The organism is Paenibacillus sp. YPG26 (genome assembly GCF_023704175.1).
In the GTDB taxonomy this organism is placed as follows: domain Bacteria; phylum Bacillota; class Bacilli; order Paenibacillales; family Paenibacillaceae; genus Fontibacillus.
The window spans coordinates 1315344-1373014 of sequence record NZ_CP084530.1; the positions used below are offsets into that span (position 1 = coordinate 1315344).

The 57671-nt window shown below is 45.2% G+C and carries 46 protein-coding genes and 2 pseudogenes (2 of these 48 cut by a window edge); 40 read left to right on the forward strand and 8 right to left on the reverse strand.

Features of this window, described 5'->3' with window-relative positions; genetic code table 11:
- Positions 1-640: the 5' portion of a peptidoglycan recognition protein family protein gene (locus LDO05_RS06090; RefSeq protein WP_251377974.1), read on the reverse strand. 275 nt of this gene lie to the left of the window's left edge; the window shows 640 of its 915 coding nt (coding positions 1-640); its start codon is at positions 638-640; its stop codon lies off the left edge, out of view.
- 484 nt (positions 641-1124) lie between these two features.
- Between LDO05_RS06090 and LDO05_RS06095 the strand changes: the two genes are divergently transcribed.
- Positions 1125-1649 (forward strand): hypothetical protein, encoded by a 525-nt coding sequence (locus tag LDO05_RS06095; protein ID WP_251377975.1) that lies wholly within the window; start codon positions 1125-1127, stop codon positions 1647-1649.
- A gap of 13 nt (positions 1650-1662) precedes the next feature.
- Positions 1663-2145, forward strand: coding sequence for a hypothetical protein (locus LDO05_RS06100; protein WP_251377976.1), 483 nt, complete (start codon positions 1663-1665; stop codon positions 2143-2145).
- Positions 2146-2274: 129 nt separating this feature from the next.
- Here the strand turns inward: LDO05_RS06100 and LDO05_RS06105 are convergent, their stop codons facing one another.
- Positions 2275-2721 carry a phage holin family protein gene (locus tag LDO05_RS06105; RefSeq protein ID WP_251377977.1) on the reverse strand — a complete coding sequence of 149 codons (447 nt, stop codon included), beginning with the start codon at positions 2719-2721 and terminating at the stop codon, positions 2275-2277.
- Positions 2722-2764: 43 nt separating this feature from the next.
- A complete protein-coding gene (locus LDO05_RS06110) occupies positions 2765-4222 on the reverse strand; it encodes an IS1182 family transposase (RefSeq protein ID WP_251378629.1) in 1458 nt (485 codons plus the stop codon).
- 225 nt (positions 4223-4447) lie between these two features.
- Between LDO05_RS06110 and LDO05_RS06115 the strand changes: the two genes are divergently transcribed.
- The 3 genes from LDO05_RS06115 to LDO05_RS06125 are packed head-to-tail and all read left to right on the forward strand — an operon-like array spanning position 4448 to position 8498.
- Positions 4448-6424: a serine hydrolase domain-containing protein gene (locus tag LDO05_RS06115; RefSeq protein ID WP_251377978.1), complete on the forward strand. Its 1977-nt coding sequence runs from the start codon at positions 4448-4450 to the stop codon at positions 6422-6424.
- A 32-nt stretch (positions 6425-6456) separates the two neighbouring features.
- Positions 6457-7131 carry a response regulator transcription factor gene (locus LDO05_RS06120; protein WP_251377979.1) on the forward strand — a complete coding sequence of 225 codons (675 nt, stop codon included), beginning with the start codon at positions 6457-6459 and terminating at the stop codon, positions 7129-7131.
- Positions 7128-8498, forward strand: a complete 1371-nt coding sequence (locus tag LDO05_RS06125) for a sensor histidine kinase (protein WP_251377980.1) — start codon at positions 7128-7130, stop codon at positions 8496-8498. The genes LDO05_RS06120 and LDO05_RS06125 overlap by 4 nt, the downstream gene beginning before the upstream one ends.
- Before the next feature lie 95 nt (positions 8499-8593).
- Here LDO05_RS06125 and LDO05_RS06130 read toward each other — a convergent pair whose 3' ends face one another.
- Both LDO05_RS06130 and LDO05_RS06135 read right to left on the reverse strand, forming a co-directional pair.
- Positions 8594-8776: a hypothetical protein gene (locus LDO05_RS06130; protein WP_251377981.1), complete on the reverse strand. Its 183-nt coding sequence runs from the start codon at positions 8774-8776 to the stop codon at positions 8594-8596.
- Between the two features lie 164 nt (positions 8777-8940).
- Positions 8941-9177: a hypothetical protein gene (locus tag LDO05_RS06135; protein WP_251378630.1), complete on the reverse strand. Its 237-nt coding sequence runs from the start codon at positions 9175-9177 to the stop codon at positions 8941-8943.
- Between the two features lie 177 nt (positions 9178-9354).
- Between LDO05_RS06135 and LDO05_RS06140 the strand changes: the two genes are divergently transcribed.
- The 11 genes and pseudogenes from LDO05_RS06140 (at position 9355) to LDO05_RS06185 (ending at position 21020) form a co-directional block, all read left to right on the forward strand.
- A complete protein-coding gene (locus LDO05_RS06140; protein ID WP_251377982.1) occupies positions 9355-9702 on the forward strand; it encodes a YojF family protein in 348 nt (115 codons plus the stop codon).
- Positions 9703-9722: 20 nt separating this feature from the next.
- A complete protein-coding gene (bshB2, locus tag LDO05_RS06145; protein ID WP_251378631.1) occupies positions 9723-10379 on the forward strand; it encodes a bacillithiol biosynthesis deacetylase BshB2 in 657 nt (218 codons plus the stop codon).
- Positions 10380-10555: 176 nt separating this feature from the next.
- Positions 10556-12610, forward strand: a complete 2055-nt coding sequence (locus LDO05_RS06150) for a putative bifunctional diguanylate cyclase/phosphodiesterase (protein WP_251377983.1) — start codon at positions 10556-10558, stop codon at positions 12608-12610.
- Positions 12611-12755: 145 nt separating this feature from the next.
- Entirely contained in the window at positions 12756-13694 is a 939-nt protein-coding gene (locus LDO05_RS06155) for an alpha/beta hydrolase (protein ID WP_251377984.1), read from the forward strand.
- 131 nt (positions 13695-13825) lie between these two features.
- Positions 13826-14527, forward strand: a complete 702-nt coding sequence (gene sigK / locus LDO05_RS06160) for an RNA polymerase sporulation sigma factor SigK (protein ID WP_251377985.1) — start codon at positions 13826-13828, stop codon at positions 14525-14527.
- A gap of 314 nt (positions 14528-14841) precedes the next feature.
- Positions 14842-15684 carry an AraC family ligand binding domain-containing protein gene (locus LDO05_RS06165; protein ID WP_251378632.1) on the forward strand — a complete coding sequence of 281 codons (843 nt, stop codon included), beginning with the start codon at positions 14842-14844 and terminating at the stop codon, positions 15682-15684.
- Positions 15681-16601: a DMT family transporter gene (locus tag LDO05_RS06170; protein ID WP_251377986.1), complete on the forward strand. Its 921-nt coding sequence runs from the start codon at positions 15681-15683 to the stop codon at positions 16599-16601. The genes LDO05_RS06165 and LDO05_RS06170 overlap by 4 nt, the downstream gene beginning before the upstream one ends.
- Before the next feature lie 135 nt (positions 16602-16736).
- Positions 16737-16825: pseudogene (locus tag LDO05_RS18900) on the forward strand (RNA polymerase subunit sigma); the annotation flags it as partial.
- A 305-nt stretch (positions 16826-17130) separates the two neighbouring features.
- On the forward strand, positions 17131-17385 hold the full coding sequence (locus LDO05_RS06175) for an ATP-binding cassette domain-containing protein (protein WP_251377987.1): 255 nt from the start codon (positions 17131-17133) through the stop codon (positions 17383-17385).
- A 27-nt stretch (positions 17386-17412) separates the two neighbouring features.
- Positions 17413-17695, forward strand: a pseudogene (locus LDO05_RS06180) (sigma factor); the annotation flags it as partial.
- A gap of 313 nt (positions 17696-18008) precedes the next feature.
- Positions 18009-21020, forward strand: a complete 3012-nt coding sequence (locus LDO05_RS06185) for a hypothetical protein (protein ID WP_251377988.1) — start codon at positions 18009-18011, stop codon at positions 21018-21020.
- Between the two features lie 10 nt (positions 21021-21030).
- Here LDO05_RS06185 and LDO05_RS06190 read toward each other — a convergent pair.
- Positions 21031-22193 (reverse strand): IS3 family transposase gene (locus tag LDO05_RS06190; protein WP_481857023.1). Its coding sequence is split into 2 segments (ribosomal slippage): positions 21031-21929 and positions 21929-22193, totalling 1164 coding nucleotides; the frame shifts between segments, so codons are not numbered across the junction.
- 44 nt (positions 22194-22237) lie between these two features.
- On the opposite strand from LDO05_RS06190, the gene LDO05_RS06195 reads away from it, so the two are divergent.
- Genes LDO05_RS06195 through LDO05_RS06205 form a run of 3 tightly spaced genes read left to right on the forward strand, consistent with a single transcriptional unit; the run spans position 22238 to position 27939 of the window.
- On the forward strand, positions 22238-22531 hold the full coding sequence (locus tag LDO05_RS06195; protein ID WP_251377989.1) for an RHS repeat domain-containing protein: 294 nt from the start codon (positions 22238-22240) through the stop codon (positions 22529-22531).
- 15 nt (positions 22532-22546) lie between these two features.
- The gene (locus LDO05_RS06200; RefSeq protein WP_251377990.1) at positions 22547-27430 is read left to right on the forward strand and encodes an RHS repeat-associated core domain-containing protein; all 4884 of its coding nucleotides are present in this window, start codon (positions 22547-22549) and stop codon (positions 27428-27430) included.
- 11 nt (positions 27431-27441) lie between these two features.
- Positions 27442-27939: a hypothetical protein gene (locus LDO05_RS06205; RefSeq protein ID WP_251377991.1), complete on the forward strand. Its 498-nt coding sequence runs from the start codon at positions 27442-27444 to the stop codon at positions 27937-27939.
- A gap of 394 nt (positions 27940-28333) precedes the next feature.
- Here LDO05_RS06205 and LDO05_RS06210 read toward each other — a convergent pair whose 3' ends face one another.
- On the reverse strand, positions 28334-29188 hold the full coding sequence (locus tag LDO05_RS06210; protein ID WP_251377992.1) for a manganese catalase family protein: 855 nt from the start codon (positions 29186-29188) through the stop codon (positions 28334-28336).
- Between the two features lie 264 nt (positions 29189-29452).
- Between LDO05_RS06210 and LDO05_RS06215 the strand changes: the two genes are divergently transcribed.
- Positions 29453-31546 carry an immunoglobulin-like domain-containing protein gene (locus LDO05_RS06215; protein WP_251377993.1) on the forward strand — a complete coding sequence of 698 codons (2094 nt, stop codon included), beginning with the start codon at positions 29453-29455 and terminating at the stop codon, positions 31544-31546.
- 140 nt (positions 31547-31686) lie between these two features.
- Here LDO05_RS06215 and LDO05_RS06220 read toward each other — a convergent pair whose 3' ends face one another.
- Entirely contained in the window at positions 31687-32370 is a 684-nt protein-coding gene (locus LDO05_RS06220) for a 4'-phosphopantetheinyl transferase family protein (protein WP_251377994.1), read from the reverse strand.
- A gap of 780 nt (positions 32371-33150) precedes the next feature.
- Between LDO05_RS06220 and LDO05_RS06225 the strand changes: the two genes are divergently transcribed.
- The 20 genes from LDO05_RS06225 to LDO05_RS06320 form a co-directional block, all read left to right on the forward strand.
- The gene (locus tag LDO05_RS06225) at positions 33151-34425 is read left to right on the forward strand and encodes a collagen-like triple helix repeat-containing protein (RefSeq protein WP_251377995.1); all 1275 of its coding nucleotides are present in this window, start codon (positions 33151-33153) and stop codon (positions 34423-34425) included.
- A gap of 504 nt (positions 34426-34929) precedes the next feature.
- Positions 34930-35436, forward strand: coding sequence for a hypothetical protein (locus LDO05_RS06230; protein ID WP_251377996.1), 507 nt, complete (start codon positions 34930-34932; stop codon positions 35434-35436).
- A gap of 30 nt (positions 35437-35466) precedes the next feature.
- Positions 35467-36582, forward strand: a complete 1116-nt coding sequence (locus tag LDO05_RS06235) for a GGDEF domain-containing protein (protein WP_251377997.1) — start codon at positions 35467-35469, stop codon at positions 36580-36582.
- Positions 36575-37846 (forward strand): ABC transporter substrate-binding protein, encoded by a 1272-nt coding sequence (locus LDO05_RS06240; RefSeq protein ID WP_251377998.1) that lies wholly within the window; start codon positions 36575-36577, stop codon positions 37844-37846. The genes LDO05_RS06235 and LDO05_RS06240 overlap by 8 nt, the downstream gene beginning before the upstream one ends.
- Positions 37847-38119: 273 nt before the next feature.
- Positions 38120-39151 (forward strand): ABC transporter substrate-binding protein, encoded by a 1032-nt coding sequence (locus tag LDO05_RS06245; RefSeq protein ID WP_251377999.1) that lies wholly within the window; start codon positions 38120-38122, stop codon positions 39149-39151.
- Between the two features lie 137 nt (positions 39152-39288).
- The gene (locus tag LDO05_RS06250) at positions 39289-40818 is read left to right on the forward strand and encodes a sugar ABC transporter ATP-binding protein (RefSeq protein ID WP_251378000.1); all 1530 of its coding nucleotides are present in this window, start codon (positions 39289-39291) and stop codon (positions 40816-40818) included.
- Positions 40808-41824: an ABC transporter permease gene (locus LDO05_RS06255; RefSeq protein WP_251378001.1), complete on the forward strand. Its 1017-nt coding sequence runs from the start codon at positions 40808-40810 to the stop codon at positions 41822-41824. Before LDO05_RS06250 ends, LDO05_RS06255 begins: the two co-directional genes overlap by 11 nt.
- Entirely contained in the window at positions 41821-42807 is a 987-nt protein-coding gene (gene yjfF, locus LDO05_RS06260) for a galactofuranose ABC transporter, permease protein YjfF (protein WP_251378002.1), read from the forward strand. The genes LDO05_RS06255 and yjfF overlap by 4 nt, the downstream gene beginning before the upstream one ends.
- A 61-nt stretch (positions 42808-42868) precedes the next feature.
- Positions 42869-43108 carry an HPr family phosphocarrier protein gene (locus LDO05_RS06265; protein ID WP_251378003.1) on the forward strand — a complete coding sequence of 80 codons (240 nt, stop codon included), beginning with the start codon at positions 42869-42871 and terminating at the stop codon, positions 43106-43108.
- 270 nt (positions 43109-43378) lie between these two features.
- Positions 43379-45199 (forward strand): sensor histidine kinase, encoded by a 1821-nt coding sequence (locus LDO05_RS06270; protein WP_251378004.1) that lies wholly within the window; start codon positions 43379-43381, stop codon positions 45197-45199.
- A complete protein-coding gene (locus LDO05_RS06275) occupies positions 45171-46742 on the forward strand; it encodes a response regulator (protein WP_251378005.1) in 1572 nt (523 codons plus the stop codon). The genes LDO05_RS06270 and LDO05_RS06275 overlap by 29 nt, the downstream gene beginning before the upstream one ends.
- Positions 46743-46759: 17 nt before the next feature.
- Positions 46760-47752 carry a substrate-binding domain-containing protein gene (locus LDO05_RS06280; RefSeq protein ID WP_251378006.1) on the forward strand — a complete coding sequence of 331 codons (993 nt, stop codon included), beginning with the start codon at positions 46760-46762 and terminating at the stop codon, positions 47750-47752.
- 33 nt (positions 47753-47785) lie between these two features.
- Positions 47786-48820, forward strand: a complete 1035-nt coding sequence (locus LDO05_RS06285; protein WP_251378007.1) for an ABC transporter substrate-binding protein — start codon at positions 47786-47788, stop codon at positions 48818-48820.
- 412 nt (positions 48821-49232) lie between these two features.
- Entirely contained in the window at positions 49233-51353 is a 2121-nt protein-coding gene (locus LDO05_RS06290; protein WP_251378008.1) for a cellulase family glycosylhydrolase, read from the forward strand.
- 236 nt (positions 51354-51589) lie between these two features.
- Positions 51590-53278, forward strand: a complete 1689-nt coding sequence (locus LDO05_RS06295; protein ID WP_251378009.1) for a methyl-accepting chemotaxis protein — start codon at positions 51590-51592, stop codon at positions 53276-53278.
- Positions 53279-53303: 25 nt separating this feature from the next.
- A complete protein-coding gene (locus LDO05_RS06300; protein WP_251378010.1) occupies positions 53304-54548 on the forward strand; it encodes an extracellular solute-binding protein in 1245 nt (414 codons plus the stop codon).
- A 124-nt stretch (positions 54549-54672) separates the two neighbouring features.
- Positions 54673-55512, forward strand: a complete 840-nt coding sequence (locus LDO05_RS06305; protein ID WP_251378011.1) for a sugar phosphate isomerase/epimerase family protein — start codon at positions 54673-54675, stop codon at positions 55510-55512.
- A 62-nt stretch (positions 55513-55574) separates the two neighbouring features.
- Positions 55575-55757 carry a hypothetical protein gene (locus LDO05_RS06310; RefSeq protein WP_251378012.1) on the forward strand — a complete coding sequence of 61 codons (183 nt, stop codon included), beginning with the start codon at positions 55575-55577 and terminating at the stop codon, positions 55755-55757.
- A gap of 190 nt (positions 55758-55947) precedes the next feature.
- On the forward strand, positions 55948-57027 hold the full coding sequence (locus tag LDO05_RS06315; RefSeq protein WP_251378013.1) for a tetratricopeptide repeat-containing glycosyltransferase family 2 protein: 1080 nt from the start codon (positions 55948-55950) through the stop codon (positions 57025-57027).
- A gap of 5 nt (positions 57028-57032) precedes the next feature.
- Positions 57033-57671, forward strand: the 5' end (the start) of a protein-coding gene (locus LDO05_RS06320) for a glycosyltransferase (RefSeq protein WP_251378014.1). Its footprint extends 930 nt past the window's final position; only the first 639 of its 1569 coding nucleotides appear in the window; the start codon lies at positions 57033-57035; its stop codon lies beyond the right edge, outside the window.

The following is a 57671-nucleotide window of genomic DNA, read 5'->3' on the forward strand; positions in this document are numbered from 1 at the left end:
GGATAGGAGCACATTTCAATCTCGCCAATTCCGTTTTGATTTGTGGAATGAAGTTTTTGTTAGCTGCATTAATTGTATTGCCATCTCCCCAAAAGTTTGTCCCTGGACAGGTCTTGCTAGATTTACCTGGTGAGTAATCATTAAGCCTCTCGCCAGTACGAGCGAACCAAGCGTGGTATACAATATGGTTTGTATCAACTGGGACATTAAACTTTTCAGCTAAACAAGCATACAAATGAACAATAGTAATACGTTGCTCATCTGTGATACAGTCGCCACCTTTGTCGAAGTTGCCAATGTTCTCAATACATATAGCCCCCGTGTTGCTCCCTCTAATTCCTGCTGGTGTTTGATTTAAGTCTCGATCTAGTGAGATGGCAATTCTTCCATCTTCAAATGTAGTAATGTTTTGGCCTGTGGCAGACCAGCCTTCTGTATTAACATGGAAGTTTCTCATACCTTCCAAACAAGCAAAATAGTCTTGTTGGGCTACACCATTAATGATTCTTCTAGTTGAGTAATTTGGAGAAGCTGTATGGTGTACTTGTAGTTGATTAATCTTGCGAGTAATAATCTGCTTTTTAAGCCAGTCTCTAAACTCGGAACGTTCCAATAAAAGAAAGTGTCCTTGTTGTTTCATGTTTTTCTCCTTTCAATGGACATCTAGACACAATAAAAAAAGCCAAACGTGATTTGCGAGTGACTTTAAAAATATTTATTAAACAGCTGTTGGAAATTTATCTTTAAAAGCTTGTTCCTCTAGCTCAACCAACAGATACTCTTTTAGATCTAGTTCATCCGTCATTTTATTTATTAACGAAATTATACTTTTGTACCTATATATTCTACATAGATAGGCATTTTGTCAGAAGCTCACGACAGCATACTTAGAAAAATACTCCTTTCTTTAAATCGGCCTATCGAATTTTATATGCAGAGGAATATCAAAGAAGCACGATAGGTACGAATTAGTAGCATTATTTCAAATTATACACATTGTAGATTGTATTACTTTTCGACTATTTTTCTATCTATTACATCTTTCACCTTACTTCGACAAAAATGGTTTGTTATAGTCATATTGTAAGTTGATATTAAAAAAACCAATTTTTGGAGATAATCAAATGCTAAAAATGAACAAGTTAGGGAAGAAACTATTTGCAGGTACATTGTCTTGTGTCATACTTCTTACAGGAGCCACTAGCGCATTCGCGGACAATACTACTACTTCTTCAACGCCTGTACAAAAAACTATTGTTGCACCATCTGTTGTACCGTCAAGTGATGTAATAACAAGTATCCAAGCCCCTCCTAGTAACGGTAACGGACAATTTCAAACAAACGGAATCAAATCATGGATTACAAAAAAAGCTCTTCAAGGCGTTTCATCAGCACTAAGAGCAGGCGCGAGAAATGAATGGGTACAAAAAATTATTACAGACTACCTTGATGCTGGTTCCGCAAAAGTTTTCAAGAATAATTTAAGTGGCATCGCCGATATTCTCGACGAAATAGTTGCAGCTGGAAACTTTGCGGAAAGCTACGTAAAAAGAATACTTTGGGAAGGGTTGGAGGAAATTACGGGCGAAAAGTCTGTTTCCTTTCAAATTGCCGATGCAGTAACGTCAATTATCTTCTTTTTACTCTAATATAGGGGGATATATGTTGGAAAACGAATTACTAGCGCAACAGAAACGCATTGATGAGTTGGAAACACAAGTTGGAAACTTAAATAATAACTTGCAACGACTAGCGATGATTTCAAAAGTCGATGAAAAGTACCCGTATTGGCATACACTTGTTCAATATCAATTTTCTGAATTGCAAAGATTGGATTTAGAATTTGTACTTTCTATTATGTCGGACAGGCTTAGTGGCATAAAAATTGTCGTGAACTCTTCCGATGAACAGGACGATATTCCTTTGGGTGTGGATTCAGAAGATAGGATTATTTCTTTTCAGAAGGCGTTGAAATATCCCAAGGTTCTCTTTAACAATGAACTTCCAACATTAGAAGAAGTTCAAGGCATCTACAAGCAATTAGGTATATGCAATGAACATCGTACAACGGTCATACTTAAAGCAATGTACGATCAAGGACTGTACAAAAAAATAATTAAACAATTATTATCTATAGCTGATTAATTGAATTGTTAAGGGACGGGGAGCATACCCGTTCCTTTTACGTTCGTATTTAAAGTTATTAATGCCTTTCTAATGATTCACAGACATAATTATAAAAAACCATATAATGAACAGCTTTAATAACTTTTCCTATTTCATATTTTCCTCTTTAAATTCACTTTTTGTTTTCAGAACGCCAATCGCTCTTTTGAATTGCTCTGGCATTGGAAGATCGAGTCTACCGTAGTTCTCCACCAACGAAATCAACTCATTACTTATATAAAAGTAAGTTGCTCCGACAGCTAGGCTTAGTGTGCCACTTAATCCAAGTAGGCTATCAATCCTATATAGAATAGCGATGACAGTGAACATAAGAAATTTTTTGAATATTCCTAAGAAACCCTTATTTGAATTTAACCCTTTAGTTTTATCTGATGGATTTTTATACCCTTCACGTAGAGAAGCACATACTCCTGTAAACCAATCAAAAACAACTAATATAGCGAGCAGGGCAAGCGCTTCATTCCAACCACCAAAGGCGTACGTAGTGATCACACCAAATGAAGCAATAATCATATTTAAAATTTTGTCATACACAAATTTTCCTCCACAATACATAATAAAAAGGACTCCTTAAAAATTAAGGAGTCCTTACAGATTGCAGACAAACTCCTTGTTCCCGTTTGGAACACAGGAGTTTGTCTTTGTTTTTTCTGTAAGAGATCATAAATAAAGCGAAATATCGCTTTGAGCCACCGGACTTCCAGAGCCAGGTGGCTAACTTTTTGAGGTTCATGCAAGCAAAAACGAGCATCGCCTGCATGGAAACTTTACGAAGTCCTCGTAAAGTCGTCCATCGCATGCCATGCTTTTCCTTTAGATCTGCAAATACGCGCTCAATCGTTTCCTTGCGCTGTGAGTAAATTTGTTTGTTTTCATCGGTATGCCGAAGGTGGTCTGCTTCCTCCAGATAGTCAGCCCAAATATGGCGGCTAATTCGCTTGGTGAAGTCCTTGCTTTCGGTACACTGACTCAAGAAGGGGCAGTCTTTGCATATTGTGGGATCGGAACGATACATCTTGTACCCTTCCCGGTTCGTCAATTCATAGGTTAGAAACTCATGGTTCGGACAGATATAGGCATCGTAGTGCTCATCGTATACGTAATCATACTTCTTGAAAAAGCCATCCTTCGTACGAGGTCTTGTGTATGGCATAACAGGCCGTATCCCGTCATCGATCAGCAATTTACTAATGTAGGGAGTCTTGTATCCAGCGTCAACTGCTACAGCTGTGGGCTTGCCCAGAGACTTCTTTACGAGCTCAAGCACATCCTCAAACACCTGGCTGTCATGTACATTTCCTGGAGTTACTTTCGCACCCAGAACAAAGCCGTTGCGGTCGCAGGCCGTATGAAAACTGTAGGCAAATACACGTTCTTTTTCGCCCTTTACAAATAGTCCGCTCTCAGGGTCGGAGATGCTTGTTTTTGTTTCTTTCAGAGCGGACTTAGGCTTTTTTCCGAAAGGCTTCTTCCCATGCTGGATCCGGTCTTCATTAATCTCTTTATCAAGCTGCTCTTGGTACTTTTTGCTTTGCTCCTGTACCATCGTTTTTTCATATTTATTTTTGTTGGCGTTTGCCTTCACATGCGTTGCATCCATGAAAAGCACGTCAGGCTCTACAAAGCCATGCCCTAAAGCTTCTTCCAGAATACGTGCAAAAATGGATTCAAAAATATCCGTGTCCTTAAACCTGCGAACATAGTTTTTACCAAAAGTGGTGAAGTGGGGAATGGGCTGGGTAAAGTCATAGCCGATGAACCAGCGGTAAGCTACGTTAGTTTCAATTTCCCGAATGGTTTGGCGCATGGAGCGAATGCCAAATAGATACTGGATAAGCACGATTTTAATCAGAACTACGGGATCGACACTCGGACGCCCTGTAACCGCACTGTATTTATCTTGAACCAGCTCGTATATAAAACTAAAATCGATCGCATTTTCTAACTTGCGAACCAAATGATCCTTAGGCACAAGGTCGTCTAGCGCATTCACAGAAATCTGAAAGCGACCTTCATAATTATTTTTACTAATCATCATTTACACCTCGAATCAACCTTTTCCTTGACTTATTCTACAAAAAAAGTCTGTAGACCTGCTCCTTTCGGAACTTTGTCTACAGACTGGAATCCTTTTAATAAGGATTCTTTTTTTTCTATTTTTTCGGCCTTTTAACAAGAAAGCCAGCTTGCAAAAAGTTCATACTTAGTTCATTTTCCACCCTTATACTGCAACCATATTAATTTTTATGGGGGCCTATGAATGATGAAGATATGCAAGCTGTATCGATTAACCGGAAGAACACGTTATATGGACAGTATGATCCTGCGCATCGCTGCTGTACTGCTGGCTGCTGCTCTGGTCACCACGGGGTCTACTTGCTCCGCGTTCGGGGCGGAGGGCTCAAGATCAGGACATACCCCCTCAGGTATCCCGTACAGCCAATTGGAACATGAGATCGACAGCTATGTAAATTCGTATATCGGGAAGTCAACTCCAGGAGCGGCTGTCGTGGTAACACGAGGGGACCGGATCATCTTCTCCAAAGGTTACGGATATGCCAATATTGAGCAGAAGGTTCCTGTAGACCCTTCCAGGACGGTATTCAGTTATGGGTCCATCAATAAGATGTTTGTCTGGACCTCAGTGATGCAGTTGGTGGAACAAGGAAAGATGAGGCTGGATCAGGACATTAAGACTTACCTTCCGAAAGATCTGGGAGATAAGCTTCGGTATAAGTCGCCTATCACCATGCTGGACATCATGAGCCATACGGCCGGTTTTGAACAGCATCCACTGTCTTTGTTCATAAGGTCTGCGGATGATCTGAAGCCGCTTGAGGAGACGTTATTATCCGTCCAGCCTGAGCAAATCTACGAGCCCGGCTCAGTAATAGCTTATTCTAACTATTCTACCGCCTTGGCGGCATTAACGGTGGAGAAGGTCAGCGGGCAAGACTTCCCGGACTACGAGATGAATCACATCCTTCGCCCGCTGGGCATGCTCCGAACGTCCGGGCATCCGAGCCTTAAGGATCATCCTGAACTGAAGAAGGATAAAGCGGAAGGGTACGCCGCGGTAGAACAAGAGGGATTCACCCCTCGGGGCCAATATTATATCCCGCTCTATCCCGCGGGTGCCATGGAAGGAACGGCGGAAGATTTGGCCCGCTTCGCCATAGCCCTGACCACGAAGCATAATCCGCTCTTCTCCAGAACAGAGACGCTTCACGCGATGCTCTCCCGCAGCTATACTCCAGACAAGGATCTGCTTTCGAATGCGCATGGCTTTTGGGAATATAGTGGATCGCCCCGTGCAGTGGGCCATAGTGGGAATACGATGGGTTTCTCCAGCAATTTTGCCATTGTTCCTGAAGAGAAGCTGGGAATCGTGGTCCTGACTAACGCAGAGATAGAGCAAAGTCTTACAGCCGGACTGGTTAATCATCTGATACAGAACAAACACGCAATTTCTGCTGAATCCGGAGGGCCTTTACAGAGATCCAGTGATGTAGCCGGGCATTATGTCATTGCCCAAAATTCTTATACCACAGTCCAGGAAGTGCTCAGCTATTTAGGGCTGATTAAGGCTGAGGCGAAGGGAGAATTTGACCTAACCGTTCGTGTTATGGGGATGTTCGGAGAATACAAGCAAATTCATCCGCAGCTATACCAGCTTACTCATACCGAATATCCAAGACTTAAGAAGCTGGCTCCGCTGCTGTACGCTGAAATGTTACATGGCAAGGTCATACGTCTTAGCAAAGGAATAGCCACGGATATTGTTCCACTCCCGCCTGGCCGCTCTCTGCCTGCATTAATAAGCTATTTGGCCCTGGCCGTCCTATGTATTTTGTTTTTTGTCATAACACCTGCTGTGTTGTTAGTAAGGCGGCTATTAAGCTGTATGAAGGGAAAAGGTCTATCCAGTTCGAACCCTTCGGGCCGCTGGACGGCAGCAGCTTCGACAGGCGGAGCAGCCGTAGTGCTTAATAGCGCAGTCCTGCTTATGAATGCCGCAGGCAATCAGGATGCCACCGTGGGGCAGTTAAATACTGGAATTATGATAAACTGGATACTGGCCATACTTGCAGAAATTTTACTTGTAACTGCGATTTATAAAGGTAGACGGCAGTCTCAGACCCGCGGACAGAAGTGGTTGCAGATGACAACGGCCTTACTGTTGAACAGCTTCTTGATTCTTTTAAGTAATTGGCATTTCTTTCATTTCATAGATTAGAGACCAAGAGGATTCAGAATGGAGAAGCAGATATGATTCATGTCATGGTAGTTGAAGATGATACTAATCTCAGGAGACTGATTACCGCCTCACTGGAGCAGCAGCATTATCGTGTTCTCCAGGCAGCGGATAGCCGTGAGGCGTTGTCTCTTCTTGAGGAGCATCAAATAGACCTGATGATCAGCGATATTATGATGCCGGGAATGGACGGAATTGAACTGACCCGTCTGGTGCGGGAGGCTAATTTTTATTTTCCAATTCTGATGGTGACGGCCAAGGAGGAATTCGAAGACAAGAGACAGGGCTTTCTGGCCGGGACGGATGATTATATGGTGAAGCCGCTGGATATGAATGAGATGCTGCTCCGGGTTGCAGCCCTGCTGAGGAGAGCCCGGATCGCGAATGAACACCGGATTGTTATCGGAGATAGTGTGCTCGACTGCCGTACAATGACTGTAACCGTGAAGGACGTCTGCATTCCTTTGCCCAAAAAAGAGTTCTACTTACTGTTCAAGCTGCTTAGCTATCCCGGTCAGATCTTCACCAGACAGCAGCTCATGGACGAAATCTGGGGCCTGGATGCCACAGCAGATGAGAGGACCGTGGATGTACATGTGAAGCGTCTAAGAGAAAAGCTGGACGTATGGACGCCGTTCGCAATAGTTACCGTGCGGGGGCTTGGGTATAAAGCGGAGAAGAGGGTATGAGAAGGTTTGGCTTTACCTCGATACGTCTAAAACTCGTTCTAATTTTTATGGGCATTCTGCTTGGTTCCTGCCAGTTGGCATTTACGTTTGCTATTAATTTTTACTTTGATAAGGTACTTACGGATATGGAGAGCCATCTAATGGCAGAGTCGCGGCTGATCAGGCAGCTGGCAGGAAGGACGGATCTCAGCGCAGAGGAGATCGCCCGCCTGAGCAGGACATCCTTTTACCAAATGGATTACTACTCGCAGAGCAGGGATCTTCCCGTGTCCCTGGATCAGAGCTCGAAAGCTCAGCTGGAAGCGGGTACAAGTATCTATGTGCCGGTGGAGCGGGAGAATCGGAGTGTCCGGGCAACGCTGTTCAAGCTGCGTGAGCGATATGTGCTGCTGACTCCTTATGTGGCGGCCTACTTCGACCCCGTTGCGCAGCTTATGGTGAACACAATCATCAACTGCGCGATTATCGGTTCTGTGCTAATCCTGATTGCGGTCAGGCAGATGATGAAGCCTCTTCGGCGGCTTACCGAGGCCACGCGGGAGGTTGCCAAGGGCAAATTCTCGGTGCAGGTGCCCTATTCAGGCAGGGATGAAGTGGCCAGGCTGGCACAGGATTTCAATACAATGGTTGGGGAACTGAAGCAGATTGAATATTTGCGCAAGGACTTTATCAACAACGTGTCTCATGAATTCAGAACTCCCATTTCTTCCATCCAGGGCTTTGCCCGGCTTCTTCAGACCAGCCCAATGCCCAGGGAGCAGCTGCTGGAATATACAGATGTGATTATCGAGGAGACTAGTCGTCTGAATAAGCTATCGTCTAATATTCTTAAGCTATCCCGTGTGGAGAATCAGACCATGCCCACCCAATGCATGTCTTTTTCGCTGGATGAGCAGATCCGTAGGACAATTCTGCTGTTGGAGACCGAGTGGCACAAAAAAGGGTTGACACTTGATCTAGACCTGCCTGGAACGAATATTTATGGGGATGAGGAGCTGATCCAGCAAATCTGGATCAATTTGCTCGGTAATGCGATTAAGTTCTCTGACGAGGGTGGTACTGTCGGCGTATCGATAGCCCGCGGGAACGAAGTAATCTGCGTCCGCATCAGGGACGAAGGCTGCGGTATTCCTGAACCGGCATTGTCACGCATATTTGAGCACTTTTATCAGGCGGATAGCTCCCGCAGCAGACAGGGAAGCGGACTGGGACTTGCCATCGTTAAAAGGGTTACCGAGCTGTGCGGGGGTACTGTATCTGTCCAGAGCGAGGAGGGGCTTGGATCGGTATTCACGGTTGAGCTTCCGCTAGGTAATCGGAATTACTCAAAACCTGACTTGCCTGAAGGGCAGCTGTTGAGGAAATAGAGACAAGCCGTGGTTCCGTCATAAGACGGTTGACCACGGCTTTGCTTGGATAAAGACCGTTCAAGGCCTGCAGAAATAAGGCCACTTGTGCTTATCTAATTGCTGTCCGAAGAGTTCCCGCTTGACGGGCGCGTTCCGTCGGGTCTTTCATTGGCCAGTGCATCAGGAAGTTCCACACTGTCCGGATAAGAATCCTTCACGAACATACCGGAATCCTTATCAATATCCCGCTGGGTTACCAAATCAACTTGCTCATGAGTTTCCTTTTGTTCACTCATCCTTAAGCCCTCCCTTACTGTGATGCATTCCCTATATATATCCCCGTTTGAGGGCCTACCCAATCACGGGATATGCCTGGGAGTCCGGCAGGTTAACCAAGGAGGGCCAAGGTCTGTCTATAGCGTCGGTTCACAGAGTTTGACTATAGCGTCAGCTCAAATTGTTAAATAAGAGCGATCGCCAGAAGCGTGAACAGGCTGAGTGTCAAAATCTCATTTCCATAACCATAGCCATACGGTGTAAAAGCGGATGTGCGGACAGAACCGCCGCCCCTCTCCTGCTGCAGATAGACATTCTCTCTATCCACATCGACAATAGTGCCCTGGTAGTGCTTGCCGTCCACAGTAAGCAGGCGTACTTTCTTGTTCTTGCATTGCAGGCAGTTATAATAGGCTTCCATGATGATCTCTCCCTTCTCGTATAGTTGTATAATATGAGCAGAGAAGGGTCGTGGAACGGCATTGGTACCTGTATCCATATGGAATGAACTACAGAATTAGAGGAATCATTTTTTCAAATTATGAGGAGGTATGGTATATTTGTTAGAATAAAATATAAAAAAAGGGAGCAGAAACCGATGCAGGTTATCGATATAGAACAAGTTCAGAGCAGAATCGATTCATTTAAGGATCAGGATATCTACGTCCATCTGGAGTTAACTACGGGGGCCTACGCGTCCCATCATGATAGCTCGAAGCATCCTGCAGCCAATTTTATAACCAACGCAGTTATTCGTTATTCAAATGGGTCTATCGTGGGCAGTAACGGCATATACCGGGCAGGTCTCAAGATGGAGCATGGGTGGTTGTACGCTGAGGGTCTTACAACTTGGGATGAGAGTGACCCGGACAGGCTCATCCTTGCCGGACATGATGGTCAGGGCAAGCTGGTTGTCGCGCTGCAATTAAGCAGGGAGCCATTCTAATGGGAGAGGAGCTAAATATGATGCATCAGCGGATCCTTGTTGTGCTTCCTCATCCTGATGATGAAGCGTTCGGATTGTCAGGCACACTGGCCAAGTATATTAAGGAAGGAGCTCAGGTGACATACGCCTGCCTAACGCTCGGGGAGAGAGGCCGGAATATGGGTATTCCTCCTTTTGCCAACCGGGTTACACTTCCCGATGTACGCAGAAATGAGCTTCAGGAATCCTGTAAAGCGATCGGCATTCAGGATCTGAGAATGCTGGGCTTTCATGATAAGACTATAGAATTCGAGGATAAAGAGCTGCTGGACCGCCGCATTATGGAGCTTGTCCAGGAGATTCGTCCGACACTTGTGTTCACCTTCTACCCGGGTTACAGTGTGCATCCAGATCATGATGCTACAGGAGCTGCAGTGGTGCGGGTCATGGAGAGCTTGCCTGCCGAAGAACGGCCAATCTTGCTTTGTTTGGCATTCTCCAAGAATTGCTACAGCATTCTGGGTCAACCGAATGTAAGTGTGGAGGTTACGGACTTCCTTGAGCATAAAATGAATTCTATTCAGGCTCACCGCTCTCAATTCCAGGCTGCTGAGCTGCTTGGAAGCAGAACACTTGAAGATAAGGAAATCCTTGATCGATTCGGAACAGAGCGGTTCTGGACTTATCCCCTGAACTAAATAAGACGAAGTGATATATCTCTGATTGCAAGAAGATCTCCAAGCCTTTGGCTTGGAGATTTTTTTCACTTACCGCATTAGCTTAAGATGAAGACCTGATGAAGGCCTAAATTGCCCGGCTTATTGACCGATAAATAGAATAACATATATTATTTTAGAATTTTGGAGATGATCGGATGCATCACAACGTACTGCAGGGACACTACAATTACTGGATGGTGCTTCTATCTTTTATTATTGCGATGTTCTCTTCTTATTCCGCGCTCACCCTGGCGGCCAAAATTAGTCATGCCCGCGGACGCACTCAGCTGGGCTGGCTGATTGCGGGTTCCAGCGTTATGGGCTGCGGCGTATGGGCTATGCATTTTATCGGCATGCTGGCTTATGATCTGAATCTCCAGGTCACTTATGATGCGGGCATTACGATCCTTTCACTCATTTTCATGATTCTGGCCTCCTACATCGCCTTCCGGATTACTTTGCCAACGAAGGTTAGGACCCGAAATCTTGCTATTGGGGGGTTCTGTATAGGCGGAGGAATCGTTGCGATGCATTATACCGGTATGGCAGCCATGCGGATGGGAGGGGAAATGGCCTATGATCCTCTATACTGGACACTGTCTGCCATTATTGCCCTTACCGCTTCTTACGCTTCGCTGTATCTGTTCCTGAAGTTTAGAAACAGGTCTTCGGCAAGCCTGGCGAAATGGACCTCAGCGTTTATTATGGCCTTGGCTATTTGCGGGATGCACTACACTGGCATGAAGGCAACAATCTTCACCTCGAATCATATCGGAGACGGGGCAGTCCCTAATTCAGACACCGACATGCAGATCAAGCTGCTTCTGCTAATCGGTGTATCGGCTGCAGTTGTGGTCGTTCTCTCGATCTCCTCCCTGGCCATATATTTCGATCGGCGTACCATGAGAGGAATGGCCTATACGGACGAACTAACAGGGCTGCCTAACCGGTACCGTATGAATCAATTCTTCGATGAGTACGACTTCCAGGCCCCGGATAGCCAGATGGCATTGCTGTTCGTTGACCTTGACCGGTTCAAGAATGTGAATGATACTCTCGGCCATGACTACGGAGATATGCTGGTCAGGGCAGTAGGTGACCGGCTGCGGAAGACGCTGAATCAGAGCGAGATCTACCGGCTGGGTGGCGATGAATTTCTATGTGCGCTAAGCGGTGTAGGACAAGCGGAGGCGGAACAATGGGCGAAAGTGCTTCTCGAGGAAATTCAGAAGCCCTTCATTATTGACGGATATGAACTTTATATTACAAGCAGTATCGGGGTAAGTCTCGCCCCACTGCATGGACAGGATAGGCATGCACTACTGAAGGCAGCGGATACTGCGATGTACAAGGCCAAGGAAGAAGGTAAGAACCGCTACCGTGTGTTTGATGAATCGCTGGACAGGGGGAGAATCCGCCGTCTGGGGCTGGAGAATGATCTGCGCAGAGCCGTACATAATGAGGAGTTCTTCGTGCTGTACCAGCCGAAATGGAATGCGGCCTCCGGCAAGGCAGCCGGAATGGAAGCCTTGATCAGGTGGCGTCACCCCAAGCTTGGAGTAATCTCCCCCGCCGAGTTCATTCCGATTGCCGAGGAGACAGGTCTTATCATTCCGATGACCCGCTGGATTATGAAGGAGGCCTGCAGACAGAATCAAGAGTGGCAGCAGGAAGGATTCGAACCCCAATGTGTCTCAGTCAATCTATCCGTACGAGTATTTGAAAGTCAGGATCTCCTGGATATGATTCAATCGGCACTTGCCAAGACTGGGCTTGCGTCCCAGTATCTTGAAGTCGAGATCACAGAGTCGATCCTGGCTTCAGATTTCCAAGGGATCATCAATCAGCTGATGAAGATCAGGGAGCTGGGCATCAAGATTGCCATGGATGACTTCGGTTCAGGCTATTCCTCACTTGGCTCACTGGACAAGCTGCCGATCGACACGCTCAAGATTGATCAGCTCTTCGTTCGGGAGTATGAATCCGGCTCAAAGAAAGCGATTATACAAGCAATCATCACGCTCGGTCAGCAGCTTAACCTTGAGCTTGTGGCAGAGGGAGTAGAGACGATTGAGCAATCCGAATTCCTGAACTGTCTCGGATGCAGCATTATGCAGGGCTATTACTACGGCAAGCCGATGAATGAGGATCAGATAAGGGAATGGCTTAGCCATACCAGGGTGTCAGGCTCAATTGGAACCCAAGTCTAAGCTAGTCCTATAGTTCCCGGGCGCTTCCGAAGCAAGCGAGGAATCTTAAGCCTATCTTAACTTTGTTCATAGTTAATCATCTATTGATAATACTCTGGTATACTTGGAAGGAAATTAAATCCAGGCTGCCAAGGAGCGATTCCCTTTGACTCGGACCCGATCTATTCTTCGTAAGTTGAAATGGTTTTTCCTATGCTTAGTTGTTCTAGTTATCGCAGGCATTACGTATGAACAAATTTCAGAGCATGTAACCCGGAACAAATACCAGCCCCCGGGCAGGCAGATTGATGTTGGCGGGTACAAGCTGCATATGGTTGAGGAAGGTAAGTCTGCCGGTCTGCCGACCGTGGTTCTGGAGTCAGGACTCGGAGTCCCGAATCCTAGTGAGGATTGGAGCAAGGTTCGGTCCAGGCTTGCCCAGGTAACCAAGGTAATCAGTTATGACCGGGCAGGATATGGATGGAGTGACCAGGCAGATTCAGAGCGGACGGCTTCAGCTTCGGCACAGGATCTGCACAAGCTATTGCAGGCGTCAGGCAACCCCGGCCCGTATGTGCTGGTCGCACATTCTTATGGCGGATTTATCGCTCAAATGTTCGCTTCACTGTATCCCGAGGATACCGCCGGTCTCGTCATGATTGACAGCTCCCAGGTTGGTCAGCAGCTCAGCTTCTCAGAAGGTCAGCTGCTTCTTATGCAAGCTTCCAGGATAACGGGTGTGAGTCGTCTTGCCGGAACCTTGGGACTTGTTCCTATGCCCGATCAGGATAAGGTGTCCAAGGATCTTTTCTACCAAATGGCCTTCAACCGCAACCATACCAGCGAGCTCCGGAACATGATGACAAAGTCAAAGGATCAAGTTCAGACAGTGGAGTCACAGGGCTTTGGCAGCTTGCCTCTAGCTGTGCTTGCCGTTCCGAACGAATATGCGGACTGGCTGGATATGCAGAAGAAGATGTCGGGTCTTTCCACGAACAGTACCTATCACGTGGTCCAGAATTCCACCCATTTTGTTCAGAAAGACCAGTTAGATCTTGTTGTTGATACTGCCCTCAACATGCTGAAGGAGATCGGTACGAACTAATGATATAGACGATAGTTCAAGGTACAGATCATCAATTTTTTGAATGCCGTACAGGCACGCCTGGGCGGCCGCCCACATAGAATGAAGTGACCGCAGACCGGTTGCACGCATTTATGCAGGAGGTGGCACCATTGCCCGGATTGTTCACGACAATTGCCTTGTTCATCAAACAGTTGACCCTTCTCGTGTCTTATGTCAAAAATAATGCTTTTCCCCAGCCGTTAACCGAGGAAGAGGAAGCGAAGCATCTCCAGCGCATGGCGGAAGGCGACCCCGTCAGCCGCAATATTCTGATTGAGCATAATCTTAGGCTTGTGGCCCACATCGTCAAAAAATTTGACAATACCGGCGAAGATCTGGAGGACTTGATCTCCATCGGTACGATTGGCCTGATCAAAGCGATTGAGAGCTTCCGGCTGGGCAAAGGCACCAAGCTGGCGACTTTCGCGGCCCGCTGCATAGAGAACGAGATTCTGATGCACCTGCGGTCACTCAAGAAGACGAAGAAGGATGTCTCCCTGCATGACCCGATTGGGACGGATAAGGAAGGGAATGAGATTACCTTAATCGATATCCTCGGCTCCGAGAACGATGATGTCGTCGAGCGGGTGCAGCTGAAGATGGAGAAGAGCAAGATCTATCAGAACCTGGATATTCTGGATGAGCGTGAGCAGGAGGTAATCCGGGGTAGGTTCGGGCTGGATCAGGGCGGTGAAGAGCGGACGCAGCGGGAAATCGCGAAGGAGCTTGGAATTTCGCGGAGTTATGTGTCCAGAATTGAGAAAAGAGCACTCATGAAGCTGTATCATGAGTTTTATAAGGCGAAGCGGTGAGAGAGGCCCGGGATGGAGATCCCGGGTTTTTGTTGTTATTAATTCTGGAAAGAGCTAGCCCGGTGCACTCCGATGGCGCAATGGTTTCGAACAAGATGAGACCTAGTACGATTACTGGGCGCGGCAATGATCCCAAGTAGATGGGGGAGAATCTTGACGGACTATGCCAACGATTTTTATTTTAGATTCAGATTAGGAACTGAGTTGTCAGGAATAATTGATAAAAAGTTCTACCGCAACATTATCCAAGATACCTGCGCCTGATTCATAATATAATGAACACTATTATATCTCGGACAAAGAAGGTGCAGATATTGACTCGTGAAGTAAGAACCGTGGTCTTCGACACGGACCTAGACTTTGAAGCCTATCAGTTTGAGGGGATTATGCAGAAGTTCCCCAACCATTTTCACGACTATTACGTAATTGGGTTTATTGAGCAAGGCAAGCGGCATTTGGTCTGCAACCAGGAAGAATATATACTAAATAGCGGGGATGTAATTATCTTCAATCCTCACGACCCTCACGCCTGTGCGCAGATTGACGGAAGCGCCTTGGACTACCGCTGCATCAATATTCAGCCGGAGGTCATGCGTAAATATGTGCTGGAAATAACAGGCCAAGAGTATACGCCGCGGTTCACACAGAACGTACTTTACCAGAGCGAGCTGGCTCTTCCCCTTCATGACCTGCATCAGATCATTCTGGAGGACAAGGAGGATTTCCACAAAGAGGAGTTGTTTCTGTTCCTGCTGGAGCAGTTGCTGAATGAATACACGGATGCGGACTTTCCTCCTCCCGCACAGGAACTGACCTATGAGATTATAACCATTTGCGAATACATGGAGTCCCATTATACGGAGAGCATTACCCTCAATCAATTAAGCGACTTAGTCGGATTAAGCAAATATCACTTGCTGCGGCTGTTCACCAGACAAAAAGGCATCTCCCCCTATTGCTATCTGGAGACCCTGCGGATTAATTACGCCAAGCGACTGCTGGGGCAAGGTATGCCCCCCTTGGAGGTTGCAGGTCAGACCGGATTCAGTGACCAGAGCCATTTTACGAATTTTTTCAAAAAGCTGATCGGTCTCACTCCCAAGCAATATATGCTCATATTCACTCAGCAAGCACGTACAGAGGATACCCCCTTATGACGGAGGAACGCAAGACAACCATGGGGCACTCGCTCGCTTTGCTGACCATTCTGATCTGGGGAACGACTTTTATCTCCACCAAGATCCTGCTTATTGACTTTATGCCTATAGAAATTCTCTTCTTCCGCTTTCTGCTTGGTTATGTGGTGCTGATGTTGATCTACTCACGTCCCGTGCGAACAGAATCCTTTCGGGAAGAGCTGCTGTTCATGGCGGCTGGATTATGCGGGGTAACCTTATATTTTCTTGTTGAAAATATCGCGTTGGTATATACCCTTGCCTCCAATGTAGGCGTGATTGTGTCAATTGCTCCCTTTTTGACAGCCGTATTGGCACATTTCTTCCTGGAGGGAGAAAAGCTACATCGACAATTCCTCTTGGGATTCGGGATAGCCCTCACCGGGATTGTACTAATTGGACTGAATGGGAGTTACGTCCTGAAGCTTAATCCGATTGGAGATCTGCTGGCCTTCCTGGCTCCTGCGGTCTGGGCAATCTATTCCGTACTAATGCGTAGAATCAGCCAGCGGAACTACCACATCATTGGGAGTACACGCAGAGTGTTCTTCTATGGATTACTGTTCATGATTCCTGCCCTTTTCCTGTCCAAATTCCACCTTGGCCTGACCCGCTTTGGAGATATAGGAAATATCATCAACATGCTCTTTCTTGGCCTGGGAGCTTCAGCTCTGTGTTTTGTGACCTGGAACCGGGCCGTTGGCCTTTTGGGTGCGGTTAAAACTAGCGTGTATATCTATCTGGTGCCTGTCATTACCGTAGCCGCATCTGCATTGATTCTGGAGGAGCAAATAACCTGGGTAACGGGGCTGGGAACGGGACTTACACTGCTTGGGTCGTTAATTTCAGAAGGGAAAAGCAGTAAGGTTATATCTTCACGCAGGGAACGCTCGGTGTAAAAAGGGACAAGTATTAAGAGGAAAGCTTGGTGCTTAAGTTACACTGTTAAGTTAACCAAATGAATTCACAAAGTGTACCATCATGGCAGCAAGATATTAATCGATATCCTCGGCTCAGAGAACGATGATGTCGTCGAGCTTGGAATTTCGCGGAGTTATGTGTCCAGATTTAGAAAAGAGTGCTCATGAAGCTGTATCATGAGTTTTATAAGGCGAAGCGGTGAGAGAGGCCCGGGATGGAGATCCCGGGTTTTTGTTTTGAAGAGATGTTCAAATATAAAAACTAAATCAAACAAAGTATCAAGAAAGTGAAAATTATCAAGTATTCTATAGAGTCTCTGTTGAGTGAGATCTTTAATCCAGTAGTGAAGGACCTTGCTAAATTAATTCGATTAACGGGTGATCGGGCTAAGTTGGACGCGAAAGCAAACGGGACAAATATAGTATATATAACAGCTGAAGGGCAAATAGTGAAAGAATATAGCTCGGGGAAGATCGAGAAAATGAATGAACAGGAATTTAAGCATGAATGAGACAAGTGCAACCATGTTTGTTGTTCGCTGGTAATAATGGAAGTGGTAAGAGCACCATTCGTAGTATGAATAACCTTTTGTCTCACTTAGACCATATAGATCAACTAGTCGTTATTGATAACAGTACAACAGATGGTGAAATTATTCTTGGAGCAGACAATAGTGGAGTGAAATATTATTTAGATGAATTGCCTGAATGGACGCAAAAAATCGATCGACAATTACAGAACAGAAACAGAACAAAAAAGTAAACCAATTCGAATCGGGAACGATCGTAAGTGGTTTGCTTTCTTGCATATTATTGTGTCCATAGCCTTAAAGAATTTGATAACACCAGGAAAGTATGGAGACTTAATCTCCGTTGGTACGATTTGCCTGATCAAAGCCATTGAGAGCTTTCAGCTGGGCGAAGGCACCAAGCTTGCGACTTTCGCCGCCCGTTGCATAGAGAACGAGATTTTGATGCACCTACGTTCACTCAAGAAGACCAAGTAGGATGTCTCCCTTCATGACCCGATTGGGACGGTTAAGGAAGCTAATGAAACTACCTTAATCGAGGTGTCATGAGCTTAATAAGGCGAAGCGGTGCGTGGATGGAAACCCGATTTTATTTTTTAATAGATCTGAAAGTATAACTAAAGCCTGACATAGTAGGTAGTTAAAATGTCAACGTGTCTTTAGACCGTTTTTTATTGTTGTGGAAAGAAAGACAATTGATAGTCTTTTCAGGGGAATCAACGCAGAAATTAATGATAACAAAATATTAAGTCGAAATTTGAAGTAAATGGAACTATATACATATTTATATTACTTTGTTTTCCATTTATTGTGTATATTGGTGAACTTAACTTTGACATACATTGGAGGGAAAAAGATGGATTTCAAAAAGTGTTTTTGTGTTTTTTTGCTCATTTTATGTTTGGTCTTATCGTCTTTCCCGAAAGTCACGGTACAAGCTGAATTGATAGATGCTTCCTCGAATGTGGGAGGTGATCAAATTCCTGCAGTTACCAAGAAGAATAACATTCTAGATCTCGACTTGCCGAGTGGTACTAATATTGATTTAACAACTTTAGAAGGGGGAGACAACATACAGAGCCGGTTTGAAACTCAGGCTGTTGATAAGAATGTGATTGTCATTTCTCCAGGTGAAAGTCTTGAATTTGTGAATCCTACTCCAGCGGTTAAATCAGTTTATACAAATGCAAGTCTTAAGAACGGAATTTTGTTCGATTATGCAGGGTATTCAGCTAATGGAAAAGCCACATACATTGATATGGATTCCGCTTCCCTTACACCTGTGATACCAGCAAATGGTGGCAGTTTAATAATTACTGCGCTTAATTCTCAAGTTAATCTTAAAGTTCCTGTTGATGTAATTTATGGTCACTCAGCAGAGCCAGCTTTGTTAAGAAAACCATTAGGCCGTGGTGAGAACTACCAGATTACTAACGTGGGAGAAGGTAACCTTCGTATTATGACAGACGCAACTTCAAGTAACGGAAAGCGACTTAGCTATGCAATCTACAAAGTGGATGGCAATGTTAAATCATCGAATCTTGAGACGAATTCGGATCTATCAAGCTCTCTTAGTTCAGGAGAGAATATTGTAGTTACCGGAGAATCGGACCAACCTATCGTTATAGGAACTTATTATAAAAATGCTGTTGGGCAAGAAATATCCGAACCTGCTTATGATAGCATTCAACTTCTTAAAGGAGAAAGCTATCAATTTACAAATATAGGTAAGTTCCCTGATTCAATTGAAAACAATGGGACGGTAATGGATAAGTTTGATTACGTAATTTATAAACCAGACGGGAGTGAACTTTCACGGGGGACAAATACCAGTTCTAAGCCATCATTTGCCCCTGGTCATCGTATTGTTATCACTTTAGTTACAGATAATCCAGTTACTTTTGGAGGACCCTATCGTTCGTTTGTCGGAAATTCTGTTAACGGCAATGCGATAAGCAGAGTAACACTATCGCTTGGACAATCTTATTTATTCCGTAACAACGGGTCGCTAACAAATCCAGTTAATAATAATGCAAGATTGGTAGGAAGTTTGTACGACTATGTGGTGTATCAGGGGGATGGTAATTACTACTCAAAAGGCTTCGGTAGTAAAACAACTCCAAATCTGCCTGCTGGCGGTTATGCCATAATAAATGTCGTATCAGGTCCCCCTGTTACTTTTGATTATACGGATGACTTCTCGGCTAAACCGAGCGATGAACCAGCCTTCTTCAAGATAACTCTTTCCAAAGGTGAAAGTTACGAATTTATTAATATAAGTGAATATACACGGACATTAGATAGTACCGCAACGAAGGATAGCAGATTCGATTGGGTAGAGTATTATCCCGATGGCACCCAACAGGGGACACAGACTAATACTTATAACAATCCGCTTGTTTCCAAGGGGAACAGAATAGTTGTTACGACCGTAACCGATGCCCCAGTTACCTTTGGAGTTGCATATAGATTATTCTCTTGGCGTGATAAGCCTGGTGAAGCAATTTCCCATCAAATAGTCCGATCTGGAGAATCGTATGTGTTCAGAAATAAGGGTAGCAAAACCGTATCCATTGTTAACGATGCCCAAGCTACAGAGAGAGCATATGATTATGTTTCGTATACGCCCGAAGGACTGGTAGAAAATAGAGGTTTTAACGAGAAAGTAAAAACAATCTCAATTCCTGCACAGGGTTCCTTGATTGTGACAGGACAATCGGATAACCCTGTTACTTTTGATTATACAGAAACAATTACTGTGGAACAGGCCAACCACCCAGCGATGACCAGAGTGACTTTGAATCAAGGGCAATCCTATTTCTATAAGAATATTAGAGACAAGGTTGATTATTTGTACTCTGATGCGATTCAGAATCTAAATGACTTTTCATATATAATCACAAAGCCAGATGGTAATGTCCACTCTCAGGGCCCAGTTAAGTTCAATATCGTTATGATTCCTGCTGGATATACGATTAAGGTAACAGCCAACTATTTGCATCCAACCATATTTGGAGCAGTCTTCACTTCATTTCTAGCTTCAGCGGCCCAGGAAAGTTCCTTATCAGAGAAAACAATAAAAACAAACGAGAGTTATATTTTTACAAATCCAGATGCCAAAAATCAAGTGTTAACCAAGAAAAGTGGCAGCAATTCTTCCTTATTTGATTACGTAATATACTCGTCAAAAGGAGAAGTTACAAAAATGGGGCTTAATATGGATAGTAACATCTCTATCCCCGCTGGAAGTTCGGCCGTAGTCACATCGGTTTCGCCGGAACCAGTTACTCTACAATATGTCAAACCCGTTGAAGCTGAATCCGTAGCAGAACCGGCATTCTTAAAAAAGCTGTTGAAGACAGGTGAATCTATTACATTTTCAAATGTTAGCAGCTACGATACTCAGCTTAAGACAGATGCCAGTATTAATAACAATCAATACTATGATTACACGATTATAAAAGCTGATGGCTCCCTTTTTAAGGAAGGTGCTCATGCGACTGGGGAGTTTGTTGTTCCTTCAGGCGATAATATCACGGTTAAAGTAAGTTCAACAAACCCGATTTCGTTTGCTGGACCTTATCGGATTTTTAAATCGGAGGATGCTTTAGAGTTTGTATTTGAGAAGTTGTACGAGAACCAGCCTCTAAACGTTACGAAGGATGCTGGTAATTGTGGTTATTATTTGTTCACACCAGCTCAAACCGGAAAATACCGTATTGCGGCAAAAGAAAATAACAACTCAGCCCAGAACCCTGTAATTACTATTTTTAGTGATCCTAAACTGCAAAATGCTCTGGTAGTGAGTAACAGTGATGAGAAAATATATGGCAATGTGGTCATACCCCTGTCAAGTAGACAGGTCTAAAAAGACATGTTTAAGCAGCAACCGTTTCTCGGTATTCAACCGGGGAACGGTTGTTTAGTTTTTTCTGGAATCTACTTTGGTTATAAAATGAAATATACTCGCGCACCTGTTTTTCTACCTCAGCTAAGGTTTGGGGATTGCTTAAATATATCTTTTCCGTTTTCAGATGAGAAAAGAAGGATTCTATGCATGCGTTGTCCAGACAGTTTCCGCGTCTGGAATGGCTTCCGAGGATCCCAAGTCCAGTAAGTTTACGGTTAAATGGTTTGGAGGTGTATTGAAATCCCTGGTCTGAATGGAGAATAGCTCCCTCCAAATTTACATCTTTACTTAACGCGTCTAGCGTTTCGTTAACCAGAGCCAGATCGTTTCGTTCCGAAAGGTGCCAGGCTACGATCTCGTTGTTATACAGATCCTGGATTGCCGAAAGGTAGACAAACCGTTCCCCAACCCGTATGTAGGTAATGTCGGTAGCCAGTTTAGATAAAGGAGTATCCGCCTGAAATTGACGATCCAGCAGATTGGGATTCACGACAGAAGCCTGTTTACCGAAAAAACGACGCTTCTTTCGAATGACCGACTGAATCCCCAATTTCTTCATAATTCGGTAGACCCTTTTGTGGTTAACTACGAGGCCTTCTTTCCGTAAAGCAACCGTCATACGCAGATAACCAAAGTAGGGATGAAGGCGGTGGAGCGACAACATATGAGCTTCCAGTAGCTTGTCCCTTTCTTTACGCTGCCTGGCTGTCTGCTGAGCCCTTCTCCATTTGTAATAGCCTGCTCGTGAAACATGGGCTAACTCTAATAGCCATTTCAGTGAATACCTCTCTCGCATTTCCTCGATGATTCCGAACCTGGTTGCTTTCTTCGTCACTCCTTGTGCAGATTTGGATACTGCTTTTTTAAATATTCAATCTCCGCTCGTAGATACGCCATTTCTTCTTCCATGCTGGAAAACTTCGTTTTCGGTCGTCCTCGTCTTGGGCTAGTTGGCTCTAAAATCTCACCTGTTCGATATTTTGTTGCCCAGGTTTGTACCTGAGACTTATTACGAACGCCCAACTGTTTCGCCACTTCACGAATACTTCTCTGCTCCTCGTTCACCAACCGGACTGCCTCCATCTTTAATTCCAAGGAGTACTTCCGAAAGGTTTGCCCCTTTTTGGCCATGAAAAATCCCCTCCGCTCAACAAGAATTAAATCCATCTTACCAGATGTCTTTTTTCTCTTGTCTACTAGAAGGGGATAATACCAATGATATTGTCTTTATTGAAGCTGATTTACTAGCTGGAACTAAATACTATGTAAAAGTCGAAGAGAAGAATGGTAAGGAATTGCAGCTATTTCTAGCTGCAGCAATCCTGAAAGTAACTCCAAATGCTACTTATGACTACAGCCCTACGGGAAGATTAATTAAAGTAGTATTCCCGACGGGGGACGTTATTTTATTTGAATACGATGCAAATGGCAACTTAAAGAAAAAGACCAAGCAAGTATATCCTTTCTAATCCAGAGGTGATCAAATGCTAAAACGTATATTAGTATCCATCTTGTGCTTATCAATTACTTTTACGGGCTTAGGGACAATAGCAAATGCAGTTAAAGATGAACAGCAAGCTTTAAGTTCAAATGGGAATAGAAAGCAGGAGATTGTAACCCTCTCAGGAATTCTGGAGAAGTTCCATAAAGAGGAGTTGTGGTTAGACCAACAGCTTGCCGAAGGTTACTCCCTGTACGAAATTTATACAGCGCTAGATCAATCGGGCGGAGATCTTAGTGCCTATAAAACCATTATTAATAAAAACGGAACAAAAACGAAAGATCCTCAAGTACAAGTAAATAAGTTAGAGACTAGCTCAGCTTTGACTTTAAATCGTCCCAGCTCATTGGCTGCACAGACGGATTATGACCAAGCAGCAGTAGACCATTTGCCTGTAGATCAGCCCTGGTCCCCATATGTGGAGAGTTATGGTAGCGATTCGGTATCCGTAGCGACAGGCGATCTAAATGTTGGTTATACCGACTTTATATTGCCTGGTTTAATCCCGTTCTCCTTGAACCGGGTATATGACAGCTCCAAAGCCAATAATGATATTTCCGTAAAGCTTAGTGGCGGTAATTACAAAAATGAAGCGGGAACACGAAGAGAGGAGTCTGATTCGCAGCTAGGCAGAGGATGGAGATGGGATCAGCCTTACATTATGACACGGGACAGCCGCAGATTTATGTATTTTCCGGGAATCGGCACATACCGTATACTTACTGATCTATCCTTGCAGGGCTACAAGTATAAGAATCTCAAACTTGCTGATGACACAAGCGCAGTTGTTAATGGGAGAACAAGTAAATACAAACTCGCAGTTTTAAATGGACCAAACTATTATTTTGATGATGCCGGATATTTGATTCTAATTAAGGATGATTACAATAACCGGGTGGATTTCAGTTATACCAAGCAGGGAACTGGAAATGTCCTCACTAGGGTGAAAAACAGCGATGGAAACGAGCTTGTTTTTACTTATACAGATACGCAAGTAACCGTGAAACAAACGGGTACAGAGCTTGTTAAGGTATATACGCATGCTATGGATGAAGACCGGCCGGTGCTGACTAAAGTAACGGATGCTCTTGGGAAAGAAACCAAGTATTATTACAGTATGCCTGAAGCGCGGTTTAACTTTTTAGCCAATTTGGTTGGTCAGTTGGATCAACAATCTTGGGACAAATCTGCACTTCTGACACGTATTGTATCTCCGACCTCTTCAATAACGGATTTTGATTATGCCCCATCTCTGAAAACGATTGGCAGCTATGCAACTAGGTTTGTATTTAAAACGACTAAACGCCAAGATGCCTATGCGGTTCTGAGAGGCGATATTTTAGTCTATAAAAGATTATTCAAGTACACCAACGAGGACTTAACAAGTTTCGGGAAGGATGCAAAATGGATTACAACTATTGAAGGACCGCATTCCAAACAAACTTTCCAACTTCGAAAATTATTTGATGGTGCAACACAGCCAGATATCCACTATCTTGATGAATACCGAAGCGACGGAGACCAGACTGCGTCGGTTGAGAATCTGACTTATGATTCATCAAAAAGAAACCTTCCAATAAAAGTTGAAGACTGCTTTATTCAAAACGGAAAGAAATCTGAGTCAGTGACCGGAGAATACAAATATGATGAGAATGGGTTCATACTTTCGCTGAAGAAAAGTACCGGCCAAGAGACTACTTATGACTATCAAAAATCAGCTGAACCGTACTTTTGGAATCAGCCTAGTAGAGTGAAAACCAAGCTTGCTGACAATCAATTCAGGGTTGAAACTAATACTTATGATTCGCTAGGGGGATTAAAGCAGTCGTCTATCTCTGAAACGGGCTCAATTAACAAACTTCTGTCTCAGGCTAATTACCAATACGATAGCTATGGAAACCCGGTTGTTGTTGAGGTGAAGGATGATTCAAGGACAATATCAACAAGACAATCCTATGAATCACCTTTCGGACATCATCTGCTTACAAAGGAGTCTACCCAAGTAACGGGTATTGATAACTCTTCATCAACGGTATCGAGTCAATATGAGTACTCCCGTACAGGGGCACTTTTCTTGGGAATTGACGAAACAGGGAATAAGACGTCATATAAATACGATAAGACCGGACGTATAGTTCAAACTAGCTACAGTGATGGTTCTACCGAAAAAGTCGTTTATGATGATAATTTGAACACAGTAATAACCACCGATCCTAGCGGATTGGTTACAATCAACAAATATAATCCTGTAGGGTTTCTTGCTCAACAAGTGCGGGATGATACAGTATTCCAATATTTTTATGATACTGAAGGCAATACCGAGGAGTATATCGATGCTGAAGGTAATAAGATCAGTTATAAATACGATTCAATGGATCGATTGGTTCAAACTAGTTATGCAGATGGCTCGAAGGATCTGGTTGGCTATGATTTAGTTAATCGGACTACGACCTATACAGATGCATCAGGATATAAAAAGAAGGAGACGTATGATCTTCTCGGACAGACTGTATCTATAGAGGAATTTAATAATGAGGCGAATATCGTATTAGAGAAACGGGGGTACAACCTAGTTGGTAATGTAATCTCGGTTACGGACGGGAAAAATCAGCAAACAATTTATGGGTATGACGGATTAGGAAGAATAATATCCGTAACCGATCCCAAGCAACAGAACACGAAGTATACGTACAGCCTTTCCGGTAACCTAACTAAAATTCAGCTTTCAGACCGGTCTGAGATTAATAAGCAGTACGATGAATTAGGCCGGGAAATACTACATGTTAATCAAGGTAATCAATCCAGAAAGTATTATTATGATGCTCGAGGAAATATCGCCAAGTTTGTGGATTTCTCTGGAAAACCCAAAGAATATCAGTACGATAGCGATAATAACTTGACTCAAATTAAGGCTTCGGAAAATACAATAAACTATACATTTGATTTCTCTGGTCGCCGGACCACAATGCAGGATTCGCAAGGTACAACAAGATATACTTACGATCCAACGGATGGTTCCTTAATAACATTAAAATATCCGGATGGGACAAAAATTGAATATAGTTATAACACGCAAGTACGGACAGGTTACACATTGGTGTCTCCTAATGGGTCTGCAACACAGATCCAGGGTAATTTGGACGAGTTAAATAGAGTCAAGGATCTTGAAGTGTCCAGCAAGAATGGAACTGCTGCCGCATTGGCTGCCACACCTGGAGACAAGCTATCGTTTGAATATGGATCAAACAAATTACTAAAAAAATTAACAACTGCAAGTGGTACAGGGATAGTTTATAGCTATAAAGGATATGATCTGTCGGGTATATCTGTAGAACAAGGCGGTAATCAAAAGCAGCAGTTCAATTATCAATACGATAACAATAAGAACATAATTAGTCGTACTCAGAATCAAATATCAGATTCTTTCGATTATGATCCATTAAATCGTATCCAGAAAGAAAGCACCAAAGAGAACACTAGAACTTACAGCTACGATAACAAGGGAAATCGAATTGATGTAGAGGGATCCAAAATTTCGGGTATGCAGAATGCGGAGTATACATTTGACAGTCTGGATCGTCTAATAGGGGTAAAAGGAGAGGGGAAAGAAGTCTCTTACCGGTATAATGGAGATGGCCTATTATATGAACGTAAGGAAAAAGATAAAAAGATTCGTTACTATTATGATGAAGAAGCCAAATTAATTGCCGAGGCAGAAGTCAAACCAGACGGATCACCTAAGCTCTTATATGTTTATGTTTATGATTTGGGAGGACAATTATGGGCCCGTAAAGACAAGAATACAGGCGCCATGCAGTATTACCAATTCAATGGCCATGGAGATGTGATTGGTCTAACCGACAGCAAAGGAACCGAACTCAATAGTTATACTTATGATGTATGGGGTAATCCAGAGAGTAGCAAAGAAACAGTCCCCAATATATTCAGATATTCTGGTGAGTACTGGGATGAGACCACTGGGCTTCAGTACTTGCGGGCCCGCTGGTATGACCCGGGAATTGGAAGATTTATAGCTGAAGATACGTATGAAGGTGATGTTTCTAATCCCCTGAGTCAAAATTTGTATACGTATGTAGAGAATAACCCGCTGACCAATGTGGATCCAAGTGGGCACGAAAGAATAGTAGTATCGGGAGGAGATTATTCTGTCGATTCTCATGGAGGATATGATTATAATTTCATCGAACCAGCACTTAAAAAGATACGTGAATTACGGAAAGCCAATCCTAGGGAGACGATTGCATGGCTTATTGCTAATGCTGGATGGAGTAATAGTGATTGGGCTAACTTTTCGAAAGCTGTTAGCTCTTTGAATGTTAATATAGTGGGATTAAGCACTGCAGACGATTTCATTAACTACATTAACAATAAAACTGGTGGTAAAAGCAGAATGAATGATAAAATAACTAGTTTTACACTTTTCTCACACGGACTTACCGGAATTATACCACTAGGGTATAACTATGATTCTTCATACAATCAGAATTTAAATTTGACAACATCTAAGATAAAAAAAATTAATGGCAATGCATTTAGTAATCCCCTTTCATGGTTTTACTCGTGCAATACAGGAACTGACGGCAATGATAGTTTCGCTAAGGCTTGGGTTAACCAAGTTGGTGGGACAACTTATGCATATGAAGGTAAAACAACATATCAATATATGATGTATCCAAGAGAGTATTATACTTGGAAAGCAAAAATCAACAGAGCACTAGGCGGTAAATGGGCTGCTTACGCTGAATTTGTTGAATTAGCGAGGAAGTCATATGGATTTTCGATTATCGGTTCTGCGCGATATCCTGAAGCTGCAAGCGGAGCGACGTTATTAAAGTTTACAAGGTAAGGGTGATGTAAATGGCAAGAGGAGTGAAGAGAATATTCTCTATAATGTTGTACATTATATTAATTGCTATTTTGGTAAACTTTGTTCCCGTAAAGTTTGCAGTAAAGCTAGAAGATGCCCAAAAACAGCTAGAAGTCGGCAAATACATTTGCGTAACAGAGTCTAAATATGTGTTTGAGACAGGATGGATTGCAAAAAAGAAAATTAATAAACACTTAAAAGAAACCCTTGCTGTAAAAGTATCTCGAAATAGTCCGGATAAGTATTTATCTAATTCCCAGTTTGATTTTAAATGGTTTGAAATTGAGAACAGATTCCTTCTAACTGGCGAAGTCGGAAATTATGAAAGAAATAAGGATACCAATGTTTTATATGCCGATCTTGATGTAGATAAATGGGAAGTAATATATCCAATCAATCGAGCATCGTTTAGAAAATATTTTACGCCTCCAGGCTACCTTACCATTTATGACTATGACTTGATAAAAGTAATAAAAACATTGTTGTAGATTTACTCGAATAACCACCATGGGGTATCCCTCAGAGTCTTACTCTTATTCCCCACCCAGTGCCAAATGAATCGGGCAACAAGTCCTAAAAGAAGGTAACCGTTAATCCCCGTGCACTATTTTTAGCGATATTCCATTATGTTAGACAGGTCAATTATGGGTCAGATACTACCACGATTGACCTGCTTTTTGTTATCTTAGCTTTCTCACCGTTTTATCAAAATGAATTTCAACTGTAAAATAACCTGTTCCGATAGTGAGAGTGAATTACAAGCTATATTACTAAGCAGCCAGCACGGGCTTATCCCGACAACTGGCTGCTTAAGTTTGCAAAGTGTGCTTCGATCCTTGTCCTCAAAGGATTTCAAAGACCATATATAGAAATTCTAAATTCTTAAGCGTTCAAATCGTACAATCCAGGGCTGTGCTCATTTGGCATTTCTGGCATAACCGGAACAGGGAAGCCCTGAGGTGGATCAACGACATTCAGAGTACCGCCGTTACGGCTTGGGGTCTGGCCGCTGAAGATTTCGCCGATGCGCGTCGAATCCAGGCGGAAGTTGAATTGGGCATTATGGAAGCCCATATCCACATATTTACGGCACTCCGGGTATTTGTTGATATCGTAGTTGGGCACAGGGAACAGCTTGCCCCACTCCACACCTAGCGTCTCCAAAGCTTTGGCAAAAGCGTTCTGGTGCGCATTGTCGCGGACAATGAGGAAAGCAAGCGTCTCGCGAAACGTTTGGTTGGAGCTCATTTCATAAATCCGGGACTTCTGGAGAACGCCAGTCGATTCAAGCACCAGGTTGTCGAGAAGGTCGCTGATTAGATTTCCGTGACTGTATACATAGTTACCGTTCCAAGGGTTGCCTGCCGCATCCACGGGCAGGGAACTCTGAGCCCCCATAATAAAATGGTGGGGATTGGCGTGCTTAATCGCATTCTCAAGAGGGGCACCGGTCACGCCGCCATTCCCTACAGCTTCTTCTCCAGACCCAGTCAGGAGTTGGTTAATTGTATGCTGCACTAACTCAACATGGCTGATCTCTTCTAAGAAAATACCACGCAGCAAATCCCGGTACTGTAGAGCATTACCGCGGAAATTGTTGCTTTGGAAGAAAAACTGCATCATAGTACGCATCTCACCAAATCGTCCGCCCAAGGTTTCTTGCAGAACTTTAGCCGCTTCTGGATCAGGTTTGTCCGGAACAATGACATTGATTAAATCTTCTTTATAGAAATACATTTGTTGTCCTCCTGTTGTCCACTAAGGCTGGAATGAAATTAATAACACTCATGCATCATTGTGGCGCAGATGCTGAATTACTATGCGCAAGCAGGTCTGCTTAAAAATTCCAGCTTTATTTAAGGCCAGGTGTATGCTGATATCTGACATGAATCTACATAAACATAGCGATTTAACCGATATAGATGTTACATCTGACTTCATGCTTATCTGTGAAGAATGGTGATGTTTCTAACATCATATTGCCTTATGGGGGTCATCTCAGTGAAATTGCATAAAAAAGTATCAATCATAGTAATCGGTGCGTTGTTGTTATCTGTACCTTTGTCTTCACCTGGTATCCAAGTTATTTCTAAACCGAGCAACATAGCATTTGCAGATGAATTGAGTCAACCACAGGCTAGGTCGATTTACATCACAGGGCCAGTGGTTTTTTCGCCAAATCGTGAGTTACAGCTAACTGCTAACGGAATAATGAGTGATGGTTCAATTACAGATATCAGTTCAACCGCTACCTGGAGTTCTGATAACGAGGCTGTTGCAACTGTATCCCCAGGGGGAATTATAACAGGGCTAAGTGAGGGGACTGCCAATATTACCGCATCGCGTGATGGAGTAAATTCAACTCCGACGAATGTTACAGTAACCTGGGAAATATATAATAAGTTAAAAGAAGCTAGGGATTCGTTGAAGTTGCCTTTTACCGGCGGCCAAACTGAGGATAAAGTCACTTCTTCCCTAACTCTCCCTACTCTTGTGAACGGTGTATTTTATTCATGGTCGTCTTCTGATACGTCAATTATTGCGAATGATGGTAAAGTCAAACGGCCCCCATATATTGGTGGAGATAAGCAGGTTACACTAACAGCTACACTCAGAGCTGGAACTGAAGCTCCAATAACAAAGGACTTTAATCTTATCGTGGTCAAAGCGGAGCCTACTCCTGAAGACAAGCTTCGTGAAGCCATGGATGAATTACAGATTAGTTATTACTACAGCGAAGATTCTGCGGATGGAGTTAGAAGCTCAGCTATAGGGTTGCCTATAGGGGGGAAATACTCGTCTTCCGTATCTTGGGTGTCAAGCGAACCTTCAGTAATTACTTCAAATGGTACGGTTAACCGAACCTTAGACGATACGGATCATTTGGTTAAGCTGACTGCGAGAGTATATGTGGATGGAGTTTCGGATACTCGTGATTTCTTTGTTAACGTTAGACATTTCATCAAAGATAAAATGATCACTTCGTTTGCTCTGGATGACCATGTTGGAATTATCGATGAGGAGAAGAAGACCATCACTTTCGATATACCTCGAGGTGACCCCAGCCAAGGAATGCTAGTGACTTATACGGCAAAAGCATTCCAGGTGTCCGATTATGGTATTAATATGACTAGCGGGAAATACAAACTATATCCATTCTATTTCAAGAGTTATAGTGTCGCGGCAACAGATGAAATGCTGAAACCTGTATTCTACCAGCTGGTATTTGCGGGCAGCTCTACAACGCCAACACCGGATCCAAAGCCAACACCAAGTCCAATACCAACACCGGATCCACAGCCGAACCCGACACCGAACCCGACACCGAACCCGACACCGGATCCGCAGCCAACACCAATACCGAATCCGATACCAACGCCGGATCCGCAGCCAACGCCAACACCGGTTCCAACACCGAAACCAGCACCGACGCCAACACCAGTACCAGCACCGGTTCCGGCTCCGAAGGATGATGAGGTTTTCAAGAAAGATGTACTTAAACCAGGGACCAGTACCACTCAAATCTTGGAGACGAAAGTCAGTGAAGCTCTTAAAAAGCAGGGTTCATCGTTTGCTCCAACCGATATCAAAAATCACTGGGCCGAGCATACCATTGATATTTTTACGAAATTGAATATTATTAAAGGTTATGAGGACAAGACGATTAGACCTGATCAAGACATGTCTCGCGGGGAGTTCGTTGGAATTCTGTCCAGGATTTTTGATGTTGCTGGAACAAAGAAAGTTGCGCTCAAGGATATTAAGGGTCATTGGGCCGAAAATGCCATTAAACAGTTCACACAAGCAGGTATCATTAGCGGCAGCGGCAATGGAGCATTCCACCCGGACAAGGCAATTACACGCGAAGAAATGACTGTGATCTTATCTCGGATTGTAGACTTTCAAGGAATAACTCAAAACAAGATTGATAGTAAGGACCCGATTCAAATGGCAGCTCAGGCAGGTGTCATTAAAGGCAATGGAAACGGGGACTTAAATGCGAACGGCACTGCTGCCAGAGCTGAAGCGTTACAGCTCATCCTCAATACCTTAAAGTTAAACTCCAAAATTAAAACGATGCTTGAACTTTTATAGTTTATTGAATTATGCAGGACTAAAAGCGTACCGATTTATCGGACGCTTTTTTCTTTTTTTTTTTGCAACAATTTCTGAGTTCACCAATCCAAAAAGTTTTGAAGAGGAAGGAGTGTTCTCGGCTAATTTTTGATGAAATTTCAAAGACCAACAAGAGACCTTATATCACAAATTTGGACGTTGCTATCGAACTCAGGTACATCCGCGCATGCAGTTAGTAGATATCCTTCTTCCAAAGAGTAGGGACGAAAATACCATGGCTCGCCCCCGATTAATTGCTTTTCGGCCATACGATCCCCATCAACGGTAGAGAAGATGTTCAGAGGTATGGACAAGCCTTGGCCCATGGCCTTGATGTAGCTCTCTTTCGCTGTCCATATCTGAAAAAACCGCAATAATCTCGCTTCAGCCGATTCATGTTTCATGATGAAGTTGTACTCATCCTCCGTGTAGAATTGCTTCGCTGTCGCTAAGTCCATCTCGTTAACTCTCTCTATGTCTATCCCGATTCGCCCTGATGAACCTGCAGCCAGAACCACCCAATCCCCCGAATGAGAAACGTTGAAGCCAATATTTAAGTCATCCCCCATCAGAATAGGCTTCCCATGCAAGTTACTGCCGAATTCTAATTCGTCAGCACTACAATCTAGCATCCTGGGCAGCACAGCCCTTATTAGAAGGTCGCCAGTAGCACCGCGCAGCAAATCATGCAGAAAGCGAAATCTGAGAAGCTTAGCCCGTCTTACCTCGGGAAGTCCAGACAATATGGAATCCAAATGTTCTATTGGAAAGCTCGTAATCCGTGCAGCATACACTTTTATCATAATTTCCCCCCTATTAATGAGCATATCAGCTGCCACTTTTCTAAAGTATACGCTAACCGAATACAGCTGAGAAACTCTGGAAGGATACATTATTTCAAGAGTGAACAGTCTGTGTATTTCTATTCCTGAAATTTCTTCCCCGATGTTAAGTATCTAGACATGGCTTCTTCCCGAGTCCCTAGTTAAGCAGGTTTGTGACGAGCAGGTGGGCAAGAGCTTGAGGCAGCTCTTTTGGGCCAGGACACCGGGGTTGTACTTATTAGCTGGAATCAGAATTAAAGAAAAAAACCTGCAATAGGTGTATACCGTGCTGTCTTTAGTCTCAAACCCATAGAATGTAACAATGACGGAAAGAAGCTATTGTTAAGCAGATTGAGTCAGATGGAGGCTTGTGGAATATCAAATATTTTCCGAAGGGGGCCCTATAGATGACCTATCGGAACCAAATTCGTAAGTTGGATGCTGTCAACCGGCGACTGCGAAGGGCAGAACATTATTTGAAACAGGATAAATTTGAAGATGCTATAGATGAAATTGAGACTAGCCTGATTCTTGCGAGCGGTGTGTTCGTTTGTTTGAATAGCCATTCGAGAACCAAGCCCCTCCGGAGAACTCTGGGGAGAGGTAAAAATGAATAGGCGGGAAAAGGTACGCAAAATTTCTGTTAGAAAAGTGAATTCTGCACGTAAGGAATTACGGCGGGCTAAGAATCTATTGAAACAAAGAAAGATACTTCGGGCAAAAAAACAAGTACTACATTCTCTGCTCCACCTTCATCAAGTGTTGGGTTATGTTAATAGACTGAACGATTTTGGAGCGACTGAGGCGACCGGAGTGACTGGAGCGACCGGAGCTACGGGAGAGACTGGGCTGACCGGAGCGACAGGTGTGACCGGAGAGGCTGGAGTGACCGGGGCGACCGGGGTGAATGGAGCGACCGGAGTGACCGGTACGACCGGGGCGAATGGAGCGACTGGAGCGGTCGGTGCGACCGGTGCGACTGGAGTGACGGGAGAGGCCGGTGCGACTGGTGCGACTGGTGTGACTGGAGAGACAGGAGCAACTGGAGAGACTGGGGCGACAGGAGTGACGGGAGAGGCCGGAGTGGCCGGGACGACTGGTGCAACCGGAGTGACCGGTGCGACTGGAGCGACCGGAGCGACCGGAGCGACCGGAGTGACTGGAGCGACCGGAGAGGCCGGGGCGACTGGAGCGACCGGAGTGACTGGAGCGACCGGGGCGAGTGGAGCGACTGGAGCAACCGGTGCGACTGGAGTGACGGGAGTGACGGGAGTGACGGGAGAGGCCGGGGCGACCGGAGCGACCGGGGAGGCCGGAGCGACAGGAGAGACTGGAGCGACAGGAGAGACTGGGGCGACAGGTGCGACAGGTGCGACTGGAGTGACGGGAGTGACGGGAGAGACTGGGGCGACCGGAGTGACTGGAGCGACCGGAGAGGCCGGGGCGACTGGAGAGGCCGGTGCGACTGGAGCGACAGGAGAGACAGGGGCGACCGGGGCGACTGGAGCGGTCGGTGCGACCGGATCGACTGGTGCAACTGGAGTGACCGGATCGACTGGAGCGACCGGAGCGACAGGAGCAACAGGGGTGACTGGAGCGACCGGAGTGACTGGAGCTATCGGCGTGACCGGAGCGACCGGTCCAACGGGGTCATTCCAACAGTTTCAAGTATCGGAAAATTCACCAAATACGGTAGGGAGTTCAGCCATCGCAATAGGGGCCACGGCGACTCCAATAAAAACCATTACAATAACAGGAGTACCTGGAGGAAGTAGAATTTGGTTAACCGGAGTCGTTGGGTGGCAGTCTACAACAGGGACTACAGCGATTCAATTACAGATTCTTCGTGGTGCGACCCTTATATTTAGCATCAATCAGCATTCTTCTGGAAATCTCACATTTGAAGCAACCGGTGTAGATCACGTTGATTTAACTCCTGGAACTGGTAATGTTACGTATTCGCTAGTTGCACTGGCAACCGTTGGTACAGCCAATGTTATTGGAGCCATTACTTTTACAGGAGCCTTAATATAGTGCTGATATAGAAAGCGGTTAATCCTTTGAGGATTGCCGCTTTTCCCTTTTGGGGATTTGTAAACTCAATGTTAATAATAATGCTAGAATGTTTTAACAATTATAATGCTGAAGGCTAGCTTCCAGTCCGAAATTTGATATAATTAAAACAGTAAAAATAGGTACATAGCTCTATATCTGGGTCGGTTTAATTCTTAAGAAAATCAACGTTAAATGTCGATAAAGAAGTATCGCTTGAAGTGATGTTTGTATTTTCTATGTTTATAATATACGGGGGCATTGAACATGTTTGGTCTAAACCAACGTCTGCAAGCCAGACTACTTCTAACGATACTACTGCTGCTTCTAAGTTTGCTAGGCGATTTGTTTTCGCTCCCTATGCTGTATGGGGTGAGTTTCCATCTATCAACCCTGTTTTTAATTTTGACATTTCTGCTTATCGGAAGTCGGGCAGCGATAATTTCAGCATTTTTCGTTGCTAGCAGTAATTATTTTTTGCTTCAAATGTCCGTGTTCGACTCCGTAATTATCTTTGTTGAAGTTATATTCGTGGTCCTTGCCTGCAGGCTGCGTAAGGGTTCAGTCTTTTTGTATGACTTACTCTTCTGGTTCCTGACAAGTGTATTCCTCTTCTTGTTATCAGTATATGTTGATCTGCTTCCAACCTCGACACAGCTGCTGCTTCTCATTGCGAAATCAAGCGTAAATGGCTCTTCCAATGCTCTAATAGCAGAGGTGCTGACAACTTATCTTCCCTTTATACGCCGGTTGAGAATTAAGAAGATGAGGACTCGAAGAATTCCTCTTCAGCAAATTCTCGTCCATCTGTCCATTAGTGGTCTGATTCTGCCTTTTGTCTGCTTCATGATTATGACGGGAATCTCTCAAAATCATGTCGTTAACCTACGAGCGCTTCAACTGACACAATCTACAGCCAGCAGCATCCAGGAGCAGGTTAGCGGCTGGAGTACAGCGGAGTACCGGGCACTTGAACTGGGAGATGTTATTTAGCTGGGAAAGCTGAAGGCAATCGTTAACAATGTGGCATCAGGAGCGGTTCAAGTTGTCATATCCCGTCCTAGTGGTGACATATTGGCTTCCAGTCTGCCTGACATTGCCGCCCAGCCTTCAGTGAACGATCTACCAGAACGCACAATGTATCAGTACAATTCGAATATGTATCTGCTGCTGCCAGAAGGCAGACATTTCACCGAGCTATCCAAGTGGAACGGCGGATACTATTGGTATAATACATCCATGCACAAGGAAGTACCTTATAACATCAACGTGAGGGTACCCGCATCTCATTTCTTGTATGAGGTATACGAGATTTATACGATAGAATTTGGATTGATTATGGCCTTTATCCTGGTGGTATTGCTGGTCGTATATTGGTTTAGTAAGCTGATTGTCCAAATCCTGATTAAGCTTACTAACGAGACGACAGGCCTGCCTAGTAAAATAACAGAGAATTTCGAGGTGTCCCATACGGACAGCTACATTGTTGAGTTCGACAAGCTGTATGTGAACTTTCAGCAGATGGCGGTCAAGCTCAAAGAGATGTTCACGCAAGCCACTCGGATGAACACGGTATTAACCGAGCAGGCTCAGCAAATCAGGCAGTCCGAGCAGGAATTCCAGCGTTTAGCTTTTACAGATGCTTTGACTAACATTCCCAATCGACTTTATTTCCATAAGCAATTGAAGCAGCTGACCGAGGATAGAACTTCAACAGTTGCATTAATGTTCATGGATCTGAATAAGTTCAAGCTGATTAATGATACTTACGGCCATGAAATAGGGGACAGGCTGCTGCAGCATTCAGCCACTCTGCTAACCTCCGCGGCAGGTCCCGACAGGGTATTTCGCCTTGGGGGAGACGAGTTCGTGGTTGTCCTTCCCGCAGCGGATACGGGTTTGGTTACGCGGACGGCTGAACAAATTATCGAGTTGTTTAAAACGCCGTTTGAAGTTCAGGGGCATACACTTCAGCCGCGTACAAGCATTGGTATTGCTTGTTACCCTCAGGATACTGATAATCCCGATGAATTGTTGAAGCTTGCGGACCATGCGATGTACCAGGCCAAACAGTCAGGCAGTTCAATTGTCTGGCATAGCAGAGGGGCTGAACAACAAGGAGATGTTAAGCATGATTAGATTATGGAGACCGTTCATGTTGGCTCTGCTCCTGACGATGACCGCATGCAGCAGCTATGTGACAGAAATGACACCGATATCACCAGGCATAGAAGCATTGAAGCCATCCCAGCCTGATAAGGATAGTAAGAATGAACTGCTTGTTTGGACTTTCTATGATACTTCGGATGCGGATCGCAACTTTATGATTCTCCATCCAGATATTAGAGTGAAAACCGTTCAACTCAAATACGAAGAGATCGCCGATGCATTTATCAGAGCCTATGGAACGGATGAGTCACCCGATGTTGTTTTTCTCGACAGTTCTATGTCGGGCAAGCTAAATGGGCTTGATATTCTGCATGACCTTAGGGAACAGGGAATTGAGATCAAAGACTATGAACAACAGATTCCTGCCAATATGCTTCCGCAATATATGAACTTGCAGATGAACAAGCTTGTTACTCTGCCAACGTCGCTGCCAACGGCTTTTACGTATTATCGGGCTGATATATTAGAACAGAACGGCTTCCCTTCTAACCCGGACAAGCTTGCGGTATATCTAAGCACTCCGCAGAACTGGGTAGCTATGGCCAAGAAGCTGAAGAGCAAGGGCATATATCTGTTCCAGCATTATACGGATCCGATTGATGTCGCCTCAATGTCTTCCAGTATCCTGAATCGTAATCTTGAGTTCGCCTGGGACAGTAAGGAATTTCAAGACGCTGTATATGTTGCCCGAGAGATTCGGAGAAATGGACTTGCCCTTCGCAGTACGATATGGGATCCATCTGGTGAGCAGGCCTTGCGTGATGGGCAACTGGCGATGATATACTCGGCTCCATGGGCGACAGATTCGTTAAAAGGCTGGGCACCAGAACTCACGGGCCGATGGAGAGTAACCGGGCTTCCGCTTAACCTGTATGGATATAGGGACGGGGCCATGCTTGCGATCGCCAAGAACAGCAAGCATAAGGCGGAAGCGTGGGAATACCTGAAGAACAACCTCTCGCTCACTAGAAAAATAGACGATTCCGGGAAAGAGAGCTATCTGGGCGGGCAAAACCCATCGATCATGGCTATTAATTATGCACAGCATAACAAGGGATTATACCCAACGCCGCTGGATGCTGAGCTAAAGGCACTTTGGGATAAAAACGTTACCGGAATTATCGAATCCGACCAGTCTATCGAGAGTCAGCTGGGTCTGCTTAAGGAACAAATGGAGCAAATAACAAGCGAGGAAAGATCAATTATCAAGGAAGCCATTCATTCGAGCAACTAGGCTGGTGCTGCTGCAACAGCATAGTAATTCATACACAGCAACCTGATTCGGGTACACACCTGGAGACAGGTTGTTTTTTTGCGTTCATAATTCAAAAATCATAAAAAAACATATTTATTTCGGATTAAATTAAAACTTATCCAAGCCGGGCCATCCATTTCTCAAAAATATTCCAAATAAATACGTATTGAATTCCATTTAGACCCCCTAGGTTCTCTAATACAATCTTGTTAACACCTAACCACATGGTGAAAACAAGGAGGGGTTGTCAAAATGAAAAGTATTTTCAAGTCTAGTGCGGTACTTCTGTTGACAGTCACAATGCTATTAATCTCAGCTTGCGGAAACACAGATTCTGGAAGCAAGTCAGGCACTGCCTCTACCACTGGGGCTGAGAATTCCGCGAATACAGACAAGAAGATTACGCTCGGCTTTGCTCAAGTAGGAGCAGAAAGCGGCTGGAGAACAGCTAATACGAAGTCCATCCAGGATTCGGCCAAAGAAGCCGGTATTGATCTCAAGTTCTCGGACGCCCAGCAAAAACAAGAAAACCAAATTAAAGCGATCCGCAGCTTTATCGCTCAGAAGGTGGATGTCATCGCCTTCTCGCCGGTTGTAGAATCCGGTTGGGACACCGTGCTTAAGGAAGCGAAGGATGCGGGTATCCCCGTAATCCTTACGGACCGGGCTGTTGATTCCAAAGATACATCGCTCTATCAATCCTTCCTTGGCTCAGACTTCGTAGAAGAGGGACGCCGAGCCGGCAAATGGCTTCTGGAAGAAATGAAAGATCATCAAGGCCCTGTGAACATTGTGGAGTTGCAAGGTACCACGGGTTCAGCGCCGGCCATTGATCGCAAGGAAGGCTTTGAGGAAGTCATTAAAGAGAATCCCAACCTGAAGATTGTGAAGTCTCAGACAGGCGATTTCACACGGGCCAAAGGCAAAGAAGTTATGGAAGCGTTTATCAAATCCGCAAAGGCTGAAAATACCAAGATGGATGTACTGTATGCCCACAATGACGATATGGCGCTTGGAGCTATTCAAGCCTTAGAGGAAGCGGGTATCAAGCCTGGAGTAGACATCAAAATTATCTCCTTGGACGGCATCAAGGACGCCTTTCAAGCTATGAAGGACGGCAAGATCAACGTCATTGTCGAGTGTAACCCGCTGATGGGACCTCAGTTGATGCAAATTGCGAAGGACATTGTAGCCGGTAAAGAGGTAGAAAAGCGCATTCTGACCGATGAAGGCGTGTTCCCGCAAGATACAGCCGAGAAAGAGCTGCCGAACCGTAAATACTGATCCTGTAGTATCTGTATTCCGAATTGATTAGAGCAAGAAGCCGTCTATTAATTGAGGCCGGGCTGGAAGCACCTGCCTTAAGCATGGCCTCGGACGGCTTCTCTTCATTCTACGAACGTGATAGGAGGGTACCAGCAATGGAAGAAGAGAAGAAACCCCGCTTACTTATGAACCGGATAAACAAACATTTCCCCGGTGTTAAGGCGCTTACAGACGTTAGCTTTCGCATGTTCCCTGGAGAGATTCACGCATTGATGGGTCAGAATGGTGCCGGCAAATCTACACTCATTAAGGTGTTGACCGGTGTGTATTCGATTGATGCTGGTGAAATCTGGCTGGATGACAAGGAGATTCGGGCGCAAAGCCCGCTTGAGGCTCAAGAGCTTGGAATCAGCACGGTGTATCAAGAAGTTAATCTATGTGCCAACCTAACGGTTTCGGAGAACATCTTCATCGGGCGCGAGCCTATGAAGAGAGGCCGGATCAACTGGAAGGAGATGCATGCTCATTCCACAGAGCTGCTGAAACGGCTGAACGTAGACATTGATCCTACGAAACAGCTCGGGGATTACTCGGTGGCCATTCAACAGATGGTAGCTATCGCAAGAGCATTAAATATATCGGCAAAGGTTCTGATTCTTGATGAACCGACCTCCAGCCTTGATGCGAACGAGGTGAGCGAGCTCTTTAAAGTGATGCGCAAATTGAAATCGGAAGGATTGGCGATTCTGTTCGTAACTCATTTCCTGGATCAGGTGTACGAAATGTCTGATCGAATTACCATTTTACGAAATGGGGAATTTGTCGGGGAATATAAAGCCGAAGAATTGTCCCGCATGGAACTGGTCTCGAAAATGATCGGTAAAGCTATGGATCAGATGGAAGAGGTTCAGGAGATGGCGGATTCACATACAAGCAGCGGCAAGGTTACACCCTTCTTGGAGACCAAGCAGCTTGCACGGAAAGGCTCGATTGAACAATTTGATCTCAAGCTGTATCCCGGAGAGATTCTCAGCCTTGCCGGGCTGCTGGGCTCAGGACGGACAGAGATTGCCCGCATTCTGTTCGGAGCAGACCGAGCCGATCAGGGAGAACTTGCGATCAATGGCACGGTGGTGAACTTGAAATCACCGCGAACCGCCATTGATAACGGCATTGCTTTCTGTCCGGAGAATCGGAAGTCAGAAGCCATTATTGAGGATCTTACCATACGTGAAAATATAATCTTGGCTATGCAGGCCTCGCTGGGCATATTCAAGTATTTGCCGAAGAAGAGACAGACGGAATATGCGGACGAGTACATCAAGCTGCTGAATATCAAGACACCTGGACCGGAGACCTTGATTAAGAATTTGAGCGGCGGCAATCAGCAAAAGGTGATTCTGGGCAGATGGCTGCTGACGAATCCGGACCTCCTTATTCTCGATGAACCGACACGTGGAATTGATGTAGGCGCTAAAGCGGAAATTATGAAGCAGATGGGCCGTTTGTGCCAGAAGGGAATGTCAATTCTGTTCATTTCCTCCGAGCTTGAAGAGGTTGTGCGCACCAGCCATAGAATCGCCATCCTGCGTGACCGCCACAAAATTGCCGAGATTGATAACCATAATGTCAGCCAGCAGGATATCATGAAAGCAATTGCAGGAGGAATGCCAAATGAGAAATAAGCTGTTTTGGCCGCTCGTAACCTTGGTCGTCTTACTCTTGGCCAATTTAATTCATAACCATGAATTCTTCAAAATCACCGTTCAGGATGGTCATCTGTTCGGCAGCTTGATTGATATTTTGAACCGTGCCGCACCTCTTGTGCTGATCTCGATCGGAATGACCTTTGTTATCGCTACCAAAGGAATTGACCTATCCGTAGGCTCGGTAGTATCCATTACCGGGGCAATGGCTTGTCTGATCATCAGCCAGGGTGACGGGTCGAGCATGAGTGTGCTGTTCTCGGCTCTTGGGATCTCCCTTGTGCTGGCGCTTGCTGCCGGAGCCTGGAACGGACTGCTCGTCAGTGTGCTGGGCATACAGCCGATCGTTGCAACACTGATTCTGATGGTGGCGGGACGCGGGGTGGCCCAGTTAATCACAGATGGACAAATCCTGACGATTTCCTCGAAGCCGTATTCCTTTATCGGAGCTGGTTATTTATTCGGACTTCCGTTCTCTATCTACATTATTGCCTTCTTCTTCATCATTGCAGCCGTCTTGACCAGGAAGACCGCTGTGGGTCTGTTCATCGAGTCGGTAGGCACGAATCCGACAGCAAGCCGCCTTGCAGGAATCCGCTCCGGGCTGATTATCTTTATCGTATATTTGCTGTGTTCGTTCCTGAGCGGGATCGCGGGTCTTATTTTAAGCTCTAACGTATCCAGCGCGGATGGTAACAATGCGGGGCTCTGGTATGAGCTGGATGCAATATTGGCTGTGGTCATCGGCGGCAATTCCCTGAACGGCGGACGCTTTTATCTGACTGGAACAATTATTGGGGCATTAATTATTCAGACCTTGACCACTTCCATCTATTCAATGGGCGTTCCTCCGGAAGTTACGCTGGTTGTTAAATCTGTAGTCGTGTTAATTGTCTGCTTGATTCAATCTGAGACTTTCGGGGCTGCATTCGCCGCTAGGCGCAGAAAGAAAAATGAAACTGCCAAACAGGGGGTATCGGTATGAACATCCTGAAAATTGATAGACGTTACTTTCCCATTCTCGTAACCGTAGCGTTATTTGTTGTTATGTTTGCGGCAGGTTCAATAGAGTATAACGGGTTCTTCTCTCTGCAGGTGTTCCTGAATCTGCTTATTGATAATGCCTTCCTGCTGATCACGGCGGTAGGTATGACCTTCGTTATTCTTACAGGCGGAATTGATTTATCCGTGGGTTCCATGATCGCCTTCACAACGATGCTGTCGGCAACCCTTGTTCAGAATCATCATTGGTCGCCAATGCTGGTTATTCCGTTCGTATTGCTCATAGGCAGCTTCTTCGGCTGGGTTATGGGGAGCTTGATTCAGTACTTTAAGCTTCAGCCGTTTATTGTCACGCTTGCCGGAATGTTCCTGGCCCGGGGCCTATGCTATCTGATTAGTATCGAAAGCATCACCATTGATCATGAGTGGTACAAATCCGTGTCTCAGACCAAAGTGTATTTATTCGGCAGCAATTATATCTCCATTAGCGTAATCATTGCGCTGGTTGTTGTGGCGGCAGCCATCTATATCGCGCATTATACTAAATTTGGCCGTAATGTGTACGCCCTGGGCGGCAGTGAGCAATCGTCCCTGCTGATGGGACTTCCCGTTGCCAGAACCAAAGTGCTGGTGTATACACTCAGCGGGTTCTGCTCTTCGCTTGCCGGAGTTGTCTTCACCTTCTACATGCTGTCAGGATACGGTCTGCATGCAGTAGGTATGGAGCTGGATACGATCGCAGCCGTTGTCATCGGTGGAACGCTGCTGACCGGCGGAACGGGTTATGTCGCTGGGACGGTCTTTGGGGTCCTGATCCAAGGCATCATCCAGACTTTGATTATGTTCCAGGGTACACTCAGCTCCTGGTGGACAAAGATTGCGATTGGCTTGCTCCTGCTAATGTTCATCCTGCTCCAGAAGGTGTTCATCTCACGCAAGAAAAAAAGCAGTGCAGCCGCCGCATAATCGAAATGAGGATACGATCCGGCTGTCGACCACATTTAAGCATAAGGAGGCGGGGATACGAATGAACAACACAACTGAAATCGGCTGGGAAATCTCTAAAACGGCTAACCAATTCAAATCTTCTTGTGTACTGAAGTTCGGGAAGATCATCATTGATGCCAAAAGCATATTGGGTGTGTTCGTCTCTTTAGCCGAGCACCATAACTATGAGCTGTATGTAATGGGACCCGATGAAGACGAGGCGAAAAGGGCCCTGTCTGATCTGTTCGCCCGCTATGATCTTTCTTATATCATAAAATAACTAGAATAAGTGGAATCCTTGAACTTCCGGCCGTTATTGTCTCCTGATTTCTTAATTACTCCGCTCTTAGCGGGTGAAATCGGGAGACAAAGGCGATCGCTTTGGCTCTTTGTCTCATTTGAACGAAGATTTACGGAAGAATAAAATCTTCTTGTCGTATTTGTGAAAGCGCTTTATAATCTGAATGGAATAATTCATCCTAATTGTAAAAATTTAAATGTCAGCGTAAATGCCCAAGCGTGAGATCAAGCAAAGTGAGGCTCTTCCGGTATGAAACTATATGGTTGGATTACTTCTAGTCTACGTGCGAAGATGTTAGCGATGTTCGTCCTGCTGACGGCATTTCCGTTGATTCTCGTTGGCATGATTGCCTATTACATGTCTTACGAGACTGTATCGAAACACAGTGTTGCCGCAATACAGCTAACTGCAGATCATTTGAAGAATGATATTGATACCTTATTCTCGGACAATCACAAGTTTCTGGATATCAGCAAGAACCCGAATGTATTAAGATTTCTTTTCATCCAGAATGAGACGTACCAAGAGGCCAAGGAGATTCTCAATACATTTAGTCTGTACCGCGATACGTACAGGTTATCTGACCGGATCAGCAATATGATGCTGTTCAATCTATATGGCAAGGGCATCAGCGAGAGAAAAGGCATCTTTGACCTTGATCAGGACCTATCCACATATCCGGTATTTGCCAAGCTGATGAAGCAACCGGACAAGATTATGATCATTCCACCTCTTTCCCCACAAAGACCGGACTATTTCGATCGTTCTATCGACGAGGGACAATCTGTAATCTCGATTGTATCCACAGTCAAACAGGAGATTACCGGTGAATTAATCGGATATATGGTAATCACGCTTGATGCTTCGGTAATCTCGAATTTCTGTAATAATATGCAAATTGGGCAGAGTGGATATTTTTATGTCGCGAATGAGAAGGGCCAGCCGATTATAATCCCCGAACAGTTTGGAAAGTTCACTAAATTTGACGATGCGGAATCCAAGCTGCTGAATGGGGATATGGGGAATTTCACCCGTACTGTGGAGGGGGTTGAGCATTTCGTTGTATATACCTCTTCTGAACAGACCGGCTGGAAGATCATTGGGGAAGTACCTTTATCAGAAGTGCTAAAGGATGCCAGCCGGATTGAGAGATTGATTGGAGTCATAGTCATCTTCACGATTATTTTCACAATAGCCTTATACTTTTTTATATCATCCAAACTCATCCATCCGATCCGCTTCCTTAAGAAGAAGATGCGCCAGGCTGCTTCAGGTTATCTGGACGCTAAGGTGCGTCAAATGGGAAGAGATGAAATCGCGGACCTCGGCTCGAGCTTCAATACCATGCTGGATAAGATCAAGATCTTGATAGAGAACAGTATAAAGGAACAGGAGTTGATTAAAATCGCCGAGCTCCGCACTCTGCAGGCTCAGATTAATCCGCATTTTTTATATAATACGCTGGATTCAATCATTTGGTTGGCTGAGAACAGAAAGAGTGAAGAAGTGATTGAGATTGTGCGCGCACTTACTACTTTTTTCCGAATCAGTCTGAGTAGAGGACGCGATTTGATTACAATCAAGGATGAGATCGAGCATATTGGGAACTATCTAGTAATACAAAAAATGCGTTATCGGGATATTCTCGATTATGAGATAGACATCGACGAAGATATTCTGAGCTGCCAGATTCTGAAAATGACACTTCAGCCTCTCGTTGAGAATGCCTTGTACCACGGAATCAAGAACAAACGTGGCAAAGGCATGATCCGAATTAGCGGTTCTTATATTTCCAATGATGCCATACGTATTGTCATTCAAGATAATGGAGCGGGGATGTCACAGGAACGTCTGCAGCAGCTGCAGGCTGGTATAGAGCAGAAAGTTGAGGATGAACCCAAGCAAGACGGAGGATTCGGATTTGGAAATGTACACCAAAGGCTGCGGCTCTACCATGGAGAACTCTATGGACTTCAACTGGACAGTCAGCCCGGCGTAGGTACAACGGTCACTGTGAAAATACCTGTAAGGAGGGAATTTGATGAAGAAGGTTTTCCTGGTGGACGATGAAATCCTTGTGAGAGAAGGAATAAGAGACCGTATTGACTGGGAAAGCGAGGGATTTGTGTACAGCGGTGACGCCCCGGATGGAGAATTGGCCTTACCCTTAATTGAACGAATTGCTCCGGATATTCTAGTAACCGATATTAAAATGCCTTTTATGGACGGTATTCAGCTTAGCAAGATTGTGAAGGAACGGATGCCTGAGGTGAAAATTATTATTCTCAGCGGCCACGATGAATTCACGTATGCCCAGGAAGCCTTGAGAATTGGAGTGGAGGAATACTGTCTGAAGCCGCTGAGCTCTTCAGAGCTGATTAACAGCCTGCGCAAGATATCCAACAAGATCGACAGTGAACGTAAAGACAAACGCGAGCGGGAAGTACTTCAGGTGAGAGCAAGCGCCAATAAAAACTTCATGAGGGAACATATGCTCATTGATCTGTGCACGGGTTCCATTCCTACAGCAGATGCGATTCAGATGTCGGAAGAATTTGGCGTACCGCTGATTTCGCGCTTTTATCTGGTGACATTGTTGGAGTTCGAAGCAGCAAGCGAGGGAGACATTGCGGCGGTAATTGATATGGAGCATGATCCGTTGTTCCAGAGAATAAGCGCAGAGTTCTCAGACCACCTGTATGTGAAGCGGAACAAGAAACAGCATGCCTGGATTCTTAAGGGTGATCATCCAGCCCAGCTTGAGTTGTTGGCAGAGAAGCTGGTCCGGGAGATGAAGCAGCTGGAGGAGAACAAGATTTGTACTCTTTATACTGGAATCGGATCTGTGAAGAGCCGGGTTCAAGAGATTTCTATTTCTTTTTCGGAAGCTGATCAGAAGAAAAGCTACCAGCATTTCATACGAAAGCGGCCAATTAAAGGCAGGGAACTGCAGGGGATCATCGCGGATAAGCGAACCAGATTGAATGATTTCCTGGAACAGGGGGACAACTCCAAGGTAGAAGGGTTCGTATTAAGCTACATCCAGGACGAGGAAGATCATCATAATGCGCTATATTCCCATTATTTAATTATGGATATGTTAATGTCTGCCACACAGTTCATTCACGAATCCGGCGGGGATGTGAACGCGTTCATCGCGGAGCTCGAATCTGTGGAGGAGAGTCTTCAGGAAGTCTTCAGTCTGGAAGAATTGCGCAACAAAGCTTCTGTTGTTCTCAGACTCGTATTCCGGTATAGGGACCAGATCAAGAATAAATACAGTGATATCATAAGCAAGGCGAAGGACTACATCGACCGGAATTATGATAATCCGGAGATATCACTTCAATCCGTTGCCGGTTATGTCAATGTCAGCCCGAATCACTTTAGCAGCATTTTCTCAAATGCTGTCGGCCAGACTTTTATTGATTATTTAATCAGAACCCGTATTAGGAGAGCCATGAAGCTGCTCAAGACCACAAGTGCCAAATCCTATGAGATTGCGACCATGGTAGGGTATAACGATCCGCATTATTTCAATTCCGTATTTAAAAAAATCACAGGTGTAACCACAAAGGTCTACAGGAATCAAGAAGAGCAAATCTGTCTTTAGGAAGGATGTTGCTGTGCATGCACCCAGCTTATAGCCGAATAGGCTCTTTCATTGCCATTCTGCTGCTGTGTTCTCTGAGCTTGAGCAGCTGCAGCACAGCCCATACCCCGGGCATACCGATAAACAAGCAGGGAGCCGAAGCACTTGCCAGCAGTCACCAGGCTCAGAGGTTAACCATGGCTATTATATTTGCAACTGCGGATCCTGTGTATAAGCAGGTGACAAAGAGTGCCAAGGCGGCAGCTGCTAAAGCGGACATTCAACTCATTGTCAAAGCTCCAAATGAAGCGAATCTAGAACAGCAAATCAGAATTATGGAAAATTTGATTAAACAGAAGGTGGACGGGATTGCAATCAGCCCGGTGGACTCCGAGGCGATGACTCCGTATATTGATAAGGCAGCAGCGGCGGGGATTAAAGTCATCTGCTTCGATAATGATGCGCCAAATAGTAAACGGCTGGCCTATTTCGGGATTGATAACTACGAAGCAGGAAGACGGATGGCAGAATACGTGGATAAACTGCTCGGCGGCCAGGGTATGGTCATTGCAGAGACCGGAATGATCAGTTTTAACAACATTCGTCAGCGGGTTGCCGGATTTAAGGACTATTTAGCGGGTTCATCCGGGGTTCAACTGCTGGAACTGCGCACAGACGGGGACCATGCTGACCAAGCTACCGCAAATATTGAAGAAATGATTGAAGACCATCCCCATTTTGATGCGTTTGTCGGTTTTGATTCACAGGCGAGCTCATCAGCCATTCTTGTATGGAAAGCCAAGGGGTTACGTCAATTTGCGGTCACCTTCAACAATACGCCTCTAACCCTAAACGGGATTCGCAATGATCAGATTACGGCGACTATCGATCAGTCCGAAGATAGGTGGGGGGATATAATTCTTCAGCAATTGACCGCAGCTTGTTCAGGACAGCCTCTTCCAGTTGTTCAGCAATTGAATGCAAAAATCCTGACAAGGGACAATTGGAATAAAGAAGCTTTGGACAAATAAAGAGAAGGTCTAATCATACTCGGGGAGGTAGCTATGAAGATGAGGCGGATCAGCATTCTGTTCGTCGTCTTAATATTCATTAGCGGTTGCCGGTCAGAGCAAAGCAGGGAAGTGGCGACACAAGAAGCAACAATTCTGCCTGCATTACATGAGCAGGAGTTCACGGAGCTTCCACAGGATCAGGAAAGGCCGCTCGTCCTGGGCTTCTCCCAGGTTGGTTCGGAGAGCGCATGGCGTGCGGCGAATACGAAATCGATCAAGGAAGCAGCCAAGCAGGCAAGTGTGGAGTTGTTATTTGAAGATGCGCAGCAGAAGCAGGAGAACCAGATTCAGGCAATTCGTTCTTTTATCACCCGCAGGGTAGATGTGATCGGCTTCTCCCCCGTAGTAGAGAGCGGCTGGGAAGAGGTACTTAAGGAAGCGAAGGATGCCGGGATTCCCGTTATTATCACAGACCGATCCGTTAACGTTGCTGACCCCTCGCTGTACATAACTCTAATTGGCTCTAATTTTACGGAAGAGGGCCGTAAAGCTGGTAAGTACGTACTTGATAAAATGCGACTGGTCCGCGGTCCGATTCAGATTGCCGAGATTCAGGGAACGCTGAATTCCGCACCAGCCATTGACCGGAAGAAGGGCTTTGAAGAGATGATATCCAGGAATCCTGCGATGTCTATTGTTGCATCGGATACCGGGGATTTCACACGCGAATCGGGGAAGGCCATTATGACCGGGTACTTGAAGAAGTATGGCAAAGACATCCAAGTACTGTATTCCCACAATGATGATATGGCATTTGGAGCCATTGAGGCGATTGAGGAGGCTGGACTTAGGCCGGGCAATGATATTGTGATCGTTTCTGTAGATGGTGGAAAAGAAGCTTTTCAGGCTATGCTTGCGGGCAAGCTGAACTGTACAGTGGAATGCAATCCACTGCTGGGACCTCAGCTAATACAAGCGGCCAAGGAGGTTGTGGCAGGTCATACGCTGCCCAAACGAATTGTCACCCGTGAAGGAGTATTTACGAAGGGGACCGCTGCGCGGGCAATTGAGAACCGAAAATATTGAAGAAAATGAAATAGAAATTCGAATAATTTCTAAAACAGCCTTGGTCCTGAATACAGGATGAAGGTTGTTTGACTTTGTCAAATCGGCTGCTTGTGCAGAAAAATATATTGACATGAAATCGCTTACAAATTATAGTAATCTCTAAGCTTACCGATAAGCTTAAACTTCGAAGTGAAGGGAGGGAAATCATGATTAGAAGATAGGCAGCTTTACTTTAATGTAGTCGAAGTCAATTGCACTCCACGCTAGTTCAGTACTATGCATCATGTGCCCCTCACAGCTTCTTGTCTCCTTTCTATTCACCTTGCAGTCTAACACGTTCAGACATGATCCAATCTGGACTTCTGCAACATCACAACCTAATGCGTAACCTAATCTTTGTCCAAAAACAAAATTACGGAGGTTAAAGTTAATGAAAAGAATGTTATCCTGCTTAACTATTCTTGCTCTATTTATTAATTTGTTACCGCTTACAAATGCGGAGGCAGCAACGAGGGTTAATGTTGCGCTGAACAAAACTGCCACAGCAAGCTCCGTGGAGGATTCATCCAAGACAGCTGGACTAGCTTTTGATGGGAATTCATCTACCAGGTGGTCCTCCAGCTATTCGGATTCACAGTGGATCAGCGTGGATCTGGGCACAGCTACAAATATTAACGCAGTTAAGCTGAACTGGGAGACAGCATATGCCAAGTCCTACAGAATTGAGACGTCAAATGACAACAGTAATTGGACAACTGTATATTCCACACAGGCAGGAGATGGGGGAATTGATGAGATTTCCTTTGCAACGAACAGTGCTAGATATGTAAGAATGTATGGAATCCAAAGGGCGACGAATTACGGTTTCTCTCTTTGGGATTTCGAGGTATACGCTGCTAACGGAAATAATGAACCAGGACAAAGCGGAATTGTGTCTGGTGGAATCTACAAGGTGACAGCGCAGCATAGCGGGAAAAGTCTTGAGGTAGCTGGCGGTTCGTCCGCAGATGGTGCCAATGTGCAGCAGTGGACGGATAACGGCAGACCGGAGCAGCAATGGAAGGCCGTAGATGTTGGTGGCGGATATTATAAGCTGATCTCTCAGTCCAGCGGTAAAGCACTGGATGTAGAGGGAGCATTCACTCATGATGGAGCCAATGTGCACCAATGGACAGACAATGGTCAGGCGAATCAAAAATGGAAAATCGTTGATGTTAGCGGTGGATACTATAAGCTGATTTCCGGATCTAGCGGTAAAGCCTTGGACGTTGCCGGCGGCTCGACAGCAGATGGAGCGAATGTCCAGCAATGGACGGATAATGGAAATGCACAGCAAAAGTGGAAATTCACCAAAGTCACAACACAGCAGGATATCACACCACCAACAGCTCCAACCAACCTCGCAAGTACATCTAAGACAGCCACAACAGCAACTCTCACCTGGGCAGCATCTACAGATAATGTAGGCGTAGCAGGGTATGACATCTATAGAGGGACTACTCTCGCCGGATCAAGCACATCAACAAGTTATACAGTTACAGGATTAACTGCAGCTACAGTGTACAGCTTCACCGTGAAGGCAAAGGACGCAGCGGGCAATGTGTCGGCCGCAAGCAATGCGGTAAGCGTCACTACGAACCCGGCCACAACGCAGCATGCCGGATTCTACATTGATGGGACAACTCTGTATGACGCGAATGGGAATCCTTTTGTGATGAGAGGGATTAACCATGCTTACACCTGGTATAAAGGTCAGGAGGACGTGGCCATACCCGCCATTGCCAGAACAGGTGCGAACACGGTAAGAATCGTGCTTTCCGACGGGCAGCAGTGGACCAAGGACAGCTTGTCTGCATTACAAAGGCTGGTTACTCTGTGTGAACAAAACAAGCTGATTGCTGTTCTTGAGGTGCACGATGGTACGGGCTCCGACAGCGCAGCTGTACTTGATAATATTGCGAATTACTGGATCGAGATGAAGAGTGCCTTAATCGGGAAAGAGAAAACGGTGATCCTCAATATCGCAAATGAATGGTACGGCACTTGGAACGGAGCAGATTGGGCTAAAGGCTATATTTCTGTTATCCCTAAGCTTCGAAATGCCGGCATCAAGAATACAATCATGGTTGACGGCGCAGGTTGGGGACAATATCCGCAGTCGATCGTTGACTATGGAACACAGGTGTTTAATTCAGATCCTCAGAAGAATACAATGTTCTCTGTTCATATGTATGAGTATGCAGGCGGAAATGCTTCAACGGTTAAAAGCAACATAGACAATATTCTGAATAAGAATCTGGCACTGGTAATAGGTGAATTCGGAATTAGACACACAAATGGAGATGTGGATGAGGCAACCATCATGAGCTATAGCCAGCAAAAAGGCGTAGGCTATCTCGGATGGTCATGGAAGGGCAATGGCAGCGGACTTGAGTATCTGGATATGGCCAATGACTGGGCAGGTACCAGTTACACGGAGCAGGGGAACGCAATCATTAATGGTCCGAATGGAATTAAGAACACTTCCAAGCTGGCTACTGTTTTTAACTAGACTTTAATACGGAATGAGAGAAGCCCGGGATACCCATCCCGGGCTTCTTGTGATTAATCAATCACCTTGAGAATCGTCCCAACTACGGTCTCTGCTATAAGTTACATAGTCTTGGCAATCATTACCTAATAAATTGTTAAACAAAAATCGATTTTTGTCGATATATAATCTGTCCATGTAACTTTGCAGCGTGCTGCTTACTATTTATTTTATTTAAACATCGGGGGGTTCTTTCTTTGGCAATTAAACTTCGAACTAGATTGTTACTCAGCTTTTTCTCCATAATCCTACTGTTCTTAACAACAGTAACGGTTACGACAATGATGAACCAGACGATCTCAGGCCTCAATGACAGCATCTTTGAGTCTCAGAAAAGAATGGAAGTCATTCAGCGGTTGAATCTGTTTGCCAGAACGGCCAATGACAACGGGGCACATTATTTGCTTGCTCCGGACAATATGATGGGTAATTTCAAGAGCAGTTTTGATGAGACGGTTAAGTTCGTGGATCTGGAACTATCCAATCTTAAGAAAATGACCAAGGATCAGGGCAGCCTGAAGCAGATCGAGCAGTTCCGCACACTGTGGTCCCGCAATATGGAGTACAAGAGAACCATTATGGACAAAAAGGCAGCTGGCGAGACCCTGACGGCTCAAGAGAAATACAGCAAGGAGTCGTTCGAATCCGTTGCCTTCTCCCTTCTGTCCTTCATGAAGGATGAACAGGCAAAGATTGAAATGTACAAAAATGAGATTTCCAGCATGAATCAAAGGGTTAAGCTGGTTAACTACTCACTGGTTGGCATAGCCATCCTATTGTCTGTTGGAATCGCTTATCTGCTGTCTCGGTATATGATTAACCGGACCCGGAAGCTGATTCAATCTGCTGGTGCCGTAGCAGAGGGCAACCTTCAGGTTGAGGCATTAAGCTTCAAGGGGAGAGATGAGCTCTCTGAGCTTGCCACGGCATTTAATACGATGACAGATTCACTTAGAACCGTTATTGGAAGTGCGGAAATGGTGTCTATGCAGGTAGCGGCTTCTTCCGCTCAGCTGCAGGCCAGTGCTGAACAGACCAGCCAGGCTACTTCGTATATCGCTACAGTTATGCAGGAGATTACAGAAGGGACAGAGACTCAAGCCACTCAGGTTACCCAGAACCTGGATACCATCACGAACCTCTCGGACAAGGTGCATCACATAGCCAGCAATGGACAAGCTGTGCTGCAGACGGTTACTCATACCTCCGCAACAGCTATGCAGGGTAAAGATGATTTGATCAAGGTTATTCAGCAAGTTCGTACAATTGAGAGCAGTAACGGCAAGCTTGCTGAAGTTATAGACGATCTGGAGCAGCAGGCCGTCCAGATAGGCAAAGCTACACAGCTCATTATGGATATAGCCAGCCAGACAGACCTGCTTGCCTTGAACGCAGCTATTGAAGCGGCAAGAGCCGGTGAGCAAGGGCGCGGCTTCTCGGTTGTAGCCCAGGAAGTCCGGAAGCTCGCCGAGCAGTCCCGTGTATCAGCTGATCAGATACAAGGCCTGATTACGGGTATCCAGCAGGAAGCTAATATGGCATCACAGGAAATGGAACAGGGAACTCTTGAGGTTCGTAAGGGAATTCAGCTAATTGAAGTGGCTGGGGATTCCTTCGAGAGAATTATAGAGCTCATTAATCAGGTGGAAGAAGACGTGCAGGGAGTTACCGCGTCGACTACCGAGATTATGACCGATACTGAATCTGTGGTCTCAGGTATAACCATGATCTCACAGATCGCTACTGAGAATTCATCAGGTACACAGAGTGTGGCTGCTTCAACTGAGGAACAGCTTGCCTCCATGGAGGAAATCTCCGCTTCCTCAACTGAACTAGCCAATTCGGCTGACGAACTTAAGCAGCTAATCGGCAAATTCCGATTATAAATTCTATAACCAGGGGTGACACAGTATGATATTAAAACGATCTATGGCCGTTCTATTAATGTTTTCTTTAATATTAGTAAGTGCCTGTTCGAGTTCTTCCAAGTCAGAGCAGCCGGTAACCATAACTTTCGTAAGTACTTATGAAGGGAAGGAAGCTGAGTTCTTCTCAAGCAATATTAAAGCCTTCGAGAAAGAAAACCCAGGCATTAAGGTGAAAGTAGTCAATGTTGGTTTTGGCTCAGCTTCCAACTATGTCAAGACAGCAATGCTGGGGGATCAGACGCTGGATGGATTCAGATCCGACAGCTCCTGGGTTCCCGAGTTCGTTGAATTAGGGCTGCTGTATCCCCTTGATTCAATGATTGCTGCAAAGGACAGAGCTGATTTCAATCCGGCAGCGCTTAATTCCCTTGTTATTAACAACAAATTATACGGGCTGCCTACAGTAATGGAAGCTCCAGCGTTACTGTACAACAAACGGATTCTTAAAGAGCTTGGATATTCCAATCCCCCGCAGACCATGGCCGAGATGATGGATATAGCGAAGAAAGCAACCAACGAAGGTCGTTACGGAATTTTTCTATCTGATGATTCATTCTTTGCTATTCCATATATTTGGGCGTTTGGTGGAGAGACCATCACAGATGACCGCAAAGTTCACATTGCCTCCCCTGATTCGATTAAAGCTCTGGAATTCCTTCAAGAGCTTCGCAGCAGTGGAGTAACTCAGCCATACCCGGATTTCAGTGACAGCTATAATAAAATGATGACAGACTTCAAAGAGGGGAAATCCTCAATGATCGTGAATGGTCCGTGGGCTGTGAGTGATCTGCTAAGCGGCAGCGAGTTCAAGGGCTCGAATAACCTGGGAATTGCTCCAGTTCCAAAGGGACCTAAGGGACAAGGCTCGCCTGCGGGAGGACAGAGCTTTGTCATCTCCAAATACAGCAAGCATCCCGCAGAGACCTATAAGTTCATTCAGTATTTAACGAACTCGAAGAACCAGACCCAGCGAGTTAAGGAATTCAAGTCCTTACCTAGCCGTCTAAGTGTATATCAGGACCCAAGTCTGGCCAATGACACAATTATTCAAAGCTTTAAGCAGGTATTGGCACTGGCCAAGCCTCGTCCACGTATTGCCGAAGGTGAAGACATGTTCGCCGACTTTACTTCTAATTTGGGCCAAATGCTGCTCGAGAAGATTACTCCCGAACAAGCCGGCAAAAACATTGAAGTGGCTTGGCGTGAACTGCTGAAGCTTGATCGATGAAGAAAAAGAGCTATTCTGAATAAAATATGATACAGCAGGGCAGCAATTAATCCTTCACAGGATTCAATTGCTGCCTTTCTGTCCTTTATAATAGGATTAATACTATGAAACGAGGTGGAAGCAATTGATCCTTACTCTTAATCCTGTAACAACAGGGGGAGCCTTCCTTGAATTCTTGGACGCAGCGAGTGGCGCTGGCTTTCCCGCGATAGAATATGATATTCGGCCCTTTGCGGAGATTGCAGAGAAGCAGTCCCTTGAAGCGGCACGGGAGCTGCTGTCCTCAAGAAATCTTGTACTTGGCTGTATTGGGCTGCCTGTCGAATTCCGGCGCAGCGAAGAGGAGTTCGAGCAGGAGCTGGCGGAACTTCCCCGTCTCGCTGCATTCGCCCGTGAGCTCGGTGTGGAGCGCTGCTGTACATGGCTCATGCCAACTACAGATGAACCGGTTGCCGAGTACACGTGCCGTACGGTGGTAAGACTTCGGAAGTGCGCTCAAATATTAGGCGCACAAGGGATCCGCTTCGGACTCGAATGGGTAGGTCCCAAGACTTTGCGTACTCAAAAGTATGATTTTATCCATGATCTTCGGGGTGCGTTAGATCTGATTGACGCGATTGGAGAGCCGAACGTAGGCCTCTTGTTCGACAGCTTCCACTGGTTCACTTCCGGCGGGACCGCGCAGGATATTCTAAATCTAAGGTCAGAGCAGATTGTGCTGGTCCATATGAATGATGCCCCGAATGAGCCGGTGGATGAACAGCTTGATCAAGTGCGCCTGCTGCCGGGTGAAGGGATTATTGATTTGGCCGCCATGTTTGAAAGTCTCGGCAGAATCGGATACGACAGTTATGTGTCCGTGGAGACATTTGGTAAGGAGCTTCCGGCTTTAGGGGCCAAAGAAGCCGCTGTAAGAACGAAGGCGGCTGCGGACAAGACACTCCATGCGTTGAAGAATACATAAAATTCAGCATGAGGTACAAGATATAAGGAGACAAGAATTAGAAATGAAGGAGGGGATATGGAATGGAGAACAAGTCTCACAGCGGGAACTATAGAGGAACAACGAACATGAAGGCCAAGAATCAGGACATGGCTTTTGTGAATGATACGCTGGAGAATGCCAAGAACACGACGCCTGTGAATACGATGAAGGATGACGTTAACGAGGGGAATGAACAAGAGCCCCTAAATCTGAATGGGGTATAAACTCAGAATCTTTCTGTCTGAGTACAGCGACAAAAGCCTGGATTTGCGGTAACAGCCGCAGGTTCAGGCTTTTTCTTCGTAATCTCCATCTGGGAGATAGATCATTCAATGATTCGTACTTGCTGCCTGCGCATATGATCTACAAGCCAGGGATTAATCGTTAGATTTGATTAGGGAGTTGGTCTACCTAATGATAACCATAAGCTTATGTATGATTGTTAAGAATGAAGAGGATACGCTTGGCCGATGCCTGGACTCGGTACAGGGTATAGTGGATGAGATCAATATTGTTGACACGGGATCGGATGACCGCACCAAAGAAATTGCTTCAAATTATACGAATCGTATCTTTGACTTCGAGTGGGTTAATGATTTTGCCAAGGCCAGGAACTTTGCTTTCCAGACAGCAACCAAAGACTTTATCTTGTGGTTCGACGCCGATGACGTGTTCCTGGAGGAAGATCGGCGAAAGCTGCAGCTATTGAAGAATGAGCTGGAGCCTTCTATTGATTCTGTGACTATGGAGTATCATTTGGCAGCTGATGAATACGGCAATGTGACTATGAAGTCCGTGCGGAACCGTCTGGTCAACAGGAGTAAGCAGTTTGAATGGATTGGCGCCGTCCATGAATATCTCGAAGTGAGTGGAGATATATTCACCAGTGATATCGCAGTCACTCACAAAAGCATCCGGCACGATGCAGACAGAAATTTACAGATATACGAACAGCAGCTGTCAGAAGGTAGAGAATTTACACCCAGGGATTTATTCTACTATGCTAACGAATTGCGTGATCACCAGCTGTATGAGCGGGCTGCCGAGTATTACGAGAAATTCCTGTCAACCCGGCAAGGCTGGGTGGAGGATAATATTTCGGCTTGTATCCGACTGGCCGACTGTTATTTTGCACTGGGAGATGCCGAGGCACAGCTTGAATCTACTCTGCGCTCGTTACAATATGATCACCCGAGGCCGGAATTGTGCTGCAGATTAGGCTTTTATTTTATATCCAGGCATAATTACAACGCGGCTATTTTCTGGTACCAACTGGCCACCACGATTGAACTGCCTAAAGGAAGCATGGGCTTTCAGAATCCAAGCTTCTCAACCTGGCTGCCCCATCTGCAGCTGTGTGTGTGTTATGACCGGATAGGCCAATATGAGTTAGCATACAAGCATAACGAAGAGGCCCGGACATATCGTCCAACGGATACGAGGATACTTCATAACAAAATATACTTAGAGCCGCTTCTGCATAAAGAGGCCTGAGAGGGATGGCTAAGATTAAAGTTCTGGTGGCAAGCCCTGTTTATCAGAAGCCTTCGATTCTGCAACACTTTCTTGAGTCGCTGACCCGCTTGGACCAATTCAAGATTGAGTATTCTTACATGTTTGTGGATGATAACAAAGAGACCAGATCAAGTGAACTTCTCCGCGAATTTAAGCAGGCTAACAACAACGTGACGATTATGAATTCGGTTCATGAAGCTGATTATGTATGTGATGACAGGACCCATTATTGGAATGAGGGCCTAATATGGCATGTGGCGGGTATCAAGAACATGATCCTAGACTACGGCTTGGCACTGGGATATGATTATCTGTTTTTAGTGGACTCTGATATTGTCTTGTATCCTCAGACTGTTGATCATTTAGTGTCACTCGGGAAGGACATTATCTCGGAAATCTTCTGGACAAAATGGCAGCCTGAAGCCGGCGAACAACCCCAGGTGTGGCTGAGTGATGAATATATCCAGTGGAAGCAGGTCCGGGGAGAGAAGCTTACAGATGAAGACAAATCGCGGCGTTATGATGAGTTTATTCGGCAAATGAGGATGCCCGGCGTCTATGAGGTAGGTGGACTGGGAGCATGCACATTAATCAGCGCGCACGCGCTCAGGGCTGGTGTGAAT

What these genes read in the sequence shown, in the direction of transcription:
- LDO05_RS06095 (WP_251377975.1), top strand. Translation starts at nt 1,125, where the DNA reads ATGCTAAAAATGAACAAGTTAGGGAAGAAACTATTTGCAGGTACATTG.
- LDO05_RS06100 (WP_251377976.1), top strand. Translation starts at nt 1,663, where the DNA reads ATGTTGGAAAACGAATTACTAGCGCAACAGAAACGCATTGATGAGTTG.
- LDO05_RS06110 (WP_251378629.1), bottom strand. Translation starts at nt 4,222, where the DNA reads ATGATTAGTAAAAATAATTATGAAGGTCGCTTTCAGATTTCTGTGAAT.
- LDO05_RS06115 (WP_251377978.1), top strand. Translation starts at nt 4,448, where the DNA reads ATGATGAAGATATGCAAGCTGTATCGATTAACCGGAAGAACACGTTAT.
- LDO05_RS06120 (WP_251377979.1), top strand. Translation starts at nt 6,457, where the DNA reads ATGATTCATGTCATGGTAGTTGAAGATGATACTAATCTCAGGAGACTG.
- LDO05_RS06125 (WP_251377980.1), top strand. Translation starts at nt 7,128, where the DNA reads ATGAGAAGGTTTGGCTTTACCTCGATACGTCTAAAACTCGTTCTAATT.
- LDO05_RS06130 (WP_251377981.1), bottom strand. Translation starts at nt 8,776, where the DNA reads ATGAGTGAACAAAAGGAAACTCATGAGCAAGTTGATTTGGTAACCCAG.
- LDO05_RS06135 (WP_251378630.1), bottom strand. Translation starts at nt 9,177, where the DNA reads ATGGAAGCCTATTATAACTGCCTGCAATGCAAGAACAAGAAAGTACGC.
- LDO05_RS06140 (WP_251377982.1), top strand. Translation starts at nt 9,355, where the DNA reads ATGCAGGTTATCGATATAGAACAAGTTCAGAGCAGAATCGATTCATTT.
- bshB2 (WP_251378631.1), top strand. Translation starts at nt 9,723, where the DNA reads ATGCATCAGCGGATCCTTGTTGTGCTTCCTCATCCTGATGATGAAGCG.
- LDO05_RS06150 (WP_251377983.1), top strand. Translation starts at nt 10,556, where the DNA reads ATGCATCACAACGTACTGCAGGGACACTACAATTACTGGATGGTGCTT.
- LDO05_RS06170 (WP_251377986.1), top strand. Translation starts at nt 15,681, where the DNA reads ATGACGGAGGAACGCAAGACAACCATGGGGCACTCGCTCGCTTTGCTG.
- LDO05_RS06175 (WP_251377987.1), top strand. Translation starts at nt 17,131, where the DNA reads ATGAGACAAGTGCAACCATGTTTGTTGTTCGCTGGTAATAATGGAAGT.
- LDO05_RS06185 (WP_251377988.1), top strand. Translation starts at nt 18,009, where the DNA reads ATGGATTTCAAAAAGTGTTTTTGTGTTTTTTTGCTCATTTTATGTTTG.
- LDO05_RS06195 (WP_251377989.1), top strand. Translation starts at nt 22,238, where the DNA reads ATGTCTTTTTTCTCTTGTCTACTAGAAGGGGATAATACCAATGATATT.
- LDO05_RS06200 (WP_251377990.1), top strand. Translation starts at nt 22,547, where the DNA reads ATGCTAAAACGTATATTAGTATCCATCTTGTGCTTATCAATTACTTTT.
- LDO05_RS06205 (WP_251377991.1), top strand. Translation starts at nt 27,442, where the DNA reads ATGGCAAGAGGAGTGAAGAGAATATTCTCTATAATGTTGTACATTATA.
- LDO05_RS06210 (WP_251377992.1), bottom strand. Translation starts at nt 29,188, where the DNA reads ATGTATTTCTATAAAGAAGATTTAATCAATGTCATTGTTCCGGACAAA.
- LDO05_RS06220 (WP_251377994.1), bottom strand. Translation starts at nt 32,370, where the DNA reads ATGATAAAAGTGTATGCTGCACGGATTACGAGCTTTCCAATAGAACAT.
- LDO05_RS06230 (WP_251377996.1), top strand. Translation starts at nt 34,930, where the DNA reads ATGTCCGTGTTCGACTCCGTAATTATCTTTGTTGAAGTTATATTCGTG.
- LDO05_RS06240 (WP_251377998.1), top strand. Translation starts at nt 36,575, where the DNA reads ATGATTAGATTATGGAGACCGTTCATGTTGGCTCTGCTCCTGACGATG.
- LDO05_RS06245 (WP_251377999.1), top strand. Translation starts at nt 38,120, where the DNA reads ATGAAAAGTATTTTCAAGTCTAGTGCGGTACTTCTGTTGACAGTCACA.
- LDO05_RS06250 (WP_251378000.1), top strand. Translation starts at nt 39,289, where the DNA reads ATGGAAGAAGAGAAGAAACCCCGCTTACTTATGAACCGGATAAACAAA.
- LDO05_RS06255 (WP_251378001.1), top strand. Translation starts at nt 40,808, where the DNA reads ATGAGAAATAAGCTGTTTTGGCCGCTCGTAACCTTGGTCGTCTTACTC.
- yjfF (WP_251378002.1), top strand. Translation starts at nt 41,821, where the DNA reads ATGAACATCCTGAAAATTGATAGACGTTACTTTCCCATTCTCGTAACC.
- LDO05_RS06265 (WP_251378003.1), top strand. Translation starts at nt 42,869, where the DNA reads ATGAACAACACAACTGAAATCGGCTGGGAAATCTCTAAAACGGCTAAC.
- LDO05_RS06270 (WP_251378004.1), top strand. Translation starts at nt 43,379, where the DNA reads ATGAAACTATATGGTTGGATTACTTCTAGTCTACGTGCGAAGATGTTA.
- LDO05_RS06275 (WP_251378005.1), top strand. Translation starts at nt 45,171, where the DNA reads ATGAAGAAGGTTTTCCTGGTGGACGATGAAATCCTTGTGAGAGAAGGA.
- LDO05_RS06280 (WP_251378006.1), top strand. Translation starts at nt 46,760, where the DNA reads ATGCACCCAGCTTATAGCCGAATAGGCTCTTTCATTGCCATTCTGCTG.
- LDO05_RS06285 (WP_251378007.1), top strand. Translation starts at nt 47,786, where the DNA reads ATGAAGATGAGGCGGATCAGCATTCTGTTCGTCGTCTTAATATTCATT.
- LDO05_RS06290 (WP_251378008.1), top strand. Translation starts at nt 49,233, where the DNA reads ATGAAAAGAATGTTATCCTGCTTAACTATTCTTGCTCTATTTATTAAT.
- LDO05_RS06300 (WP_251378010.1), top strand. Translation starts at nt 53,304, where the DNA reads ATGATATTAAAACGATCTATGGCCGTTCTATTAATGTTTTCTTTAATA.
- LDO05_RS06310 (WP_251378012.1), top strand. Translation starts at nt 55,575, where the DNA reads ATGGAGAACAAGTCTCACAGCGGGAACTATAGAGGAACAACGAACATG.
- LDO05_RS06315 (WP_251378013.1), top strand. Translation starts at nt 55,948, where the DNA reads ATGATAACCATAAGCTTATGTATGATTGTTAAGAATGAAGAGGATACG.